The 42,136-nt window shown below is 35.3% G+C and carries 40 protein-coding genes, 1 tRNA gene and 1 other RNA gene; 22 read left to right on the top strand and 20 right to left on the bottom strand.

Features of this window, described 5'->3' with window-relative positions:
* Positions 1-22: 22 nt before the first annotated feature.
* The 3 genes from AB3I20_RS11360 to AB3I20_RS11350 all read right to left on the bottom strand — a co-directional run bounded on the left by AB3I20_RS11360 (position 23) and on the right by AB3I20_RS11350 (position 5,938).
* Positions 23-1,390, bottom strand: coding sequence for an FAD-dependent oxidoreductase (locus AB3I20_RS11360; protein ID WP_368027380.1), 1,368 nt, complete (start codon positions 1,388-1,390; stop codon positions 23-25).
* Positions 1,391-2,890, bottom strand: coding sequence for a helix-turn-helix domain-containing protein (locus AB3I20_RS11355; protein WP_368027379.1), 1,500 nt, complete (start codon positions 2,888-2,890; stop codon positions 1,391-1,393).
* A gap of 714 nt (positions 2,891-3,604) precedes the next feature.
* A complete protein-coding gene (locus AB3I20_RS11350) occupies positions 3,605-5,938 on the bottom strand; it encodes a glycosyl hydrolase family 18 protein (protein WP_368027378.1) in 2,334 nt (777 codons plus the stop codon).
* A 484-nt stretch (positions 5,939-6,422) separates the two neighbouring features.
* Between AB3I20_RS11350 and alsS the strand changes: the two genes are divergently transcribed.
* Together alsS and budA are read left to right on the top strand one after the other, a co-directional pair.
* Positions 6,423-8,087: an acetolactate synthase AlsS gene (alsS, locus tag AB3I20_RS11345; protein WP_270607406.1), complete on the top strand. Its 1,665-nt coding sequence runs from the start codon at positions 6,423-6,425 to the stop codon at positions 8,085-8,087.
* 19 nt (positions 8,088-8,106) lie between these two features.
* Positions 8,107-8,817, top strand: coding sequence for an acetolactate decarboxylase (gene budA, locus AB3I20_RS11340; protein WP_067484021.1), 711 nt, complete (start codon positions 8,107-8,109; stop codon positions 8,815-8,817).
* A gap of 119 nt (positions 8,818-8,936) precedes the next feature.
* Here budA and AB3I20_RS11335 read toward each other — a convergent pair whose 3' ends face one another.
* The gene (locus AB3I20_RS11335) at positions 8,937-9,143 is read right to left on the bottom strand and encodes a M23 family metallopeptidase (protein ID WP_368027377.1); all 207 of its coding nucleotides are present in this window, start codon (positions 9,141-9,143) and stop codon (positions 8,937-8,939) included.
* Positions 9,144-9,158: 15 nt separating this feature from the next.
* Complete coding sequence (locus AB3I20_RS11330; RefSeq protein WP_368027376.1) at positions 9,159-10,313, bottom strand: murein hydrolase activator EnvC; 1,155 nt, start codon at positions 10,311-10,313, stop codon at positions 9,159-9,161.
* A 239-nt stretch (positions 10,314-10,552) separates the two neighbouring features.
* On the opposite strand from AB3I20_RS11330, the gene AB3I20_RS11325 reads away from it, so the two are divergent.
* The 4 genes from AB3I20_RS11325 to AB3I20_RS11310 all read left to right on the top strand — a co-directional run bounded on the left by AB3I20_RS11325 (position 10,553) and on the right by AB3I20_RS11310 (position 12,777).
* Entirely contained in the window at positions 10,553-11,215 is a 663-nt protein-coding gene (locus tag AB3I20_RS11325) for a response regulator transcription factor (RefSeq protein ID WP_067484025.1), read from the top strand.
* 66 nt (positions 11,216-11,281) lie between these two features.
* Positions 11,282-11,776, top strand: coding sequence for a GAF domain-containing protein (locus AB3I20_RS11320; protein ID WP_067484027.1), 495 nt, complete (start codon positions 11,282-11,284; stop codon positions 11,774-11,776).
* Positions 11,777-11,949: 173 nt separating this feature from the next.
* Positions 11,950-12,186 (top strand): hypothetical protein, encoded by a 237-nt coding sequence (locus tag AB3I20_RS11315; protein ID WP_067484028.1) that lies wholly within the window; start codon positions 11,950-11,952, stop codon positions 12,184-12,186.
* Between the two features lie 153 nt (positions 12,187-12,339).
* The gene (locus AB3I20_RS11310) at positions 12,340-12,777 is read left to right on the top strand and encodes a GNAT family N-acetyltransferase (protein ID WP_368027375.1); all 438 of its coding nucleotides are present in this window, start codon (positions 12,340-12,342) and stop codon (positions 12,775-12,777) included.
* 2,139 nt (positions 12,778-14,916) lie between these two features.
* Here the strand turns inward: AB3I20_RS11310 and ssrA are convergent.
* From ssrA to AB3I20_RS11290, 4 genes are all read right to left on the bottom strand, one after another.
* Positions 14,917-15,284: a transfer-messenger RNA gene (gene ssrA / locus AB3I20_RS11305) on the bottom strand.
* Positions 15,285-15,498: 214 nt separating this feature from the next.
* A complete protein-coding gene (locus AB3I20_RS11300) occupies positions 15,499-16,848 on the bottom strand; it encodes an MFS transporter (protein ID WP_368027374.1) in 1,350 nt (449 codons plus the stop codon).
* Between the two features lie 27 nt (positions 16,849-16,875).
* Complete coding sequence (locus AB3I20_RS11295; protein ID WP_285701128.1) at positions 16,876-17,298, bottom strand: MarR family winged helix-turn-helix transcriptional regulator; 423 nt, start codon at positions 17,296-17,298, stop codon at positions 16,876-16,878.
* 233 nt (positions 17,299-17,531) lie between these two features.
* On the bottom strand, positions 17,532-18,305 hold the full coding sequence (locus AB3I20_RS11290) for a Cof-type HAD-IIB family hydrolase (RefSeq protein ID WP_071869295.1): 774 nt from the start codon (positions 18,303-18,305) through the stop codon (positions 17,532-17,534).
* A gap of 144 nt (positions 18,306-18,449) precedes the next feature.
* Between AB3I20_RS11290 and AB3I20_RS11285 the strand changes: the two genes are divergently transcribed.
* Genes AB3I20_RS11285 through AB3I20_RS11275 form a run of 3 tightly spaced genes read left to right on the top strand, consistent with a single transcriptional unit; the run spans position 18,450 to position 20,957 of the window.
* Positions 18,450-18,800 (top strand): SdpI family protein, encoded by a 351-nt coding sequence (locus AB3I20_RS11285; protein ID WP_067484041.1) that lies wholly within the window; start codon positions 18,450-18,452, stop codon positions 18,798-18,800.
* Positions 18,781-19,497 carry a response regulator transcription factor gene (locus tag AB3I20_RS11280; protein WP_067484043.1) on the top strand — a complete coding sequence of 239 codons (717 nt, stop codon included), beginning with the start codon at positions 18,781-18,783 and terminating at the stop codon, positions 19,495-19,497. The genes AB3I20_RS11285 and AB3I20_RS11280 overlap by 20 nt, the downstream gene beginning before the upstream one ends.
* Positions 19,497-20,957, top strand: coding sequence for a HAMP domain-containing sensor histidine kinase (locus AB3I20_RS11275; protein WP_067484045.1), 1,461 nt, complete (start codon positions 19,497-19,499; stop codon positions 20,955-20,957). Before AB3I20_RS11280 ends, AB3I20_RS11275 begins: the two co-directional genes overlap by 1 nt.
* Before the next feature lie 93 nt (positions 20,958-21,050).
* Here AB3I20_RS11275 and AB3I20_RS11270 read toward each other — a convergent pair whose 3' ends face one another.
* The 3 genes from AB3I20_RS11270 to AB3I20_RS11260 form a co-directional block, all read right to left on the bottom strand.
* Entirely contained in the window at positions 21,051-21,563 is a 513-nt protein-coding gene (locus AB3I20_RS11270; protein ID WP_071869296.1) for a hypothetical protein, read from the bottom strand.
* A complete protein-coding gene (locus AB3I20_RS11265; RefSeq protein ID WP_067484049.1) occupies positions 21,547-22,275 on the bottom strand; it encodes a hypothetical protein in 729 nt (242 codons plus the stop codon). The genes AB3I20_RS11270 and AB3I20_RS11265 overlap by 17 nt, the downstream gene beginning before the upstream one ends.
* Positions 22,276-22,428: 153 nt before the next feature.
* The gene (locus AB3I20_RS11260) at positions 22,429-24,561 is read right to left on the bottom strand and encodes an LTA synthase family protein (RefSeq protein ID WP_270607420.1); all 2,133 of its coding nucleotides are present in this window, start codon (positions 24,559-24,561) and stop codon (positions 22,429-22,431) included.
* A gap of 237 nt (positions 24,562-24,798) precedes the next feature.
* On the opposite strand from AB3I20_RS11260, the gene AB3I20_RS11255 reads away from it, so the two are divergent.
* From AB3I20_RS11255 to ybaK, 3 genes are all read left to right on the top strand, one after another.
* Entirely contained in the window at positions 24,799-25,974 is a 1,176-nt protein-coding gene (locus tag AB3I20_RS11255) for a class I SAM-dependent rRNA methyltransferase (RefSeq protein ID WP_368027373.1), read from the top strand.
* Positions 25,975-25,991: 17 nt separating this feature from the next.
* The gene (aroD, locus tag AB3I20_RS11250; protein WP_067484056.1) at positions 25,992-26,741 is read left to right on the top strand and encodes a type I 3-dehydroquinate dehydratase; all 750 of its coding nucleotides are present in this window, start codon (positions 25,992-25,994) and stop codon (positions 26,739-26,741) included.
* 66 nt (positions 26,742-26,807) lie between these two features.
* Positions 26,808-27,293, top strand: coding sequence for a Cys-tRNA(Pro) deacylase (gene ybaK / locus AB3I20_RS11245; RefSeq protein WP_368027372.1), 486 nt, complete (start codon positions 26,808-26,810; stop codon positions 27,291-27,293).
* Positions 27,294-27,383: 90 nt separating this feature from the next.
* On the opposite strand, the gene AB3I20_RS11240 is transcribed toward ybaK, so the two are convergent.
* Positions 27,384-28,700 (bottom strand): NAD(P)/FAD-dependent oxidoreductase, encoded by a 1,317-nt coding sequence (locus AB3I20_RS11240; RefSeq protein WP_368027383.1) that lies wholly within the window; start codon positions 28,698-28,700, stop codon positions 27,384-27,386.
* 62 nt (positions 28,701-28,762) lie between these two features.
* On the opposite strand from AB3I20_RS11240, the gene gdhA reads away from it, so the two are divergent.
* Both gdhA and AB3I20_RS11230 read left to right on the top strand, forming a co-directional pair.
* Entirely contained in the window at positions 28,763-30,112 is a 1,350-nt protein-coding gene (gene gdhA, locus AB3I20_RS11235; protein WP_368027371.1) for an NADP-specific glutamate dehydrogenase, read from the top strand.
* 109 nt (positions 30,113-30,221) lie between these two features.
* Positions 30,222-31,568, top strand: a complete 1,347-nt coding sequence (locus AB3I20_RS11230) for a glucose-6-phosphate isomerase (RefSeq protein ID WP_368027370.1) — start codon at positions 30,222-30,224, stop codon at positions 31,566-31,568.
* A 169-nt stretch (positions 31,569-31,737) separates the two neighbouring features.
* On the opposite strand, the gene AB3I20_RS11225 is transcribed toward AB3I20_RS11230, so the two are convergent.
* Entirely contained in the window at positions 31,738-31,887 is a 150-nt protein-coding gene (locus tag AB3I20_RS11225; RefSeq protein WP_218658134.1) for a hypothetical protein, read from the bottom strand.
* A 502-nt stretch (positions 31,888-32,389) separates the two neighbouring features.
* On the opposite strand from AB3I20_RS11225, the gene AB3I20_RS11220 reads away from it, so the two are divergent.
* On the top strand, positions 32,390-32,602 hold the full coding sequence (locus AB3I20_RS11220; protein WP_095803488.1) for a hypothetical protein: 213 nt from the start codon (positions 32,390-32,392) through the stop codon (positions 32,600-32,602).
* A 242-nt stretch (positions 32,603-32,844) separates the two neighbouring features.
* Here the strand turns inward: AB3I20_RS11220 and AB3I20_RS11215 are convergent, their stop codons facing one another.
* Complete coding sequence (locus AB3I20_RS11215; RefSeq protein ID WP_368027369.1) at positions 32,845-34,644, bottom strand: glycerophosphoryl diester phosphodiesterase membrane domain-containing protein; 1,800 nt, start codon at positions 34,642-34,644, stop codon at positions 32,845-32,847.
* A 103-nt stretch (positions 34,645-34,747) separates the two neighbouring features.
* Positions 34,748-35,344 carry a TVP38/TMEM64 family protein gene (locus AB3I20_RS11210; protein WP_071869302.1) on the bottom strand — a complete coding sequence of 199 codons (597 nt, stop codon included), beginning with the start codon at positions 35,342-35,344 and terminating at the stop codon, positions 34,748-34,750.
* Between the two features lie 481 nt (positions 35,345-35,825).
* Between AB3I20_RS11210 and AB3I20_RS11205 the strand changes: the two genes are divergently transcribed.
* Both AB3I20_RS11205 and AB3I20_RS11200 read left to right on the top strand, forming a co-directional pair.
* Positions 35,826-36,392 (top strand): TetR/AcrR family transcriptional regulator, encoded by a 567-nt coding sequence (locus AB3I20_RS11205; RefSeq protein WP_071869303.1) that lies wholly within the window; start codon positions 35,826-35,828, stop codon positions 36,390-36,392.
* Positions 36,393-36,520: 128 nt separating this feature from the next.
* Positions 36,521-36,608: transfer RNA gene (locus AB3I20_RS11200), tRNA-Ser, on the top strand.
* Positions 36,609-36,714: 106 nt separating this feature from the next.
* Here AB3I20_RS11200 and AB3I20_RS11195 read toward each other — a convergent pair.
* From AB3I20_RS11195 to AB3I20_RS11180, 4 genes are all read right to left on the bottom strand, one after another.
* Positions 36,715-37,863 carry a tyrosine-type recombinase/integrase gene (locus AB3I20_RS11195; protein WP_368027368.1) on the bottom strand — a complete coding sequence of 383 codons (1,149 nt, stop codon included), beginning with the start codon at positions 37,861-37,863 and terminating at the stop codon, positions 36,715-36,717.
* A 79-nt stretch (positions 37,864-37,942) separates the two neighbouring features.
* Entirely contained in the window at positions 37,943-39,094 is a 1,152-nt protein-coding gene (locus AB3I20_RS11190; RefSeq protein ID WP_368027367.1) for a LysM peptidoglycan-binding domain-containing protein, read from the bottom strand.
* Between the two features lie 94 nt (positions 39,095-39,188).
* A complete protein-coding gene (locus AB3I20_RS11185; RefSeq protein WP_368027366.1) occupies positions 39,189-39,617 on the bottom strand; it encodes an ImmA/IrrE family metallo-endopeptidase in 429 nt (142 codons plus the stop codon).
* A gap of 4 nt (positions 39,618-39,621) precedes the next feature.
* Positions 39,622-39,987: a helix-turn-helix transcriptional regulator gene (locus AB3I20_RS11180; protein WP_333560023.1), complete on the bottom strand. Its 366-nt coding sequence runs from the start codon at positions 39,985-39,987 to the stop codon at positions 39,622-39,624.
* 292 nt (positions 39,988-40,279) lie between these two features.
* Between AB3I20_RS11180 and AB3I20_RS11175 the strand changes: the two genes are divergently transcribed.
* The 5 genes from AB3I20_RS11175 to AB3I20_RS11155 are packed head-to-tail and all read left to right on the top strand — an operon-like array spanning position 40,280 to position 42,082.
* Positions 40,280-41,026, top strand: a complete 747-nt coding sequence (locus AB3I20_RS11175) for a phage antirepressor (RefSeq protein WP_270660541.1) — start codon at positions 40,280-40,282, stop codon at positions 41,024-41,026.
* A gap of 18 nt (positions 41,027-41,044) precedes the next feature.
* Positions 41,045-41,248: a helix-turn-helix domain-containing protein gene (locus tag AB3I20_RS11170; protein WP_270660542.1), complete on the top strand. Its 204-nt coding sequence runs from the start codon at positions 41,045-41,047 to the stop codon at positions 41,246-41,248.
* A 17-nt stretch (positions 41,249-41,265) separates the two neighbouring features.
* Positions 41,266-41,526: a MerR family transcriptional regulator gene (locus AB3I20_RS11165; protein WP_368027365.1), complete on the top strand. Its 261-nt coding sequence runs from the start codon at positions 41,266-41,268 to the stop codon at positions 41,524-41,526.
* Positions 41,527-41,576: 50 nt separating this feature from the next.
* Positions 41,577-41,903 carry a hypothetical protein gene (locus AB3I20_RS11160; protein ID WP_368027364.1) on the top strand — a complete coding sequence of 109 codons (327 nt, stop codon included), beginning with the start codon at positions 41,577-41,579 and terminating at the stop codon, positions 41,901-41,903.
* A 17-nt stretch (positions 41,904-41,920) separates the two neighbouring features.
* Complete coding sequence (locus AB3I20_RS11155; RefSeq protein ID WP_368027363.1) at positions 41,921-42,082, top strand: hypothetical protein; 162 nt, start codon at positions 41,921-41,923, stop codon at positions 42,080-42,082.
* Positions 42,083-42,136: the final 54 nt, after the last annotated feature.

The following is a 42,136-nucleotide window of genomic DNA, read 5'->3' as shown; positions in this document are numbered from 1 at the left end:
ATGATTAGGGTTACTGCTTTTTTTACTTGAGTAAAGATTCTAAACCTAGATCAGCCAAAAAATTAGTTGAAGGCGACAGCTTTGGATTGTAATAAAGTTCAGAAAACACAAGGTCGTCCACCTTGGTTTGATCGACAATCATTTGCGTCAAAACATTGAGTAGGTCCAACATATCTTTTTGATTACTTATCAGTTGAGCGCCGAATAACTGTTTCGTTTTCGTATCGTACAGCACTTTGAAGGTTACAAAGAAATCTTTGACTGGATGATAGTTCGAAAAGTGCGTATAAGTTTTGGTAATCGACGAAGTTTCTAATCCATAAAAATCAGCCTCGTCTTGAGTGATTCCAGAACTACCCAGAAAGACGCCGAAAATTTCTGTTCCAATCGATCGCTGTGAGGTTGGAATTGGCTTAGGATCTGCTAAAGTAATATGACTAGCAGCTACAAGTGCTGTTTTTCGCGCATTACCAATCAGTGGGAGATAGGCTGGTTCACCATGGGAGCCAAAAGGCAGTTTGATTAAATCACCAATGGCATAGACATCCGGATCAGAAGTTTGCATAAAGTCATTCACTAAAATGGTTTGATCGAAATCAAGATCCACCAGACCCTCAACTAAGGCAACTTCTGGTTTGGGATTAACGGCAAAGACACAAGCATCAACCAGCTTGGTTTGTCCTGAGAAGAATTGAACTTCTAATTGCTCGCGTCCATCAATCTTGACAGTTTGACATTGATTAAAACTTTCTGATAATCGTAAATCGATGGATTCAGGAATGTGTTGTAGCAAAATATCAGTGATTTCTTCATCAAAATAACGAAATACTGGGCGATTCATTTGCTCGATGATTGTAATTTTTTTAGTCGATTTTGTAGCTAGACTGCTAGCTAGTTCCAGGCCAATTAAGCCAGCACCAACGATTGCTATTTGATTGCTGTCGTTGATTTTTTGATAAGCTTCAATGGTTTTTGCGCGACTTTTGTAGGTGATGATGCTTGAATGGACCGCCTCTGATTCTGGAATCAATGGCGCAAAGCGATCGGAACCCATGGCTAAAATCAGTTTGTCAAATGTTTCTGTAGTAATTTGCTTAGTTGCATTATCTTGATAAAAAACTTCTTTCTTTTTCAAATCAATGTTTGTAACGGTTGTTTCAAGTAATAACTGGACTCCTAAGTTTTCAAGGGTTTCTTGGTCACCAACTTCCCCTTTTTCCATTTCGTCGGCTGAAAACAACCCTTTAAAAATTAAATTGATACTGCTTGGTATAAAGCCAAGTACGTTTGATTTTTCGATTAGGCATACTGTAGTTGTTGGGTCTAATTTTTTTAAAAATTTACTAGCGGCAATCCCAGCGTGTGAGCCGCCGATAACGATGACCTTCAATTATATTCCTTCTTTCTTTGAATAGTCTTTTAATAAACGAGTTAAAGCTTGGATATCCGCTTGGGTTTTAAAGTCATTGATGATATATAAATCTTTAAATGAAAATTGTTGTATTCCAAAAGCGGAGTCTGAAATCAATAAGTCGTAGTCTTTCTTAACTTCAGCTTCTTCACAATGGATGTAAAATTTTGTATCAAACTCGTTCTTGATACTTTCCATCATGATATTTGTTTGTAAGTTGTCTCGACTACAAAAGACACCGATTTGAATCGTCAACTTAGAAAAGCGTCGCATTTGATTGATAAAATAAAGGTGAATTCGGGTAACTAATTGCTTTGTCGTTTCCAACAGAGAAAAACCGAGAATGTCTTCGGTTTCTTGAATAATTTGCTGAACCAGTTCAAAATTTGGCGTAAAAATTGATTGATTAACTAGTCGATCAAATAGCATTTGTTCTTCAAAAAAGGTGATATTTCCTTTGAAATAAACAATCGTACTGTGTAACTGGGTTAAGAAATACTTCCACTCTTGGATAAATCGTGAATCAATTTCAGCCGAGTCAATTTGATAAGCTGTTTTTACGTGCTGAACGACCATTTTGTTCAACTCGATAACTTTTGTATTAAATGTTGGCCAGTCATCAGATTGAAGCAAGAAACGATTACTGCGTTCTATAACGAATAGAGAAGAAATAAACAAGTAGAGATAAGTCGCTTTGTACTCAAACTGAAACTCAGCTGACGGACTAACAGATAAAAAATAAGATTCACGAACTAATTGGTAGACAGGATCATCAAGATAATCATCACTCAGCATGGTCATTGACTCAACTGAAGGAGGATTATTTGATTTTTTTGTTCGTTTCTTTAAGATTCGAATCCAAAGATATAATTTCAGCCGAGTTGTGCTACCAAAAGGCTGTTTTAATTTTTTCTCTAAAAAAGAGACAAACAACAGACTATTATGGTCGTTTTCTTTTCCTTGTATCTCTTCTAAAGGGACAGAGTTCCAAAACAACTGAAAGAAAAAGTAGCAAATTTGTAATTCATCGCCAGTTATTCTCCCTCGACGAATTTTAAGATTAAATTCGTCCAACAACTGATTTAGTCCCGTGATGTGACGGTAAACAGCGGCCTCGCTAATCAAAAACTTTTGAGATAGCGCATAGATAGAATAGGACGAATGATAATAGAGATGCCTTAGAATCTGATACTTGATTGATTCTTGCAAGTAATAATAGTAAAGTTTATCCAAGCTTGTTTGATTGCTTTTTTTTAAAGTGACTTGATTTTGTTCGTGATCGACTTCAAGACTTAAATCAAGTTCTAAGTCGTTCAGGATAAAAGTCAACTCTTCAACATTGTTATTAAAAAGAAAAGAAGTAATGGTTAAATCAATCAGTAACTTAGGAATATCTGCCGTTAAATTTTTATCTAACAAATAATGAATGATTGAAATTTGGATTTTGCCATTTTTTTCTAGCAAATTAAATAGTTCCATTGTCTGTTTCACCACTCTTCTATGCGTTCTACATTACTGCTTAATTGTAATTGTTTCCGTGAAAATAGACAAGCTTTGGGTGACGAAATGACTAAGTTAATAGTAGCTGTTTCCAAGGTGTTTTTTTGTCAACAATTTAAAAAATAAATTAAATAAATGATAAAAACAATTCAGTAAAACAGCTATACTAAAGTAGTAAAAGATGGAGGTTAACATCGTTCATCTTTTTCATTAAGCTAATACGTTGAGTAAAGATAAGACATAATTTTGTTCATATCCAGCACCTTTAGTGTTTCATAGTTATTGAATAGGATGAAGTGCAGAGAGCAGTTGTAAAAAAGTAGTACTGAATAATCTAGTAATTACAAACATAGCTGAAGTTACACGTTGAAAAAAAGAATTCTTTGATGACTTCCCCGTTACTCTGAAAGAGTGGTAGATCTATCTTTAGTAGATAAAAAAGTGCTTAATAACCCTATACATATGAAAAGTAAAAGAATTCAATTCAATTGATTTCTAGCTGGTGAAAAAGTAGTTCTATCCTTTTCATTGAATAAAAAAATGGAGAGAATAAAATGTGGGTGTGTGGTCTTATCGGTATAGCTTCACAAATCTATTTGATTACTTGTGTAGTGATTGACAAATACAGGTCCAAATAGATTAACAAAAAAGAGCGCACAGTTTTTCACTGTACGCTCTTTTTGACGTTAATTATTATTTAACTTTTAAAGTTAATAGAGATTTCAAATTGCTAGAATTTTCACCAGGTACGCCACTACTTAATCGTACTTCGAGAAGATCCCCAACTTTTGATTTTTGGCTAATTTTGATTTGAATCGTATCAGCTGTACGATTTGTTATTTGGCTACTGTATGCTTTGTTCTCAAAAACTTCAGCTACATAACTGTAATTTTGACAAACGACGAAACGATTACTTCCTTCAAATGCTGATTTGTCAAAATCAACATAAATATTTTTCCCGTCATAACTGATTTTCTTAACAGCATCATTCATTTTTTCGATGCCTAAATCAACATCTTTATCTAAAACAAGTGTTTCCAGTAATTTTTTACCACTCGTACTTTCACTTGGTTTACCAGGTGCACTATAGACTTCGATTTTTTGACCTTTCCAACCAGCGAAGACTTTGGCAACACCAGTTTTCTCGCCATAGTTTGTTGAATTGCTGTAATAACTTTTTCCTTTATAAGTTTCAAATGAATATTTACCATCCAAGTAAACAACGAAACGTTCTTCACTATTAAATTGTTCAGTCGTTAGATTTAAGTTGATATATGTTTTTCGTGTCCGTTCATTGACACCAACAGCAAGTAATTTATTTTCTTCAACAGGAGGATCAGTCGGGTCAGTCGGATCAGTTGGTTCAGAAGTTAATACATTGTCCACGATAGAACCTAATTCCGCATCTGTTGTATCATAACCAAGTTCCCAAACGATTGCGCCACCATATTCGTTTTCAATTGTCCAGTTTACTTTTTCTTCAATAGATTGAACATTATCATAAGAATAAAATTCTTTTGTGTCCGCATTGTAAATGTAAGGAGCTTTTGCTTGATCGTCCCATTTAGCAACTAAGTTGTCATTCGGATCTTCGTTAGCTTTTGCTTCTAATTCTTTTAATTGGAACCAAGGCATCAATCCTGCAGGTGCTTTTGGATCATCCCATGTTCCGCCGATTGGAGCGCCCTCACTTGGAGCACCAAGTTCACCAGTTTCAACATTGTCGAACCCGCGAGAATAGTAACTCATCCCAACCATTAATTTATTTTTAGGTATATTGTATGTTTCGCTGTATTCTTTCATTGCAGAAGATACATTGAACTTTTTGTCTTTGTCTGTTTCTGTTGCGTACAACGCAGAGTGATGACCTGTTTCAGTATCAAATCCACCGCGGAAGTCATAAGTCATAACATTGAAATTATCAACGTATTGATTAACTGTTTCAGGTGCAATAAATTCCATTTTTTCATGTGAAGCGGTTACGGCAATACTTAATTGGTAATATGTATCATTTGTTTTACCTGCTACCGTTAATTTTTCACGTAATTGCTTCATCAAAGCGATAAATTTTGTTTTGCGGTCTTCGTTGTCTGGGTACTCCCAATCAATATCAACGCCATCAAAGCCATGTTTTAACACGAAGTTAACGATATCAGTTGTAAATTCATCCATCTTTTCCGGTGTTTTGGTTACGATATCAAATGCTAAATCTTCTACTGAGTTATTCCAACCACCAATTGAAACCATTGAAGTTACATCATTCTCATCCGCTAAATCATTGATTTGACCGATATAATTTCTACCGCCACCATCTGCATAATCAGCCCAAGGATCTTTTGAGGTCAGTTTTCCAGTAGTAGGGTCAATAATCATAAAACCGTAGTTCACATGCGTAATCTTGTCAAATGGCACATCAACTGGATCATATCCCTTACCATCTACTGTCGTAGGGCTATAATCTGGATTATTTGGCTCGTAGTCTGTTTTATACCCTTGCCAGTTCGCAAAGTATCCAATAACTTTTTTCTGTTTCTGAACAGTTTCTGCTTGTGCTTTTTGGTAATCATCAGCAGCAGAACCAGTGAAGATATTAAAGTCAAAAGTTCCAACTTTAGTGATATCTTTTACTTTCTTCCACATAGGTGCAGATCCTGGAGTTTGAGTAGCTTCTGCCCAATAAGTATTTGTCCACAGTGCATTATTATAAATGACATAAGCACCACCTGCATATGCTTGTGCAGTCCAATAGGCAGTGTTAAGAATTTGTTCATCATAGTTTGCAACAACAACCTTTTGCTTTCCTTTGAAAAGATGTCCACTTTCCCCACGGGTCCATGTCTTGCCATTGTCATTTGACCACATGTGTGCATTTGTTAATCCATTGATCACGTTTGCTGTGTCATCCATCACTAAACCAGCAGCAGTTCCCTGTGTTTCCGTTGCAAATGCTTGAAGTGGTGCAGAAGATAATAGTGTAAATCCTGCCATCGAAGCTGCTAGCAACGTTTTCCATTTTGTTGTCTTCATTTTTTTCTCCCCTTGATAAAATATTTTTTTGTAGCGGTCGAGGTGATTCCCCAACAACCACATCTAAAGTTAAAGCCTATGATGTTCAAAGTAAATTTCTAAAATTACCGCGTGATAGGAAGAGAACGTTGTTATTTAATATAAAAGCAGTCTTGAAAGCAAGTTGAGCTTTTTTTAGGGGAAAATATTTTTTTACGTGAATGTTTTTGAGCCAAAAATAATTAAAAGAAAAAAGAAACGGGGGCTTGTAAAAAGCTGGTAAAGAAAATCTGCCACTTTATCAGCCTTTTTCTTCGAGATAGTAGATGAATATACATTGAGTGAGCTGTTACTATTTTTTTGAAATTTATTTAGCTTATTACTAAACAAATCTTGCAAGGCATGCTATACTATTTTTTGTAACAGATATATAAACTGTATTACTTTATGTTGCTTGTTTATTATCTGAGTAGAAAGAAAATAAGCTGTTAAAGGAAGTTGTATGATGGAAAAAGAAATGAAACAAGGTTCTAGAGCTGTAGTAGAAAGCTTGATTAATCATCACGTAGATTATATCTTTGGTATTCCTGGAGCAAAAATCGATGGGGTATTCAATGAATTAGAAGACCAAGGCCCAGAGTTAATCGTGACACGTCATGAACAAAATGCGGCATTTATGGCACAAGCAATTGGCCGAATTACTGGTGAACCTGGAGTGGTTATTGCAACAAGTGGTCCTGGTGCAAGTAATCTAGCAACTGGATTAGTAACAGCAACTGCTGAAGGTGATCCAGTTTTAGCAATTGGTGGACAAGTAAAGCGAAGTGACTTATTAAAACTGACGCATCAAAGTATGGATAATGCAGCATTATTTAAACCAATTACGAAGTACAGTGCTGAAATCCAAGATCCAGAAACGATTTCAGAAGTGATTGCCAATGCATATCGTATGGCAAAAAGTTCAAAGAAAGGTGCAAGCTTTATCAGTATCCCACAGGACGTCGTTGATGCGCCGGTGAAAAGTGATGTAATCCAACCCTTAAATGACCCACAACTAGGATCTGCGTCTGCAAATGATATCAACTACTTGGCTGACCGTATTCGCGAAGCCAAGCTTCCTGTTTTATTGGTAGGAATGCGCGGATCAAGTGAAAAAGAAACTACAGCTATTCGCAAATTAGTAGAAAAGACTTCGTTACCAGTTGTTGAAACATTCCAAGCTGCTGGGGTCATCTCACGTCAGTTAGAATCACATTTCTTTGGAAGAGTGGGGTTATTTAGAAATCAACCTGGTGATATGTTATTAAAACGAAGTGATTTAGTAATCGCCATTGGTTACGATCCGATTGAATATGAAGCACGTAACTGGAATGCAGAAAAAGATGCAAGAATCATCGTCATCGATGAAACACCAGCTGAAATCGACTCATTTATGCAACCAGAAAGAGAATTGATTGGTGACATTGCAGCAACACTTGATCTACTTAGTGATTCTTTAGAAGCACAACAAGTATCAGTGGATGCTAACGAATATCTTGACTCGTTACAAGAAAAATTAACCGCTCGTGATGTTGTAGAACAGACAGAAGATGAAGGAATTTTACATCCATTAGAAGTCATCAATACACTACAATCAGCAGTTACGGATGATATGACAGTGACTGTTGATGTAGGTAGTCACTATATCTGGATGGCACGCCACTTTAGAAGCTATGAACCACGTCACTTACTATTTAGTAATGGAATGCAAACATTAGGTGTGGCTTTACCATGGGCGATTTCTGCGGCATTAGTTCGTCCAAATACACAAATTGTTTCAGTTTCTGGTGATGGCGGCTTCCTGTTTTCTGCACAAGACTTAGAAACAGCTGTACGCAAAAAGTTAAATATCGTTCACTTGATTTGGAATGACGGTCACTATAACATGGTTGAATTCCAAGAAAAAATGAAATATCAACGATCATCAGGTGTTGACTTTGGTCCAGTTGACTTTGTCAAATATGCAGAAGCTTTTGGCGCAAAAGGAATTCGTGCAACAAATGTTCGTGAACTAGAACAAGCCTTAACTGACGGATTTGCTACTGAAGGGCCTGTAATCATTGATATTCCAATTGATTATCGTGATAATGAAAAACTCGGAGAAACGATTTTACCAGATCAATTCTATTAAGAAAAAGGACGTGTATAAGATGACAGAGTCAAGTTTATATCAACACGGAACGTTAGGTGCCTTGATGGCTGGGTTGATGGATGGAACAGAAAAGATGGCTGAGATCTTGAAACATGGTACGTTAGGACTAGGAACACTTCATGGGTTAGACGGGGAAGTCATCGTTGTTGATGGGATTGCTTATCAAGGTCGATCAGATGGTTCGGTTGTACGTTTGAATGGTGAGGAAAAAACACCTTATGCAGCTGTAACAGATTTTACAGCGGATAAAAGTGTCGAAATCACAACGCCTCATACAGGAGATGTGTTAAAAGAAACAATTTTGGCAGAAGAAGCAGGAAAAAATTTATTTATTGCAGTGAAAATTACTGGATTATTTAAAAATGTGCATATCCGTATCATGCCAAAGCAAGAAAAACCTTACAAACGGCTTGTCGAAGTTTCGCAAAATCAACCAGAATTTCGCCAAGAAGAAGTTGAAGGGACATTAGTTGGCTTCTTTACTCCTGAACTATTTCAAGGCGTAGCAGCTGCCGGCTTTCACTTACATTTTATTGACAAAAGTAAGACATTCGGCGGACATGTGATTGATTTTGAATTGGCAAATGGCATCGTGGAAAGTAGTCGGATCGAATCACTCGTTCAACATTTTCCAGTCAATGATTCAACATTTGTTGACACAGAAATTGATTATGCTAACTTGGCAGAAGAAATTCAAACAGCAGAATAACCAGTTTTCATTTCCAACATACAAAAAAAGCGTGAGACACAAGTTATCATTTTTCAAAAAATAGCGTAATAGCTAATTCTTTTGAAAAATGCGAACGTCGTCTCGCGCTTTTTCTAAATTTAAATACCTAATAGTGGAGCCGGATCAACAAAATTAGACCATAAACTTGTTGAGATACCGAAGTGAAGGTGAACACCAGTTGAATTTCCTGTTGTTCCCATACCGCCTAAAAGTGTTCCGGCATTAACGGAGGCACCAACAGTTGTAGAGAAGCTGCTTAAATGCATATAGTAAGAATAATAGCCATCGGCATGTTGGATAATCACATGATTTCCCGCAGATCAGTGATAGCCAGCTTCAACGACTTTTCCAGCTTTTGCTGCAAAAACAGGTGTTCCAGAAGCTCCAGCTAAATCAATTCCGTCATGAGATGTACCAGATGCACCTGTTGGATCAACACGATTACCAAAAGGACTTGTAATCACAAGTGAACTTAATGGCGCACTCCATCCAGAAGTATTTTCTTCTGGTTTTGTTACGTTGTCTTCTTCAGGCACTTCAGGAACAGAACTGACGGGTGACCTGTCTTCTGTGTTGGTTTCTGTTTTCATTTCGTTTGAAGAATCAGACTTTTGCTCTTGTTCTTTTTGGACCGCTAGTGCTTGGGCTTGCTCTTCATTAGCAATGCGCTCCTTTTCAGCAGCTGCAGCTAGTTCTTTTTGTTTTTGCTCTTGGAATTTTCGCGCGTCTTCTTCTGCTTTTTTGCGAGCAGCTTCTTCAGCAGCACGTTGTTTTGCCAAAGCTTTTAATTGCTCTTGACGCTTTTTCTCTGCTTCAACTTTTTGTTTTTCAAATTTTTCTTTTTGTTTTTTCTCAGTAGCTAAACTAGCAGAGAGTTCATTGATTTTAACTTCTTGATCTAATTTTGCCTTTGTTAACTCTTCTTGTTTGGCTTGCAATTCATTGGTTGTTTCAGTCAAAGAGTGTAATTTTTCTTCTGATTTCTTTTGAAGCGTTTCTAATTCAGCTTGATCTTTTTGTTGTTCAGACATGATTTCTTTGTTTGCACTGATTAATTTTGTTACAGCATAAGCTTTTGTGATTGCTTCATTAATCGAATCAGATTCGGCCATCACTGACAAAATGTCGCTGGCATTTTGATTCGTTTGAACATTCCGCGCTTGTTTTTGAATTTGTTCTTCACGTTTAGCGATTTTCTCTTTCAAATCAGCAATTTTTTGAATCAAGTCAGTTAACGTTTGTTCTTCAATATTTTTTTGTTGAAGAATCTTATAACTTTCTTTTTCAATTTGGCTGACATTTTCTTTAATGATTGCCAATTCTTGTTCAGAAGCTGTTTGATTTTTTTGTAGTTGTTCAATTTTTTGATCTTGTTCATTGATTTTGTCGTCTAAAGTGTCTGCTTGCGCGGCAATTGGCGCACAAAGTAAACTTAGCGCGAATGAAAATGTGACCATTTTTTTTAGCTTAATCATAGTTTCCCCACTAACATCTTTTTTATCAATTTCAATTTTTACATTTTGTATTGTAAGGCAGAGTTGTGTGGAAGTTGTGAAGATTCATCCGTTGAGCGAAAAAAAGAAAAACTTAATATAACTGAAACAATTACAAAATAATTGATACAAACTCAATCGAATTGATAAGTGATCGTGAGTGAAAGAGAGGTATGATTGAGTAAACTGCGTAAAATAGTGAAGAGAAAGGAGCGAATTAGATGCATATAAAAGTATTTACCAAAAATAAAAAAACAGTATTTCCTATAATGAAACGATTGCAAAAAGAGCAGTTAGAGCTAAAGGTGAGTTATCAATCTGCTCTGGCAAAGCTACATAATGAACCAGCAGATATTTTACTTATTACGGATGATCGCTTGACAGAGCTTTCAGAAACAGTTACGAATCGTTTTCCATTAGTTGTCGCTTGTACTCAGCCACTTTCAGAGAAAGAAAAAATTGTTTTATTCCAAAAAGGTGTGAACATTTTGTGGTCTTGGCCTGTTAGTTTTGAATTAATGAAGGCAAAAGTAGAATCTCTACGCTCAGCACTGCTGAAGCAAAAACAATTAAAAAATAATACGCAGCCTGTTTACCAGAAATTTCAAGTGTTGGAAGAAAAGCAAGTGATCTTGTTACATGAAAAAGAACTTTCTTTAACCAAATCAGAATATCGTTTGTTTGGCTTGTTACTGAATCATCCATTACGAATTTTTTCTCGTGAAGAGTTGTTGATTTTGCTAGGAAACGAAGAAGGTTCGGGAAGAGTGATCGACACACACATCAAGAATATTCGTAAGAAAATTGAAGAAGTTGCAGGAAGTGTCAACTATATCCAAACGGTTCATGGTCGTGGATATCGCTTTACCAATGCTACTCATTAAAATTACAGCTGGTATTGGAGGGATAAGTGAGCTATAATTTCTGAATAAAAGGAGTGTGTTGTTACGATGTGGTCAGAAAAACAAAAAAGAGATGCGTATGAGCTTTTACTGTTACAACAAAAAGGATTACTTGAAGCTGAAAGTAATTGGTTAGCTAATCTTGCGAATTCTTCTGCACTCTTAGCAGATGCGTTACCAGAAACTGTCTTTGCTGGATACTATCTATTTGATGGAGAAGAACTAATTCTTGGACCGTTTCAAGGAAGAGTTTCTTGTACAAGAATCAAACTAGGTAAGGGCGTTTGTGGGGAGTCAGCAGCAAAAAGAAAAACATTAATTGTCACAGATGTAAAAAAACATGAAAATTATATTTCTTGTGATTCAGCTGCACGTTCAGAAATTGTTGTTCCTTTAGTTAAAGACGGAAAATTAGTAGGTGTTTTGGATATTGATTGCGGAAAAGTCGCGGGTTATGATGAAATCGACAAACAATTTTTAGAACAATACGTGGCATTATTGGAACAAACATTGCCGGCTAAAACAGTTCTACTTGCTAATTAAGTTTATATTAAGTACAAAAACAGTTCGACTGATTAAAATGGTTGCTAAAATTCAGCAATTAATTTAATCAGTTTTTTTATTATAAAAATACTTAAGTTATCATTTTTCTTCATTTGGTTTTAATGTTAATATAATTTCAATGGAATTATAAAATAATTAGAAGGTGATTAACTATGAAGAAAGAAGAAATCATTTTGGGACAAATTTATGAATGTCATGCGATTGGATTGAAAAAGAAAGTGACCGGCGAAATTATTAAAAAATTAGAGAACTCAGTGATTCTTTGTGTAGAAGAATATGATCGTATCGATCATGCAGAAGTTCAAGATAAAGCTGGAAAAGTAATGGCTAAGTATTCTGAAATTTGTAGTCAAGAAGTATCAGAATATGGTCTAATTGAAATTGCCTAATCCAGTAAGCAAAACCATTAAGCACTTGGCGGAGGTGTTTAATGGTTTTTTTTTTGAAAAAATGATTGAGATGTTTATTTGCTCTTTAAAAGTTACTGAAGAATGGCTATACTGGAAACTAGTTTTAATGATTATTTGAAAGGAATGAAGAAAATGGATATCCAAAAAATTGAGTACGACTCAGAAAAATATCAACAAACGTTAAACTTGCGAAATAAAGTCATGCGCGTTCCGTTGGGGTTAACGATTGAAGAAGAGGATTTTTCACACGAGGCGGAGCAATATATTCTTGGAGCATTTGATGATGAGTTCCTTTTAGGTGTTGGTGTGCTTAGTCAGAAGTTAGATGAATCAAAAATGAAAGTTGAGTATCTATGTGTTGATTCGCAAAGGCAAAGTTCAGGTGTGGGAAAACAATTACTCAGTCATCTTGAACTTTATGCGAAAAAAGAGCATGCGAAAACAATCGAATTAGAAGCGCGCGTAAGTGCCCAGTCATTTTACGAAAAAATGGGTTACGTTGCGTATGGGGATACGTATTTGATGGCGATTGCGCCGGTTGAGCATATTCGAATGGAAAAATTTTTATAGATTAATTGAATAAAAAGGAAAAGCGTGAGGAGAGATGTTCCTTGCGTTTTTTTGTTAAGATATAGATTTCATTTGCTTTAAGCAAGAAAAGGGCTCATTTTTTGATGATGTAGAATTTTCTCATTTTAAAGTGGTATATTTATCACTTTGCTTATGATTTGAATGCAAAAAGTTTGTGTTTTGCTACTTTTCTCTATTTGACCAAAATAAAAAAACGTTGATTGAACAACGTTTTTTCGGATTATTGTTTGTCTCAACAATATAAAAACAAGAAATGACCTCACTTTTCCTTTGAAATGAGGTCGATAAATAGTCAGAGGTCACCACCAATGAATAATCAGGAAGAACATTTTAATAGTCATTAAGTAGGCACTGCTTAATGGCTACTTATGCTGTACCCACAGCGTGGGTTATATAAACATATATATGTTTATGTTTATATTTATATATGTGTTGTTAAAATCAACAACAAGTGTTAATATAAGTTTACAAACAAGCTTACGCTGTACCAAAAGCGATAAGTAAAAGGCAATGTCTGCAAACATTGCCTTAATAGTATAAGTTGAGCATTTTCATAACTGAAAGCTCAGCAGTTAATTACATGGCTCTTATCTATTTCTACTTGCTAGGGTAGCAGATGAGGGCTCTTTATTTTTGTCTAAAACTATCATAACACTTTAAAAATAAATTGCAGGCTGCGATTATCAAAGCAATTACTTGATATTCAGTCATGACTTTATCACCTCCAAAAAAATACTTGGGTTTCAGTCATGAAGTAATCACTCAACTTACAAATTTAAGTATAGCAAAAAATGATTAGGTTGTCTTCTTTTCTTCTATACAAATAATCTTTCAAAGATTCTATCACCTTTTTTATTTGGATGATGTTCAAATCCTAATTGCAATATATCCACTACCTCCTACTCTACTTATTTCTTTATCAATCTTCATATTCAATATCAGAAGTGTTCTCTTCAATATTTTTGATAGTTTCAAAAAATTTTATTTCTATACACTTCAAGCACTCTAATATTGCATCTTTAGATTTTCCTTGCTTTTTTTGCTGAAATACAGATTTCTTTATTTTAGTTAAGAAAAGGATTCATTTTTGGATGACAAATGGAAGTGAGTAAGGGGAATTTGCAGTTGTTCCAGTAAGTATATCTAGAAAGTTTGCATTAAAATTTATTGAGTAACTCTTGTCATTAAAGAAAACGGTTTCTTTTGAGGCGTTTTTGTGATTTAATGATCGTGGTGATAATACATATATCAATATTTTGTAAAGAATGGATAGTTTGGTAGAAAGGATAGTAGATTTTTTGGAGGTGGAAAAAAATCAATGAGAAGAAGGGAGATTGTTTTCGTAATATTTTGTTTAGTTCTTTTAATAACGATGAGGGGATATTTAATTTTTTATTTTGAAAAGATATCAAACACATTACAACATACAAATTCAGAAAAAGTAAGGGTTACTTTATCAGTAATGACTATTTTATTAGGCATAGTTATGTTTCTTCAACAATCTTTTTTTTCATTAAGAATTCCTCTATCTGTCTTTACACCATTAATCGGTTCAATCGGACTATTAATAGCGATAAGATTGAGAAGAGGGACTTATAGGACAGTTATTCTTTTAGCAAATAGTATCATGATGTTAGTATTTCCGATATATTTAGTTCTCGTGTTTATCTTTCCGGCATTTTTTGTGTGAATAATAGCGAATCTATCAGAATGTCACCCTGCAAATCTTATGAAGTATTTTTTGTATAATCAATGATGAAGTTGATCATCAATCAAAATCAGATGATAGTAGATAAATTTAGTTAATATTCAGACCGACACTATAATTTTATAAAAAAGGCGACCTAGGTCTTTCTCTTTTTCGTGAAAGGCTGAAAATAGGTCGTCTTTTTGTTCGCAATAAAAGCTTTTAATGTCTTTTTTCTCGTAGGTAATTTAGCATCTTTACTTACAAGGAAGTTAAACAAATTTTCTCATTTTAAAGTGGTATATTTATCACTTCGTTTATGATTTGAATACAAAAAGTTTGTGTTTTGCTACTTCTCTCTATTTGACCAAAATAAAAAAACGTTGATTGAACAACGTTTTTTCAGATTATTGTTTGTCTCAACAATATAAATATGGAGACGGCGGGAGTCGAACCCGCGTCCAAACACATCGCCACTTAAAAATCTACGTTCATAGTCAACTCATTTAAGGTTTCGCTTTACAACTTGCCGAGTGACAGGCATTTTGTATTGCTAGTCTGATGAGCTCTTTTTCAACTTACAGACGGAAAGTTGAAACGTATCCCACTAAAGTTAGGACCCTTACTCGAGCACATGGGCGATACCGAGAGGATCTACGCTAACTGTTTTTAGGCAGCTAAAGCGTAAGAATAGTTTTCGTTTTTAGCAGTTATATTTAACTGTAACGTTTTAACGTAGACGTAACCTACGAAACGCAATTCAAGCTCAAACTGTGCCTGTCGAATCCGTAACGTCCCCGTAAAGTAACAAGGGTTACAGATGCATTATGCACAAAAATAGTATACCACATTTTTATTCATTTTCAATAAAAAAGTATTGGCACTAAAATGCGAGAAGAGTTAACGAAAGGTTCAATCAATTTTATTCGCTGAATCATTTTTAGTTGCATGAAAAAATCTCGAAGCTGTACTACTTGCTTCGAGATTTAGTAACATTTTCTTGAATAAAATGGTCACTTTTTTTCTGATGTTAAACGGAATAGGAGAAGCGGAATAGCAATAGTCAAAACAATACACAAAGCCATTACCCAAGTAATCCCAACATTCATTGATGAAGGAGTTGTCACGATGCTGATCATGATCGTAATTCCGATAGATGCAAACATTTGACGAAGTGTGTTATTCAAAGCCGTTGCTTGGCTGATTTGTGAAGGTTCAATTTCTTTAAAAGCTTCGGTTAGTGACGGTGAAAAAATTAATCCAATTCCTAAGAGACAAAGCGCATAAGTCACGGACAACAAAGCTAAATTGATTTCTACTCGTGAAAGAAAGAAGGGGATAAAGGATACGAGCATCAAAAAGCTGCCAGTTATGATTAATTTCTTTGGTCCATGCTTGTCGTAAATTCGTCCAACAACAATTGAAGAAAAAGCGTTCAAAATGGCTCCTGGTAATAAGATAAGACCAGCAGTTAAGCTATCGACTGAAAGCTGCATTTGGGCAAAGATGGAGACCAGCTGTCCTAACCCAACCAAAATGATGTATGCCAGGATACTAATGCCAGTCATTTTTACAAAAGTGGGTTGTTTCAGTAAATAGATATTGATTAAAGGTTTTTTCATACGTAATTGTCGTTTCAACAAAAGACAGCCAATCAAAAAGCCAAGAATAAAAAGAAAAATCCCTAGAATCAGTCGGCCTTTCATCATGGTGATGCTTAGCATAATAAGAGAGATGGATAAGAAAGATTCGATGACTGAAATAAAATCAATCTTGACTGGTTTTGGTTGAGAATAATTAGGAAATCGCCAAAAACTGATGAGAAAGATTAAGAGCATGATTGGTAAGATACTAATAAATAAGTAACGCCAATTTAAATAATTTAAAATGATCCCCGCAACTGTCGGACCTACAGCAGGGCCAAAAGCAATGACAAAAGTAGATAAGCCCATAATCATGCCACGCTGGCTGGGTGGGTAGATTGTCATCATAGTAGTCATTTGAAAAGCCATCAAAAAACCACCGGCTGCAGCTTGTAATAGTCTACCTAATAATAAAAACCAAAAATTGGGTGCGATTGCTCCAATTGACGTCCCCACAGAAAAGACAAGTAACAAAGATAAAAAGACTGTACGACTTGAGTATTTTTCATAAACATTAGAAGTTAGTGGGGTAACAACGCCAACCATTAAGGTGTAGCCTGTGGTTAACCATTGAACAGTAGTTAATGATTCTTTCATGATGTCTTTGAGTAAAGGCAACGCTGTAACCATCATTGTTTGACTCATCATACTGATAAATGTTGCTGATAAGATGATGACAGTGATCAATTTTCGGTTTTTTACTAAAAGTTGTTTTTCCATTTTCGATTCAGGTCTCCTTGCGTTTCACTATTCATTAGCATTAAATGCTTCATAAACGAGTTTCAATTGTTCAGTAAACTGTGCTTGATTGATTTCTGGGTGGGTGTGAAAGAACGAAATCCACCATTCTTCCATTTCATTACCAAGTTGTTCTGCAATTTTTTTCCCTTTATCAGTTAAATCAACATGATAGGCACGTGATTCATTGCTTAGTGAGCGGGTAATAATTTCTTCTTTTTCTAAAAACTTCAAGTCTTTTGTTAATAAGCTTGGATCAATTGCCATCCGACGTGCAATATCTTTTTGGATTTGATGAGGATTTTTTAGAGCAAACATCATAATATCTGTTTGTGTTGCCCTTAAAAAGTCAAAACTATTTTGATGGTTCCATGATTTTTTCGTTTGGCGATAAATCGCAGCCAAATATTTACTTAAATTTATTTCATTCATAAAGATCACCTCATAAAATTTTAATGGACATCTCCATAAGTGGAGATGTCCATTAAAAGATTTTTTTTTTTTTTTGTCAATTTTTTTGATTTTTATATTGATTGGCACCGACTGATTGAATTAGTTGGTGAGAACTCTTACTGCTGTTGTTTTTTCTTAAGAGAAAAAGAAAAAAATCTCAAAACAGATACTTCTGCTTTGAGATTCGTTACGGATCTTTTATTTTAAAAAAATTAAATTAAGTCAAAATGTTTCAATGCGTGGACGATGCCACCTTCAGTATTTTTCTTAGTTACGAAAGTCGCCAACTCTTTTAGTCCATCGTAGGCATTGCCCATTGCAATTTTATTGTCGCAAGCTTCTAGCAGAGCGAAGTCATTCGGACCATCACCAAATCCAAAAGTTGGGACATTGGTCAATCCTAATTCTTCTTTTAATCGTTTGACGCCAACACCCTTAGAAATTCCTTTTTTCACGGTATCAATTGAATAAGGACCGTTTCGATAAAAAGTTAGTTCAGGAAACTGTTCATGATAATACTCATCGCCACTTTGTGAAAGAATCAAAAGCATGTTGATTGGATTTTGACGAAAGGCAAAAGGATCAATCGGTGGCACTTCAGAATGAATAAAATTATAGGCATCAATCATTAGTTGATTGTGGCCAGTACACCAAATATTTTGGTGATTGTAGTACGAAAGTTCGTGGCCTTGTAACCGCACATGTTCATACATTCTTTGACATTCTTGTTCTGAAAAAAGCTCGGAATGGATTTCTTTTCCATCCACACGAATATAAGAGCCATTCATGGTAACAGCTGAAGTGATTCCAGCATCGTGCATAATCTTTTGGATTTCAATTTCTGTTCTACCTGTGGCAATGACAGGTAAGACATGATTTTCTTTTAAGGCATTCATGGCAGATGCAACTTCTGAGGTGATTGTTGAATGCGCATCCAGCAGTGTTCCATCTAGGTCAAAAAAAGTAATTGCTTGATAGTTTGACACAAAAAAAACTCCTTTATCTTTTCAATAAACCTATCTTAACAAAGAATGAACAAAAGACAAACCTTTCATGAAGAATTATTGAATATATTGGTTCGCAAGACTATTTGGAGTATACTAGAAAGAGAACTTTTTAGGAGGAAATCAATGATTTTTTTAGTTGTAGGAGTTGCTTTAACGACTATTGGTATTTTCTTTCGCTTATTTCCTTCCAAGGGAAATTTGCCATTGTATGGATACCACTCACCGTTAGCTGCTAAAACAGATGAACTCTGGCAGTTAGCCCAGAAAGTTAGTGGAAAATACTTTATTATTTTCGGCTTGATAATGGCTGCGATTGGCTATTTATTAAAAGTAACAGGAAACACGAATTACTTTTTAATTGAAATGCTGGTATTAGTTTTTCCAATTATGCCGATTTTTATTTTAACGGAAAAAAAATTACAGAAATTTGACCAGAAATCCGGAGGGGATGACTATGAACATTTTAATGATTGAAGATAACCAATCTGTTTCTGAAATGATGCAGATGTTTTTTTTGAATGAAGGCTGGGAGGCAACGTTCAAGTATGATGGGAAAGACGGGCTAGACGCCTTCTTAGAAAATCCTGCACACTGGGACATGATTACACTTGATTTGAATTTACCAACAATGGATGGCATGGTTGTTGGGCGTGAGATTCGGAAAATCTCAAGCACAGTACCTATCATTATGTTGACTGCACGCGATTCAGAGAGCGACCAAGTTATTGGTCTGGAAATGGGGGCAGACGACTACGTAACGAAACCGTTTAGTCCACTGACCTTGATTGCACGAATGAAAGCCTTGCACCGTCGAAGCGAACTTGTCGATGCAAAAGAAGAAACCAGTGAATCAGATAGTCATTTCGACATTCAAACAGAACATTTCAAAATGAATACCAAAACTCGTGAAGCTTATCTAGATGGTCAATTGATTGAAGGTTTGACACCAAAAGAATTTGATCTTTTATTTACTTTAGCGAAAAAACCACGTCAAGTTTTTTCAAGAGAACAGCTATTGGAATTAGTTTGGGATTATCAATATTTTGGTGATGAGCGAACAGTTGATGCACATATCAAAAAACTTCGTCAAAAAATTGAGAAAGTCGGTCCACAAGTAATTCAAACGGTTTGGGGCGTCGGCTATAAGTTTGATGATTCTGGTGTTGCCTAATGCGCTATCTTTATCAACAATTACTTGCTTTTTGTAGTATGATTGCCATGATTATTTTGATTGTCGGGGTTTCATTTACACAATTAACGAAGCAAACGATTGAAGAAAATAATTACCAACAGTTGTTTGGTTATGCTGAATCTGTTGAAAAAACGACACAAACATATGCTGCGAATTTTCCGCAACTGAGTCAAGATCAGGCGTTTCAAAATGCTTTGCTTTTGACAGAACAAGTGCTAACGGAGCAGAATGTTAACTTTATTTTTATTGACAAAAATGAGCGACTTATTTATCCAACAGACGATTCAATGCTGGATTTCACGATTAGTCCAGAGCAATGGAAAAATTTGCGTAACGGAAAGCAACAAAAATTTACCGATCATAAAAATATTTTAGGCCAACAGCAAGCAACTTCTTATGCATTAGTTCCGTTTAATTTGAATCATGAATTTTACGGTGCTTTGGTTGTGAGCCAACCAGCACGAAATATTGATAATAGCGTGCGTTCAGTTACCTTGAATCTTTTCAAGGGGTTTATTTTTTCAAGTATTGTTGCAGTTATTGCTAGTTATGTGTTTGCTGCTTTTCAGGTGAAGCGAATCAATCGTTTACGCAATGCAACAAAAGAAGTGACTAACGGGAATTTTGATGTCCAACTACCTGTTCATGACAAAGATGAATTTGACGAACTTGCAGATGATTTCAATAAGATGACGAATTCACTTAAAGAGTCGCAAGCAGAAATCGAAGAGCAAGAGAATCGGCGACGCCAATTTATGGCAGATGCTGCACATGAGATGCGCACGCCTTTGACGACAATCAATGGATTGCTAGAGGGGCTTGCCTATGATGCGATTCCAGAAAATCAACGAGAGAATGCAATCAAGTTAATGAAAAATGAAACGGAGCGCCTTATTCGATTAGTCAATGAGAATCTGGACTATGAGAAAATTCGGACCGACCAAATTACGATGGTCATCAAGAAATTCAATGGAACAGAAACCTTGAGAAATCTTGTGACACAGCTTGAAGCAAAAGCAGAAGCAGCAGGAGATACACTGATTTTGGAAGCTCAGGAAGAAATTGATGTTTATGCTGACTATGATCGTTTCGTGCAGATTATGGTAAATATCATTCAAAATGCGATTCAGTTTACTGAAAATGGTCAAATTACTATCAGTATTGAAAAAGGTTATCTTGAAACGATTATTAAAATCAAAGATACAGGAATCGGTATCTCAGAACAGCAGATGAAAAATATTTGGGAACGCTACTATAAGGTTGATCCATCAAGAAAAAATACTAAGTATGGTGAATCTGGTCTCGGCTTACCCATCGTGCAACAACTAGTTCGTCTGCATAAAGGGAAAATTGAGGTCGAAAGTGAAGAAGGAAAAGGAACAACATTTACTGTCCGACTTCCGGATGTAGAAATCAAAGAAGTGTCTCAAGAAAACTAAACCAAAAGCCAGATGTGGAAATTTCCGCATCTGGCTTTTTTAGTGATCATCAATTAGTAAGCATAGTGGAGTAAAATATGTGAGAAAAATACTTTAGGAAGCATCTTCTAAATGATCGATGTAAGGACTATGGGCAATAGTCGTATTGTTGGTGAACAGCAGAATTGTTTGATTTTTTTGACGAGCTAGTAAGCAAAGAATGTCTAACAATTCTTGTGTTTCTGCAATAGTTAAGTCGTCAAATGCGTCTTCTACAATGATTTGTGTGCGTTTAGCAAGTAAAGAATGTAAGAGTTGCAGTTTGATTTTTTCTAATAAAGAGAGGTCATCTGCTGACTGCTTTTCCCAAGAGGAATCCAGCTTTAATTGTGATTGATAAGCGGAACTGGTTGACTTGATATCTTTACTTGAAATGTCTAGGTAGACATGATCCTTTAACTTTAAATAAGGAAAGACAGGCCAATTTTTTTGAACAATTGTGTAGTTTGGCGAGTCATCTAGCAACAAGTTTTCTTTCCATTCATTAAGTAGTTGTTGTTGCTTTTCTTTAGAACTAAGAATAACAGTTAGACAATTGAAATGAGTCGTATTATTTGGTTGCTCCATGGTGGGTGAACCTCCCTTTTTGCAGTCTTCGAGAAAAATAGATAAATGACAAAATACTTATAAATAAGCTAACAAAAGTCAAAGTGAATAGTGTTTGAACAATTCCTTTAAATGTATCAACAAGTAAAAAATCACTCGTAAAATCAATCTGAAAAAATGCTTCTTGATTGATAGGAATGGTTAATCCACTAATTGAAGAAGGAACAGAAAAGTCAGGAAACTTAAATAAGGTAAGAACAGTTAGGTTGATTCTTTGTAACAGTGTTTCGTAAAGATGCTGGAAACTGATACTCCATAATAGTAAACCTAAGCAAGCAACAGTAATTGGTACAAACATTTGAGTGTAAACAAAGAAGAATAATTTTTTTTGTGAAAATCCGGTTAAACGCCAGTTCATCAATTCTTGTCGATTTTGTTTCAAAATATGGATAAAAAAGAAGAAAAAACAAATCGCAAAGCAAAGCACAAAGACAAGAATAGCTGATGAATAGAAGTGACTAACGCTATCTAATTGTGGAATCTTTTCTTCTTGACTAGTTGAACTAAAGATAGCTAAACGGTTTTGGATTTGTTTGTGTAAAGTAGTTTGTAAATTATATAAATTAAAAGAGATAAGTAACAAAAAAGCAAAGAAGCTTGAAAATAAAATATATACAATTGTTTGCTTTTTATAATATGCTAAACGCGCAATAGCATAACGGATTATTTTCATACTTTTCACCTCTATTAGAGTATAAAAAATGAATATGAATAAAGTATGAAATTCTTTTTGATAAATTGCGAGTTATTCTGCAAAGAGGTGAGAAGCTGTTATTTGAGAGTACAAAAAAGCGTGAGAAGTTAGCTTCTCACGCTTTTTTATCGTTTATTCCTCTGAAGAAGAAGTATCAGTCGTTGGTGTACCATTTATTTCTTGGTACGTTTTTGTTTCATAAAGATTAGTTGTTGATTTATTACCGTTTTGACTAAATACGCTGGTTGATTTATCACCTAATTTTTTCTCAATAGCAGTCATTTTTTCTAAACCATTTTTGTAATCATAGTTGGCAGAGTCAATTGGATCAAGATTGCTATTCGTGTAGAAACGGAGTAAATCACCGTTATTGATTTGATCAGAAACAGCTAATTGTTTTGAAACCTCAACTTTCCATGCATCAATTTTTGCTTGAACTTCAGGGGAAGGATCGGTAATGGCTTCACCTGTTGCGTTATCATAAATCGTACCACTGTAGTAAGTGTAAGTTGGTGTAACGAAATCGCCATCACGGAAGCTTACCACTTGGTCATGGTCTTTAGAGAATAAATCTTGTCCAAGTTGGATATAATCTTTGGTGTCAACACCTAGTAAGTGAAGTAACGTTGGTAACGCGTCAACTTGACCTCCATAAGTATGATTAATCCCGCCATTTGTTTGACCAGGTACATGAATCATGTAAGGGACACGTTGCATTTGTGCGTTATCAAAGTTTGACCAAGTATCACTTGATTTTCCAAGTAGTTCTGCTAAGGTCTTGTTTCTTGAATTGGAAACACCATAGTGGTCACCATATAAAACAATAACAGAATTATCATATAGTCCACTTGACTTCAAATAGTTAAAGAATTCTTCGACTGCTGTATCCAGATAATTCGCAGTTGCGAAGTAGCCGTTAATTGTTTCATCACTGGTTGCTGCCATCGGGAATCCTGCTTCTTCATTAGTAAATTTTGAATAAGGATAGTGGTTTGATACAGCAATGAATTTTGAATAAAATGGCTGTTGCAAATGTTCTAAATACTGAACGGACTGGTCAAAGAATGGCTTATCATGCAACCCGTATTGGAATGAGTTTTCATCGGTTACATCGTAATAAGATGAATCAAAGAAATAATCATAACCAAGATTTTTATACGTCTCATTTCTGTTCCAGAAGGTACCAGAATTTCCGTGGAAAACAGCACTAGTATAATCTTGTGTTTGGCTCAAGATGTCAGGTGCAGCTTGGAAAGTATTTTTTCCACCCAATTGAGTAAAGAGTGATCCTTGGTTTAATCCGAAGAGAGAGTTTTCCATTAATGTTTCAGCATCACTGGTTTTTCCAGCTTTGACTTGATGGAAAAAGTTATCGAAACTATACGTACTATTACTGTGAAACAGGCTATTAAGGAAAGGAGTTACTTCGTGTTCAACGCCTGCTTCATCTTTTAGTTTGTAATCAATCAGGAATTGTTGGAAGCTTTCTAAATGGATATAGATAACGTTTCTACCTTTTGCCACACCAAACATCTCGTCGTTTGGTTCAGCATAGTGTTCCTTAACGTAGCTTTCAACTTCTTTCATATCGTTAGGACTTGCTTCCGCACGAACTTGGTTGGTTTGATAAGTCTGGAAACCATCGTAAGCCATAAAAGCATTAAGACCAAGATATTTAACTAAATAATCACGAGAGAATGTTCTAGTTAATAGTTCTGGGCGATCAGCTTCAGCCAAGAAAAGATTACCAGAAAAAATCATAACTGCTAATGTTGAAATCGCAAATGCCATACGGGCCCGGACAGGACGTTCATCCATTTTGATTTTTTTAGTGACTAATAAAACCGTTAAGATAATAAAATCTATCCAGTACAATAAATCGTAAGGGCGGAACAAGCGAATGGCACTTTCGCCCAAACCACTAGCAACTTTTCCAGCGCCTAAAATAGTATTGATGGTAATAAAGTCTGTAAATTCACGATAGTAAGTGACATTTGAAAACACCCACAAAGTGAGTAAGAAAAAAATCACCATCATCGTGATATACGAAGCTCTTGCCCGTCTCACATACAAAGCAATCCCAAGTAATAACAAAGTAGTCGCAATTGGATTGATAAATAAGATAAAGTATTGCACTCCGCTTTCAATCCCTAAATTGAAATCAATCAAATAGGCGAAAATTGTTTTTAGCCAGACTAAAACAGCTAACAAAGAAAAAAATCCGAGCCGCTTATTTAAAAAAGCGGGCGTTTTTATACGTTTCAAAGTAATCTTCCTTTCTACACTCAAAAAAATAAGAATAAGAGTGTCATAAAACCCATAGTACACAACTTATATATTCTAATCTATTTTACTAGTCGAAGATTTTAGTGTCAATTCTAAGCGATGATTTATGGCAGTTGGTTAAGGGATTCTTTAAGCTTTCTTAGAGGTTTGTGGCTTAAGACAAGCTGTTTGATTTTTGTTATACTGAAGGATGAGAAAGTAAAAGCAGGTGAATGAATGAGAATAAAAGTAAAAAAACGAGCGAGCACTCAATTTAGAAAAGGTTATCCGCTCATTCAAAAAGAAGATTTAGTCGATACGCAAGTGGAAACGACGGAATGGATCGATTTAGTAGATCAACAAAATCAATTTGTGGCAAAAGGCTACTTAGGAAAGCAAAACAAAGGAATTGGTTGGGTATTAAGCCGAGACAACGAAGTATTTGATACAACTTTTTTTGAGAAAAAATTTGTGGTAGCAAAAGCAAAACGCACAACTTATTTTAGTGATGACTTAACAAATGCTTTTCGCTTGTTCAATGGTGAAGGTGATGGCATGGGTGGTTTGATTATTGATTATTATGACCAGTTTGCTGTCTTTTCTTGGTATAACCAAACACTGTACCTTCATCGAGAAAAATTGGTTGAGGCATTTAAAAAAGCATATCCGGAAATTTTAGGTGCGTATGAAAAAATTCGTTTTGATACGCAGGGTCTGCCAGAAAGTCAGTTTATTTATGGAAAAGAAGCACCAGAGCCATTGATTGTAAAAGAAAATGGTGTTCAGTTTGCAACCTATTTAAATGAAGGCTTGATGACAGGAATCTTTTTAGACCAAAAGGAAGTTCGCGGAGCGTTGGTTGATGGATTAGCGTTAGGAAAATCGGTACTAAACATGTTTAGCTATACAGGTGCTTTCTCAGTTGCGGCTGCGATGGGTGGTGCTGTTGAGACAACCAGCGTGGATCTTGCAAAACGGAGCCTGAAAAAAACGCAGGAACAGTTTGAAGTCAATGGTTTAGATCTTGAACAACAAAAAATTATCGTTATGGATGTTTTTGAGTACTTTAAATATGCGAGTCGTAAACAATTGACTTATGATGTCATTGTTTTGGACCCACCTAGTTTTGCCCGCAACAAAAAGAAAGTTTTCCGCGTGGCAAAAAACTATGGCGAATTGGTCAAAGACAGTCTGGAAATTTTAGCAGATGAAGGGGTGCTGATTGCTTCAACAAATGCGGCGAATGTCACGATTCAGCAATTTCAAAAGATGATTGAAGAAGAGTTCATTGCCAAAGGTGTCTCCTATCAACAAATCGGACTTTATCGCTTACCAAATGATTTTCAAACGACAAACGTTTTTCCAGAAGGAGATTACTTAAAGGTATTTGTTTATAAAATCAATCAAATGTAAGAAGGGAGTCGTTACGGATGATCCAAGTGAAAAATTTGCAAATCGGTACTGGTCGACCAAAAGTTTGTGCACCATTAACTGGTGTGACCCAAGAAAAAATCTTAAGTGAAGCACGTCTCGCGCGCGAGGCAGGCGCGGATTTAGTGGAATGGCGTGTCGATTTTTATCAAGAAATCTTGCAATTAGAAAAGGTTCTAGAAACACTAGTCCTTCTTCGACATGAGCTTCAAGGATTACCGTTGCTTTTTACATTTCGTACGCTAGCTGAGGGCGGAAAACAAGATCTATCGATTAGAGAATATCATGATTTGTATGAAACAGTTGTGACTGAACAGTTGGTTGATATGGTAGACATTGAATTGTTTCAGATTGAAAGCTTGGGACGCGGAATGATTGAGCGCATCAAAGATCATCAAATTCCAATCATTATCAGCAATCATGAATTTAAAGAAACACCATCAGATCCTGTTCTGCTTTACCGGCTAAATATGATGGAACATTTTGGAGCTAGCATTGGAAAATTAGCAATGATGCCACAAACAGAACAAGATGTTTTTCGCTTGCTTGAATTGACTAAACGAGCAAGTGCGTTTGTTTCAATCCCGTTGATTACTGTTTCAATGGGAGAAATGGGTAAGTTATCAAGAGTAGCAGGATGCTTAACAGGTTCGGCAGTTACTTTTGGGGCAATTTCAAAAGCGTCTGCTTCGGCCCCAGGACAATTACCTGTGAAAGAACTGCAACAAATAATTAAGAGTTTAGCATGAGTAATCGTATCAACCAACGATGAATGGTATTTGAATTTATCATGCTTGTTGCAATGAGGTGGAAATATGGCAAAGAAAAAACAAGTCAAAACAAATGCAATTCGACTCGTAGAGAAAAAAAAAATTGCGTATACAGAACACGAATATGAATGGGATGAAAATCATTTAGGTGCAACTACGATTTTTGAACAGATTCATGGGAGTGAGCAACGAATTTTTAAAACATTGGTGGCTGTAGGAAACGTAACTGGTCCACTAGTTGCTGTCATCCCGGGAGAAAATGAAGTAGATTTAAAGAAATTGGCAAAAGTTTCTGGAAATAAAAAAGTAGAAATGCTCCATTTACGTGAGTTAGAAGCAACTACTGGTTATATTCGTGGTGGCTGTTCACCAATCGGAATGAAAAAACTATTTCCAACTTATCTTGATCAAATTGCGGAAAATTATGAACAAATCATTATTTCCGCTGGCAAAAGAGGACTGCAGATGGAGTTAGCTCCACAAGCAATCTGCCAACTGACAAATGGAAAATTTGTCGATATCAGAGCATAAAAAAATCCCCTTCAAGTTAGTATCCAGTTTAACTTGAAGGGGATTTTTTTATAAGTAACCAATGAATAATTTAATTGGACTAGTAATATTTTAAATGGCCTGGGCTTGTTGACCGGCATTCATACCAGAAACATGACCCGTAGCAAAAGCCGCAGTGATATTGAAGCCACCAGTATAGCCGTTGACATCGAGTAATTCACCCGCAAAATATAATCCAGCTACCAGTTTACTTTCTAAGGTCTTGGGATTAATTTCTTTTAAGGAAACACCACCGCCAGTTACAAAAGATTTTTCTATCGGGAAAGTTTTGTTTATCAAGAGATGAAATTCTTTACATAATTGGACAAAGTCTTGAATTTGTTTCTCCGACGTTTGTTGACCCGTTTGTTGTTCCAAATTCAGACGACTTAAATAAAAAGTTAGTAGTCGTTCAGGTAAAAAGCCGTGCCAAGTATTGACCAACGTTTTTTTCGATTGACGACTCTTAGCAGTTAGTTCTCGGATCAGGTCATGACTTGATCGAGTTGGGAAACAATCTAGAGAAATTGTAACTGGCTCGCCCGTTTTCTTTAATTCTTGATTGATAAAACTTGAGCAACGTAAGGCAGCAGGCCCTGAAATGCCAAAGTGTGTGAAAAGTAAATCCATAATGTGCTCAGTAATTACTCGTCCCTTTTTATTCAAGACACTTAAAGAAATATCTTGTAAAGACAATCCTTGTAATGTTTTTTCTTGAATAAAAGGTTCTTCGGAAATCAAGGGAGATTCCGTCGCGTATAATGGGGTAATTGTATGACCAACTTTTTTTACCATTTTGTAGCCATCTCCAGTTGAGCCAGTTGATGGATAAGTTCGTCCACCTGTTGTTAAAATCACACAAGGGGCTTGGAATTCTTCAAATTCTGTTCGAATGCCGTAGACTTGTCCGTTATTGTGTACCAATTTTTCAACTTTTGTACCAAAAAGGAGTGTGACACCAAGTTCATTTAGACGAGTAATCAATGCTTCAATGATTGTTTTTGATTTATTTGTAACAGGAAACATTCGGCCATGGTCTTCTTCTTTTAAATGCACGCCTTGTGTTTCAAAAAAGTTCATGATATCAAAGTTATCAAATTGTGAAAAAGTACTATATAAAAATTTTCCGTTTCCGGGAATATGTGCGATTAAATCTTCCACTGGTCGATTGTTTGTGACATTACAACGCCCACCGCCAGTCATTAGCAATTTTTTTCCAGCTTTTTTATTTTTTTCAACTAATAGCACCTTGGCACCTTGTTCTGCGGCACTAATAGCTGCCATCATTCCACTGGTACCAGCGCCAACAACGATTACATCGTAGTTTGTTTCCATTCGCTTCACCTCACAAGTGAGTGTAGCATATTTCGAAAATAAACGCAGAAAAATTTTTGAGCCGAGGCTGAAAATAAGCTAAAATAAAAATTAGCTAATCGAAGGAGTGTGACACAATGACAAATGCAAAAAAATATGTCCAAACGATTCAAGAGAAACTACATCAACAAGATCGTGGAGAAGTCGAATTTTTACAAGCAATTGATGAAGTACTTCCAACAGTTACGCATTTTTTAGAAAACCATCCTGAATACATCGAACAAAATATTTTAGGAATTCTAGTAGAACCTGAACGAATCATTCAATTCCGAGTGCCTTGGCAAGATGATCAAGGGAATTGGTGTGTGAACCGAGGATATCGGATTCAATACAATTCAGCCTTGGGTCCATATAAAGGTGGGTTAAGATTTCACCCAAGTGTTAACTTGAGTATTTTAAAATTCTTAGCTTTTGAACAAATTTTTAAAAATAGTCTGACTGGTCTTCCAATTGGTGGCGGAAAAGGTGGTAGTGATTTCGATCCTAAAGGAAAATCGGACGGTGAAATCATGCGTTTTTGTCAAAGTTTCATGCTGGAGCTTTCAAAACATATTGGGCCTTCTTTAGATGTTCCTGCTGGCGACACTGGTGTTGGTGGAAGAGAAATTGGTTATTTGTTTGGTGCATATAAACGAATCAAACAATATGATGCAGGTGTGTTGACAGGAAAACCTTTGAATTTTTGGGGAAGTAAAGTTCGTACAGAAGCAACGGGGTATGGATTAGTTTATTTTGTTAAACACTTGTTAGCTCAAGAGCAAGATTCATTTACAGATAAAACAGTTTTTGTATCTGGGAGCGGAAATGTTGCAATCTATGCAATTGAAAAAGCGCAAGCACTTGGAGCGAAAGTGGTGACTTGTTCCGACTCAAGTGGCTTTATTTATGATCCAACAGGTATTGACTTAGAATTATTGAAAGAAGTGAAAGAAAAAAAACGTCAACGTTTAACTGAGTATGCAGCTCAAAAGACATCTGCTGTTTATCATGAAGGAAAATCGGTATGGTCGTTAGAAGAAGCATGTGCTATTGCTTTGCCATGTGCGACACAAAATGAAATCTCAGGTGACTTAGCAGAAATCTTAGTAAAAAATGGCGTACGAATTGTAGCAGAAGGGGCAAACATGCCAGCAACAGTAGAAGCTGTCACTGTTTTTCATGATGCAGGAGTTTGGTATTGCCCAGGAAAAGCTGCAAATGCGGGTGGAGTTGCAGTTTCTGCCTTAGAAATGAGCCAAAACTCTCAACGTTTAACTTGGGAAAGTGAGCAAGTAGATCAACAATTAGACGAAATCATGCAAACAATTTATGAAACATGTCGTCAAACTGCTGCTGAGTATGATGAAGAAAAAAATCTATTACTTGGTGCGAACATTGCCGGTTTTGCAAAGGTTGCGGAAGCAATGTCTGCACAAGGATTGGTCTAAATGTGAAATTTTCTTGTAAATATTGAAAGGTTCGTAGATATTTGCTTGAAAAAAAAGTAAAAAAAACGTAAAGTATACCTGTATAGTGAACTTTTAAGGAGGAGAACAAATGGCACACATTCATTTTGACTATTCAAAAGTAGCACCGTTTGTCAATGAACATGAATTAGGTTACATGCAAAGTCAAGTAACAGCGGCTGACAAATTATTACGTGAAGGTACAGGCGCAGGCAGCGATTTCTTAGGCTGGATTGATTTACCTACAAATTATGATAAAGAAGAGTTTGCACGTATCAAAGAAGCAGCTAAAAAAATCCAATCTGATTCAGAAGTATTAGTAGTAATCGGTATTGGTGGTTCATATCTAGGTGCACGTGCTGCAATTGATTTCTTGAACCATACTTTCTATAACTTATTAGATGGTAAAACACGTAAAGCACCACAAATTTTTTATGCAGGAAATTCAATCAGCTCAACTTACTTAGCTGACTTGATCGAAGTAATTGGCGATCGTGATTTCTCTGTTAATGTTATTTCTAAATCAGGAACAACAACAGAACCAGCAATTGCTTTCCGTGTGTTCAAAGAATTATTAGTAAAAAAATATGGTCAAGCAGAAGCAAACAAACGTATTTATGCAACAACTGATAAAGCACGTGGTGCAGTAAAAGTTGAAGCAGATGCTGAAGGTTGGGAATCATTTGTTATTCCTGATGATATCGGCGGACGTTTTTCTGTATTAACTGCTGTTGGTCTACTACCAATCGCTGTTAGTGGAGCGGACATTGATGCCTTGATGAAAGGTGCAGCTGATGCAAGTAAAGAATATGCAAGTGATAAACTAGAAGAAAACGAAGCTTATCAATATGCAGCAATGCGTAACATTCTTTACCGTAAAGGCAAAGTGACAGAATTGTTGATCAACTATGAACCAGGAATGCAATATTTCTCAGAATGGTGGAAACAATTATTCGGCGAATCTGAAGGAAAAGACCAAAAAGGAATCTATCCTTCAAGTGCAAACTTCTCTACTGATCTACATTCATTAGGTCAATATATTCAAGAAGGTCGCCGCAATATCTTTGAAACAATCGTTAAAGTGGAAAAACCTCGTAAATCAATCACTATTCCTGAACAAGAAGCTGACCTAGATGGTTTAGGCTACTTACAAGGAAAAGAAGTTGACTTTGTTAACACAAAAGCTTTTGAAGGAACATTATTAGCACATACAGATGGTGATGTACCTAACTTACTAGTTAAAATTCCAGAAATGGATGCTTACACTTTAGGTTATACAATGTACTTCTTTGAAATAGCTGTAGGAATTTCTGGTTACTTGAACGGAATCAACCCATTTGATCAACCAGGTGTAGAAGCCTACAAAAAGAACATGTTCGCCCTACTAGGCAAACCTGGCTTTGAAGACCTAGCAAAAGGATTGAACGAACGTCTATAATATGTTAATGAAGGAAAGAAGTTGTGGCATATGTCGCAGCTTCTTTTTTAATACAGCAAAATGATTTGATAGAGCAAAACAAAAAGAGGTTTGCATCGTCTAAGATGTGCAAACCTCTTTTAGCTTTTTTCCGAGAATGATTTAGATGTCATGTGGGGTGGCCAGCTCCTTAATTAGATTCATGTAATGCTCGGACAGCTTGTTCGATTGTAATACCGAAAGCAATATTGTGTTCATTTTTTGCGTCAATTGCCATGAAACGATTGGTTGAAGTGTCAAAGGCTACGCGGTAAGTCATATTTGTTTTGTTAAAAGTCATGTTTCGTTCCTCCTTTCAATTATTGAGAAAAATTCGAGAAATTTTCAGTTAAATTCTCTGTAAATTTTCAAACCCATTTGTAGTTTAGCACCAACTCGTTTTTCTTGCAATTAAGAGGTATCCATAAACAAATGGTTTATTTAAAACGAAAGAAATCAACGATCTTCTGTTAATCCAATAAGTAGACCAATTGTTAAGGTAATAAAGATTACTGCTTGAATGAGAACCATGTCTATCCCTCCTTTCCTTCAGTGTATGAAAAAAAAGAAAAAACTGCACGAACGTGAAGCAATTAAAAAAGAACAGTTTTGTCACCTTTCTTACGTAACGAAAAAATATGAAATTTAAGTGATATTAAATGAAAAATAGCATAACTTAAAATCTGAATGAATTCCTGTTGATTTAAAGAAAAAAATACAAAAAAATAAAATAAAACGTTTTCATTTATTTACTTTTCTGTTATTATAAATAAAACAAATAATAATTGAAGGAGTGAATTTTGATGTTAAATATCGAAGTGGGAAAGTCTTACATATGCAAACCTATTGGTGTAACTAATGAAGTCATTGGTTATATCGAACATACCTATACCAACACAGCTGTTGTTTTAGTTGAAAGCTACGAGCAATGTGATCATTTTGTTATTGATGAGAAACAGTTTCGCGTATTAGTTAAGCTAACAGATATTTACGCACCAGTTGAGATGGTGTCGTAAACAATCACTTCTTTTGAGAAATTTGCAAAAGTTTTTTATACTTAAGGAAAGAGGAAGGGAGAAGATGTTATGACAAAGAAAAGAAATTCAGGGAAACTAGGAATTTTTCTCGCAATTGTCTCAGCGATTCCCGCAATTTTAGCCATCTTTCGAGCTGTTAAAGACGCGAAAAGAGAATAAGTAAATAAAAAAAGGGCGACCGCTAACGAATTAGCGATTGCCTTTTTTTTGATAAGTGATGCTTAACCGACACCTAGTACGAAGTTAAGCAATTTATCTGAATAAGTGATTTCGTCATCAAGTGATTTTACTTCTTTGTTTAAAATCCCCATCTGATCGGTGATGATGCCATCTGCACCATAAAACATCATTCGACTGACTGCATCCGAGTCGTTGACCGTCCAGACATAAACTTTTTTACCATCCGCATGGGCAGATGAAATAAAATTCCGATTGATTGTGCTATATTCCATTGTTAAAAAGTCGGCAGAAGTAATCGGTGGTCCCACAATATTAAACGGTAAAATATAGCCAACGTAAAACTTTGTCTCCACTTTCTTTAAGTCTTCGACAGTTTGATAAGTCAAACTCTGTAAAATATGATGTTGTTCCAGAATTTCTGCCCGATATTTATCCGTGAAGCGCTCAACCAAATCGCTTGAGTCATATTTCGTTGTTTTAATTTCAATCAATAATTTCTGATTTAATTTTTTAGCAGCTGCCAGATAACTATCAAAAGAAACAAGTGGTGCTGCTTGCCCATTTTCTTTGACTGTTAATTTTTCTAGTTCTTTCAAGGTTAAATTTTGTGGTAGTTGATTGACGCCAGTTAAATTCTTCAAGTTAAAATCGTGCATCACGACGAATTGGCCATCTTTTGTTTCTTGAACATCCATCTCAACGTAATCAGGATGATAAGTTTGACTTGTTTTTTCCAGCGCAGCTAACGTGTTTTGAACACCATTTTGATTGCTAACGCCACGATGAGAAACAGTTAAAGGGGTAGTCTGTGCAGCAGAAGTCAAATAATTCATATTATACAAACAAACGCCAACGCCAAAGAAAACACAAAAAAGAACAAGACCGGCATTCTTTAAGGTGGAATATCGATGTAAAGGTGGCTCAGGAGTGAACCATTCAGGAATTTCTGGCAAGAAGCCTTCATCATCCATGAAGTCGACAATAATGTAAAATATTCCAACAGTTGACATAACAATATTAAACAGAAGTATCAATTGTAATAGCGTCATTGCGAAAACAGCACTAATCAATGAATAATTAGGCAAAAAATTCTCAACAGCCGTTTGTGAAAGGATAATCAGAAAATAACCTAGTGAGGAAATTAGTAAGATACTACCACCAATGATAATAAATTGACCTAGAATCGCAAAGAAGCGTGATTTCGTAAGTCGCCAACTTTCTCGGATTGATTCGCGAAATGGTCGGTCGCGTAAGATCATTTCTGGTAACGCAAAAATTAGCCGAATGCCGATGTATGCTAAGAAAAGATAAACTAAAATGAATAAACTAACAATCACAAGCCGATTTTCAAAAATAAAATCCATAATAAATGAAGGGATTTTGATTTTTGATAATAAATCAGAGTTAAAACTTAACCCACTTAACGGCAAAATCAGTAGAAAATAAGCTAAGAAAAAGAGAAACGTAACTGGACGAACCTTTTTTAGCTGTAAGACAGTCATTCGAAGTAGCTGTTTTAAGGACACTGGTTTTCTTTTTTTGATAAAGTAAACACTAATCAATAAAAAAGTGAATTCAAAATAGACCAAAAGCAGAATCAGCACCAAAACGATAAAGAGCGAGCCTAGTACGCCAGGGTGCTTAGAAAAAATGGTGGCGATATTATCATAAGATAAATAATCAATTGCACCACGATGTAAAATAAAACGAGTTGTACTATTCAATAACGGCAGACAAATAAATAAAATAAAGCCGTGCATTAGTAAAACATCGCGAAAATAATTTTGTGTTCCTTTGAGAAAGTCCCAAGCATTTCCTAAACTATGTTTTAAATAATTCATTTTTATCACCTACTAATTCTATTGTATCTTAAAAATAAAAAAAACACAGGTTAGAGGTCAGACCACTAATCTGTGTCAGAATGTCTTCATTTATTTTGTCCAATTAACCAAGTAAACCAGTCAAGTATTGTCCACCATAAATCAGTGCCATACTATATAAGAAAATAGAGAGTGGTTTAGCAAGGAAAATAATTAGTGAAAATTTCTTTACGGAAATATTTGTTAAGCCAGCCATCAAACAAAGCGCATCGTCTGGCGCAACTGGTAGGAAAATTGCAAGTGCAAAAAGTTTCTCAAATCGACTTTGATTATCTAACCAACCAATATATTTATCGTAAGTTTTATCGCTGATTAAAGATAAAATGAAGGGTTTTCCGTAGCGTCTACCTAATAAGAAGATAATAACCGATCCGATACAAATCCCCACATAGTTATAAACAAAACCAGCATAAGGACCAAAAATCAGAACGCCGGCTGCGGTACTGATGCCACCGGGGATGATTGGAATCACTACTTGTAGAATTTGAATCAAAATGAAAATAACAGGTCCAAGAATAACTGAGTGTCCAACAAGACCTCTCAATGCATTGATGTCCTTGAAGACTCCAAGATTGATAAAGTAAACAGTTAGTGCGATAGACGCGCCTAAACCGATAATTGAAATAAAGTTGATAAGTTTTCTTGATGCTGCAACGCTCATTTTGAATCATCTCCTTGAAGTTTTTTGATCTAAGGTTACTATACGCGATAAAGTGGCAAACACGCTACTTTTTTAGATGACACTATTCAAACAGTTTTGTAAGTTCGAAGTAAGTATAAAAGATTTGTGAAGAAAATGCATCCTACTAAAGACTTATTTAATTTTTATCGAAGAAATTTATTTAGTAACTATTTCTTTTTTAAAATAAATATAAATAACGATAGTTTCCTTATTTGGTGATTAGTTGTGTTTTCGCCATAGCTGACAAAAAAAGAGTGAAAAAATAAGGAAAAAAAGAAGACTAAAAAAATGAAAGGGAATGCATAATTTGATGAAGACACATTTCCTTATTAGAATTTCATTAAATAGTTTAGCTTAATTTGCTTTAAATATAACAATTATGAGTAAAATGTTTGCAAAGAAGGATGATTATCGGTTACAATTAAAGAACATATATGCAGTACAAAGTGGGGGAGTTTTTATGAGAAGAAAAGTCTATACCAAAGATCAAATTCTAAAAGCAGCATATGAAGTTGTTGCTAAAGAAGGCTTCAAAGGATTTACTGCTCGTAACATTGCAAAGAAGATGGGAATTTCGACACAACCTATTTATCTAGAGTTTAAAAACATGGAAGACTTAAAGAATACTCTTTTGGATTCTATTTTTGATCAACTCAAAGAAGAAGTTTTCCCTGTCGAGCATACTGGTGACAAAATTATTGATTTAGGTTTGAATTATATCAACTTTGCGAAAAAACATCATAGTCTGTACATGGCATTGTATATCGATGAGCATGGCGACGGTAAAAAAATGCATGATTTTTCATATAATTATTTCTATGAAGCTGCAAAGAAAGACGAAAAATACAGTCATTTATCTGACGAATATTTAGATGCGTTACATACGGGTACTTGGGTAGTCGTAACTGGGTTAGCTTCATTGATGTCTTCAAACATTATGCAGCCAACAGAAGAGCAAATCATTTCTTTGATTTCTAGAACAATTGACTCTGTGTTGTCTTTAGAAAATCCAGAAGTTATCCGCTAAAAAAATAAAAAAGGTTGGCGTAGTCGTTTGATTACGTGCAACCTTTTTCTTGTGACTTTAAATGTAAAGAATCAGTTGTGAAAATGTTGCTTGACATTTTGGGCGAAAAGATTAAAAATAGAAATCGCGGAAGGTTGGCAGAGTGGTAATGCAGCGGACTCGAAATCCGCCGAACCGGCTAATACCGGCGCGCAGGTTCAAATCCTGTACCTTCCTTATTTATCATCTTATAAAAGAAGCAAAAACGTTGATATACAAGTGACAGCTTGCAACGTTTTCGCTTCTTTTTCTTTTTGTGAATACGCCTTTGAATACGTTTTGATTAAATATCTATATATTTTGCGAATTGAGTTGCTGTTTCTTCTTTTCGTTTGTCTGTAATATGAATATACAGATCCATAGTGATTTGAATAGAAGCATGACCCAAACGTTCTTGTACATCTTTAATATTCGCACCTGATTCTAAAAGTAAACTAGCATGCGTATGTCTTAGACCATGGATTGTGATACGTTTCAAATTATTTTGCTTGATAATTACCTCTAACCATTTTCGAGGCTTAGACAATTGAAGATGTTCATTTCTTTCGTTCGAAAATACTAATTGATTTTTGTTTAATGTATTGATTCCCAAAGCTAAGAGCCATCTTCTTTGTTCCAACCGCCATTTTTTCAAGATATTCAAAGTTTTTTCATCGGTCGGAATCTTTCGCTTTGAGTTTTTTGTTTTAGGTTGCTCAACGTAAAGACGTCTATTTTTCCCTCTGGCAAGAGTTTTATTTATCTGTATATAATTATCCTTAAAATCAATATCTTTCCATGTGAGGGCTAAGAGCTCGCCTGCACGCATTCCTGTGAACGCTAGCGTTCTAAAAAAAGCATACATACGAATATCTTTTTTCTTTTCTACTGCATCCAAAAAAATTTCTAGTTCTTCTTTGTTAAAAAAGTTTAAAGTGTCCTCTTCTTGTACAGAAACTTTTCTTTTTGGAACTGTAATTTTTTTAAATGGATTATCTTGTAGATAACCCAAGCGAATAGCATAATCACATATACGTGAAGCATTATTGATGAATTCTCTATATAAAACAAAATCTTTTACCTTTTCGTTAGCGAATTTTTGAGCTTCATCAATGGATATTTTGTTGACCTTAAACGCACCAAAAGCAGGTAATATATGATTTTTAAACTGTTCTTTTGTTTTGACGAATGAACTTTCTTTTACTGTCTGTTCGTAATTTACAATCCACAAATCATATATTTCTTGAAAAGTTAACTCTTTAGATTTATTCAGACCGTTTTTTTCATATTCTAGTTGCACTTTAGTTAGTGCTAATTGTGCTTCTTTTTTTGTTTTAAAACCTCTTCGCGTGGTTCTTACTTGTTTTCCGGTTAATGAGTCAACTCCTAGGTAGGTTTGAAACATCCACAATTTTTCACCGTTTTTCTTTTTATACTGTTCAAATGTTGCCATTTTTTATCGTCCTTTCAACTCGGGTAAGTGTTCGGACTTAAATAGTTAGCATCACCTCCTCAAATGAATGTTTGCACTTTTACTTGATTCTCAATTCTTGTCCTGGATACAAAAGATAGTTATTTGGATCCATCCCATTCAATGCAAATAATTGGTCAACTGTTATTCCAGCTCGTTCAGCTACTTGTTTTGGTCCTTCGCCAGCTTGAAGAATGATTGTTGTAGGACCGACAGATTGAACTTCTGGTGTTGAAGAAGATTGTTCTGTTACGTTCGCTTGTGCATAATCCTGTGGCGTTGTGCTGTTCGGAGCATACGCTGATGCGTTACCTTGACTAGAAGAATAAGCAAGATATTCTCCTACAATCTTCTGCGATTCTGTGGTGTAAATATCGGTCAGTTTCGTTGCCCAACTTTCATATGTCGAATATTCATCAGATAACGAATAATGCAAATCAGCCATTGTGCCTATACCTTCATTAGAAATGATGGCTAGTTTTTCAACCTTATTATTGGAGATAGCAGCGAGGCCATCAATTCCACCAGTATTGTTTGTAGCTTCATTTTTAAACTCTTGTATCAAGCTAGGTGTAGCACTTTGTATCTTCGCTGTATATTCATCTAGTATTGCCTGATAATTCGTTGAACTGTTTTCTGCAACAGCAACTATATTCGATGTACTCGTTGATGTTTCTGTGTTGCTATTTGTTTTGATAGACGATTGCGTGCTAGATTCAGCAGTAGTTACTGAATTTTTCTCTGAGCTTGTTTTAGTAGTTTCTGTTGTGTTTGTGCTTTTTTTCTTTTTGTAAGGTTTTAATGTTAATTTTTCATTATCGTTCGATTTATTGTTTTTGTCAGGCGTTAAAATCAGATTTTTTCCATCTTTGCTAACAGTGTATTTTGCATCATTGTCTTTATCTTTCCAAATCATCTCATTGTTTTTTAGAGTGTAGTCAAACTTATAATTCATTTGCTCAACTAATTTTTGTGCAAAATCTTCACCTAAAGCTTCCCACTCATCGCTAGCAGTTGATTTCATTTCACTAGTATCGACACTAAAAGAAACTACATGATCAGAAAATGATGCTATCACATTCGGTTCATCATCTTTAGTTGCTTCAATTAACCAATCATTTGCTTTTAAATCTTCTGTTGTTATGTTTTTACCACAAGCCGTAAAAAATAGCAGTGATAAGAATAATAACGATCCCCCTAAAACTTTTTTCATTCTTTACTCCTCATTTCTTTGATATAATTATTTTGTAAGCTATCTCAAAAATGGGGTAGGAGTCCGTGTACCAGCACGGGCTTTTTTTGTGAGACTAAATTAAGAATCTATACGCCGAAAAAGGAAGACCATATAAACGAGATAAATCTTCGATTTTTCTCGGATACAGTTGTGTATCTTCTTTATATAAGTCAGCTATAAGATTAGCAGCGAAACAATTCGCTTCGCTTTCAGACTTGCTTCTTGAATTTCTTGTCGAGACATAATAACTAGAAATTTCTTTATGAAACAGGGCATGTCCAAGTTCGTGAGCGCAAATATAAAACCTTTCTTCTGAATCTTTTAATGATTCATTTAAAAGGATGACAGGATAACCTAACAATTCTTGAAATTGACCTTTGGGATTTTCTAAAAAGGGGACATATCTAATTTCAATTCCCATTTTTTCTGAAATTCCAAATGGATCAGCAGTACCATATTCTTTTTTTAGCTTTCCAACTAAATTGATGATATCCATTTCCATGAAATCACTTCTCTTTATCTCTTTTTCTAAATTCCCAGAACAATCCCGTCATAACATCTTTAACACGTTGCTTTTCTTCGGGAGTAAGTGTTTCTCCACCATAAGCCATATTGACATTTGATTCTAGAAGTTTATCTAGTTCAATTAAATCATCTTCATCTGCCCATTCAGGCGCTTGATTTCTTCCTAAAAGATAGTCGACAGACACATTAAAATAATCTGCAATCTCACTGAGTTTTTCTGCGGATGGTTGTTTACCGCTTTTTAAACTATAGAAATAATTTTCGCTATAGCCTAGATCAATCGTTACTTGTTTCATTGTTTTTGAATGTTTTTTTGCTAAACTTTTTATTCGGTCAAATACTGTCATATCAAGGTTCCCTTCAAAAGTTTACAAAAAACAATAAAAAAGTGTAGCTTTATCTTTACAAAACCAACACTATAGTGTAATATCGTTCTTGTAAACAAATTTAACAACTAAAAAGACAACAAAAATACCGTTGATAATTAAACGCCAACCGCCAAGAAAGCTTTTAAATCAATTGTTTGTATGTCTTATTTAACTATGACTATATACTACACTATAGTGTAGTTGTGTGTCAACGAAGTTTAGAAAATAGTTGTTAAATTTGTTTACAAAATAATGGGAGAGGGGAAGAGAAATGAACACACCACAAATTTTTAATTTCGAACAAAACGAAGTTCGAACATTCTTGGAAAACGATATTCCATATTTCGTAGCAAATGATGTTGCTAAAACGCTAGGCTATAAAAATCCGAGTGATGCTACTAACAAGCATTGTAAAAAAGCTATAAAAACATGGGGTAGCGATTCGCTAGGTCGTCGTCAATCGTTCAAGATCATTCCTGAATCAGATGTTTACCGCTTGATTATCAAATCAAACTTACCTAGTGCTGAAAAATTTGAAGCTTGGGTAATGGAAGAAGTCCTACCAACAATCAGAAAAACTGGTAGCTATTCAAACGTACCTAAAAGTTTCGCACAAGCATTGCGTTTAGCAGCTGACCTGGAAGAAAAGAACCAATTGCTCGAACAACAAATTGCTGAGTATGAACCAAAGATTAGCTATTTAGACACGATTCTTTCATCGACAGACACGGTAGCGACTTCTCAAATTGCAGCTGATTATGGAATGTCGGCTATCGCTTTGAATAAGTTACTCAACAAATTAGGCGTTCAGCATAAAGTTAGCGGGCAATGGTTGCTCTATCGTAAACATATGAATCAAGGATATACAAAATCACACACAAGTGAGATACCGAAATCCGACGGCGGTGTGAAAGTTGTAATGAATACCAAATGGACACAAAAAGGACGAGTTTTTATCTACAACTTGTTAATTGCAGAGGGTTATTATCCTCAAATGGATTTAGAAGAAGTTGTATAGAAAGGAGAATATGAAGAAATGACTGAAATATCAGAAATCACTCAACGAGATAGAGAAAAAATTAAAAAGTATGTAGAAGGATCTAAATTCCTAACATACAAAATGCTTGCTGAAAGATTTGGAATTAGTAAGAGTTATTTATCTTTAATCTTAAGTGGTAAAAAGACTTCTGCAGAAGCCAACAGAATTATCGATTCAATTATTACTATGTACGAATTATAAAAAGGAGGCTTTGGATTATGGAAGTGATCTTAACACCTGAAAACGAGATGTCGCTTCGTAGTTATATTCACGAAATCATAACTGACGAAATAGCAAATGCAAGAAAAGATGCTTCTATGGATAAGCGTGTATTAAAGCAAATTGAAATAGCAAAATATTTTGGGGTATCCACTTCAACGATTCGTAAATGGGAATCTCAGGGTCTTCCATTCGGTCAAATAGGCGAACAAAAATTTTATGACAAAGAACAATGTAGAGTTTGGGTTTTAGAACAATAAAAAAATCGGGTAAGTGTTCGGAATTCAAGTAAGAAAAAAGGTGAAGAAAAATGCCAACAATAAAAAATTCAGACGGCAAAACAACACACACAGTTTCAACGAAAGAAGAAGCTCTTCATTTGATTGAGAGGTATTTTGGAAAAGAGGGGGGCAAAAACATGAAAAAAATTTTATCAAAACGCATCGCTGATGAATATGCCGGCATTCTAATTCGCAAAGGTAATGGTTGGGATGCTAAAGAACTTAAAGCATTCGTTGCAGGTGTAAGCAACACACTAGAAAACATCATCATCGATTTTAAAGCAAGTGAGCTACTGACGGATACAGAAGTGGACGAGCTAGACGAGTTACTACGCCAATCAATAGATACTTTGTGAAAAAGGAGAGCGAAACAATGAACAAATCAGATGTTTTGGTTGTTGGATTCATGCTAGCGATGTTAGTAACAATCACACATTTCAGTCTGGCTTTAGGCGTTATCTACAGCACATGTTTATTTTTAATCAATTGGCTTGATGTTAAGAGTATCAAAAAAGCCAGTCGGGGGACTGACTAATGCTAAGAATTATATTATGCGCCATTTTGATAACTAATTTACTCACGTTTATAT

This window comes from Enterococcus sp. C50, from assembly GCF_040887505.1.
Lineage (GTDB): Bacteria > Bacillota > Bacilli > Lactobacillales > Enterococcaceae > Enterococcus_B > Enterococcus_B thailandicus.
Note: the sequence above shows the minus strand (reverse complement) of the source record. Positions and strands in the feature narration are given on the sequence as shown.

Bases quoted from the DNA above. Each gene is read 5' to 3' on its own strand.
- AB3I20_RS11355 (WP_368027379.1), bottom strand. From the start codon at position 2,890: ATGGAACTATTTAATTTGCTAGAAAAAAATGGCAAAATCCAAATTTCA.
- AB3I20_RS11350 (WP_368027378.1), bottom strand. From the start codon at position 5,938: ATGAAGACAACAAAATGGAAAACGTTGCTAGCAGCTTCGATGGCAGGA.
- alsS (WP_270607406.1), top strand. From the start codon at position 6,423: ATGGAAAAAGAAATGAAACAAGGTTCTAGAGCTGTAGTAGAAAGCTTG.
- budA (WP_067484021.1), top strand. From the start codon at position 8,107: ATGACAGAGTCAAGTTTATATCAACACGGAACGTTAGGTGCCTTGATG.
- AB3I20_RS11330 (WP_368027376.1), bottom strand. From the start codon at position 10,313: ATGATTAAGCTAAAAAAAATGGTCACATTTTCATTCGCGCTAAGTTTA.
- AB3I20_RS11325 (WP_067484025.1), top strand. From the start codon at position 10,553: ATGCATATAAAAGTATTTACCAAAAATAAAAAAACAGTATTTCCTATA.
- AB3I20_RS11320 (WP_067484027.1), top strand. From the start codon at position 11,282: ATGTGGTCAGAAAAACAAAAAAGAGATGCGTATGAGCTTTTACTGTTA.
- AB3I20_RS11315 (WP_067484028.1), top strand. From the start codon at position 11,950: ATGAAGAAAGAAGAAATCATTTTGGGACAAATTTATGAATGTCATGCG.
- AB3I20_RS11310 (WP_368027375.1), top strand. From the start codon at position 12,340: ATGGATATCCAAAAAATTGAGTACGACTCAGAAAAATATCAACAAACG.
- AB3I20_RS11300 (WP_368027374.1), bottom strand. From the start codon at position 16,848: ATGGAAAAACAACTTTTAGTAAAAAACCGAAAATTGATCACTGTCATC.
- AB3I20_RS11295 (WP_285701128.1), bottom strand. From the start codon at position 17,298: ATGAATGAAATAAATTTAAGTAAATATTTGGCTGCGATTTATCGCCAA.
- AB3I20_RS11285 (WP_067484041.1), top strand. From the start codon at position 18,450: ATGATTTTTTTAGTTGTAGGAGTTGCTTTAACGACTATTGGTATTTTC.
- AB3I20_RS11280 (WP_067484043.1), top strand. From the start codon at position 18,781: ATGAACATTTTAATGATTGAAGATAACCAATCTGTTTCTGAAATGATG.
- AB3I20_RS11275 (WP_067484045.1), top strand. From the start codon at position 19,497: ATGCGCTATCTTTATCAACAATTACTTGCTTTTTGTAGTATGATTGCC.
- AB3I20_RS11270 (WP_071869296.1), bottom strand. From the start codon at position 21,563: ATGGAGCAACCAAATAATACGACTCATTTCAATTGTCTAACTGTTATT.
- AB3I20_RS11265 (WP_067484049.1), bottom strand. From the start codon at position 22,275: ATGAAAATAATCCGTTATGCTATTGCGCGTTTAGCATATTATAAAAAG.
- AB3I20_RS11255 (WP_368027373.1), top strand. From the start codon at position 24,799: ATGAGAATAAAAGTAAAAAAACGAGCGAGCACTCAATTTAGAAAAGGT.
- aroD (WP_067484056.1), top strand. From the start codon at position 25,992: ATGATCCAAGTGAAAAATTTGCAAATCGGTACTGGTCGACCAAAAGTT.
- ybaK (WP_368027372.1), top strand. From the start codon at position 26,808: ATGGCAAAGAAAAAACAAGTCAAAACAAATGCAATTCGACTCGTAGAG.
- gdhA (WP_368027371.1), top strand. From the start codon at position 28,763: ATGACAAATGCAAAAAAATATGTCCAAACGATTCAAGAGAAACTACAT.
- AB3I20_RS11230 (WP_368027370.1), top strand. From the start codon at position 30,222: ATGGCACACATTCATTTTGACTATTCAAAAGTAGCACCGTTTGTCAAT.
- AB3I20_RS11225 (WP_218658134.1), bottom strand. From the start codon at position 31,887: ATGACTTTTAACAAAACAAATATGACTTACCGCGTAGCCTTTGACACT.
- AB3I20_RS11220 (WP_095803488.1), top strand. From the start codon at position 32,390: ATGTTAAATATCGAAGTGGGAAAGTCTTACATATGCAAACCTATTGGT.
- AB3I20_RS11215 (WP_368027369.1), bottom strand. From the start codon at position 34,644: ATGAATTATTTAAAACATAGTTTAGGAAATGCTTGGGACTTTCTCAAA.
- AB3I20_RS11210 (WP_071869302.1), bottom strand. From the start codon at position 35,344: ATGAGCGTTGCAGCATCAAGAAAACTTATCAACTTTATTTCAATTATC.
- AB3I20_RS11205 (WP_071869303.1), top strand. From the start codon at position 35,826: ATGAGAAGAAAAGTCTATACCAAAGATCAAATTCTAAAAGCAGCATAT.
- AB3I20_RS11195 (WP_368027368.1), bottom strand. From the start codon at position 37,863: ATGGCAACATTTGAACAGTATAAAAAGAAAAACGGTGAAAAATTGTGG.
- AB3I20_RS11190 (WP_368027367.1), bottom strand. From the start codon at position 39,094: ATGAAAAAAGTTTTAGGGGGATCGTTATTATTCTTATCACTGCTATTT.
- AB3I20_RS11185 (WP_368027366.1), bottom strand. From the start codon at position 39,617: ATGGAAATGGATATCATCAATTTAGTTGGAAAGCTAAAAAAAGAATAT.
- AB3I20_RS11180 (WP_333560023.1), bottom strand. From the start codon at position 39,987: ATGACAGTATTTGACCGAATAAAAAGTTTAGCAAAAAAACATTCAAAA.
- AB3I20_RS11175 (WP_270660541.1), top strand. From the start codon at position 40,280: ATGAACACACCACAAATTTTTAATTTCGAACAAAACGAAGTTCGAACA.
- AB3I20_RS11170 (WP_270660542.1), top strand. From the start codon at position 41,045: ATGACTGAAATATCAGAAATCACTCAACGAGATAGAGAAAAAATTAAA.
- AB3I20_RS11165 (WP_368027365.1), top strand. From the start codon at position 41,266: ATGGAAGTGATCTTAACACCTGAAAACGAGATGTCGCTTCGTAGTTAT.
- AB3I20_RS11160 (WP_368027364.1), top strand. From the start codon at position 41,577: ATGCCAACAATAAAAAATTCAGACGGCAAAACAACACACACAGTTTCA.
- AB3I20_RS11155 (WP_368027363.1), top strand. From the start codon at position 41,921: ATGAACAAATCAGATGTTTTGGTTGTTGGATTCATGCTAGCGATGTTA.